Origin of the sequence: Loktanella sp. DJP18, assembly GCF_049310965.1 — a bacterium.
Classification (GTDB): domain Bacteria; phylum Pseudomonadota; class Alphaproteobacteria; order Rhodobacterales; family Rhodobacteraceae; genus Loktanella.
The window spans coordinates 1-46,829 of the sequence record NZ_JBMERN010000028.1 but is presented as its reverse complement, the minus strand read 5'-3'; the positions used below and the strand labels follow the sequence as shown (position 1 = coordinate 46,829).

At 63.4% G+C, this 46,829-nt stretch carries 44 protein-coding genes and 1 tRNA gene; 14 read left to right on the top strand and 31 right to left on the bottom strand.

The window, feature by feature from the left end; all coding sequences use genetic code 11:
- On the top strand, nt 1-227 hold a 227-nt coding region (locus ACOI1H_RS10645; protein ID WP_422437295.1), incomplete at its 5' end, for a hypothetical protein.
- A 183-nt stretch (nt 228-410) separates the two neighbouring features.
- On the opposite strand, the gene arfB is transcribed toward ACOI1H_RS10645, so the two are convergent.
- From arfB to ACOI1H_RS10615, 6 genes are all read right to left on the bottom strand, one after another.
- A complete protein-coding gene (gene arfB, locus ACOI1H_RS10640; RefSeq protein WP_422437294.1) occupies nt 411-836 on the bottom strand; it encodes an alternative ribosome rescue aminoacyl-tRNA hydrolase ArfB in 426 nt (141 codons plus the stop codon).
- A gap of 375 nt (nt 837-1,211) precedes the next feature.
- Complete coding sequence (locus ACOI1H_RS10635) at nt 1,212-1,841, bottom strand: queuosine precursor transporter (protein WP_422437298.1); 630 nt, start codon at nt 1,839-1,841, stop codon at nt 1,212-1,214.
- A gap of 83 nt (nt 1,842-1,924) precedes the next feature.
- Nucleotides 1,925-2,794, bottom strand: coding sequence for an esterase-like activity of phytase family protein (locus ACOI1H_RS10630; protein ID WP_422437292.1), 870 nt, complete (start codon nt 2,792-2,794; stop codon nt 1,925-1,927).
- Nucleotides 2,795-2,796: 2 nt separating this feature from the next.
- Nucleotides 2,797-3,717: a penicillin-insensitive murein endopeptidase gene (gene mepA / locus ACOI1H_RS10625; protein ID WP_422437290.1), complete on the bottom strand. Its 921-nt coding sequence runs from the start codon at nt 3,715-3,717 to the stop codon at nt 2,797-2,799.
- Entirely contained in the window at nt 3,696-5,081 is a 1,386-nt protein-coding gene (locus ACOI1H_RS10620) for an MFS transporter (RefSeq protein ID WP_422437289.1), read from the bottom strand. The genes mepA and ACOI1H_RS10620 overlap by 22 nt, the downstream gene beginning before the upstream one ends.
- A gap of 59 nt (nt 5,082-5,140) precedes the next feature.
- A complete protein-coding gene (locus ACOI1H_RS10615; RefSeq protein WP_422437287.1) occupies nt 5,141-5,680 on the bottom strand; it encodes an acyl-CoA thioesterase in 540 nt (179 codons plus the stop codon).
- A 115-nt stretch (nt 5,681-5,795) separates the two neighbouring features.
- On the opposite strand from ACOI1H_RS10615, the gene ACOI1H_RS10610 reads away from it, so the two are divergent.
- Nucleotides 5,796-6,083 (top strand): YggT family protein, encoded by a 288-nt coding sequence (locus ACOI1H_RS10610; RefSeq protein ID WP_422437285.1) that lies wholly within the window; start codon nt 5,796-5,798, stop codon nt 6,081-6,083.
- A gap of 10 nt (nt 6,084-6,093) precedes the next feature.
- On the opposite strand, the gene ACOI1H_RS10605 is transcribed toward ACOI1H_RS10610, so the two are convergent.
- Nucleotides 6,094-7,272 carry an acetyl-CoA C-acyltransferase family protein gene (locus tag ACOI1H_RS10605; RefSeq protein WP_422437283.1) on the bottom strand — a complete coding sequence of 393 codons (1,179 nt, stop codon included), beginning with the start codon at nt 7,270-7,272 and terminating at the stop codon, nt 6,094-6,096.
- A 145-nt stretch (nt 7,273-7,417) separates the two neighbouring features.
- On the opposite strand from ACOI1H_RS10605, the gene ACOI1H_RS10600 reads away from it, so the two are divergent.
- Genes ACOI1H_RS10600 through selD form a run of 5 tightly spaced genes read left to right on the top strand, consistent with a single transcriptional unit; the run spans nt 7,418 to nt 14,188 of the window.
- Nucleotides 7,418-8,074 (top strand): ABC transporter ATP-binding protein, encoded by a 657-nt coding sequence (locus ACOI1H_RS10600; protein WP_422437281.1) that lies wholly within the window; start codon nt 7,418-7,420, stop codon nt 8,072-8,074.
- Complete coding sequence (locus ACOI1H_RS10595; protein ID WP_422437279.1) at nt 8,071-10,458, top strand: ABC transporter permease; 2,388 nt, start codon at nt 8,071-8,073, stop codon at nt 10,456-10,458. The genes ACOI1H_RS10600 and ACOI1H_RS10595 overlap by 4 nt, the downstream gene beginning before the upstream one ends.
- Entirely contained in the window at nt 10,448-11,479 is a 1,032-nt protein-coding gene (locus tag ACOI1H_RS10590) for a lipocalin-like domain-containing protein (RefSeq protein ID WP_422437278.1), read from the top strand. The genes ACOI1H_RS10595 and ACOI1H_RS10590 overlap by 11 nt, the downstream gene beginning before the upstream one ends.
- Nucleotides 11,472-12,029, top strand: coding sequence for a pyridoxamine 5'-phosphate oxidase family protein (locus tag ACOI1H_RS10585; protein WP_422437276.1), 558 nt, complete (start codon nt 11,472-11,474; stop codon nt 12,027-12,029). The genes ACOI1H_RS10590 and ACOI1H_RS10585 overlap by 8 nt, the downstream gene beginning before the upstream one ends.
- Entirely contained in the window at nt 12,026-14,188 is a 2,163-nt protein-coding gene (gene selD / locus ACOI1H_RS10580) for a selenide, water dikinase SelD (RefSeq protein ID WP_422437275.1), read from the top strand. The genes ACOI1H_RS10585 and selD overlap by 4 nt, the downstream gene beginning before the upstream one ends.
- On the opposite strand, the gene mnmH is transcribed toward selD, so the two are convergent.
- From mnmH to ACOI1H_RS10560, 4 genes are all read right to left on the bottom strand, one after another.
- On the bottom strand, nt 14,185-15,237 hold the full coding sequence (mnmH, locus tag ACOI1H_RS10575) for a tRNA 2-selenouridine(34) synthase MnmH (RefSeq protein WP_422437273.1): 1,053 nt from the start codon (nt 15,235-15,237) through the stop codon (nt 14,185-14,187). The two genes, selD and mnmH, sit on opposite strands and share 4 nt — an antisense overlap.
- 3 nt (nt 15,238-15,240) lie before the next feature.
- Nucleotides 15,241-16,032 carry a metallophosphoesterase gene (locus tag ACOI1H_RS10570; protein ID WP_422437272.1) on the bottom strand — a complete coding sequence of 264 codons (792 nt, stop codon included), beginning with the start codon at nt 16,030-16,032 and terminating at the stop codon, nt 15,241-15,243.
- A gap of 130 nt (nt 16,033-16,162) precedes the next feature.
- Complete coding sequence (gene serA, locus ACOI1H_RS10565; protein WP_422437270.1) at nt 16,163-17,755, bottom strand: phosphoglycerate dehydrogenase; 1,593 nt, start codon at nt 17,753-17,755, stop codon at nt 16,163-16,165.
- Between the two features lie 72 nt (nt 17,756-17,827).
- A complete protein-coding gene (locus ACOI1H_RS10560) occupies nt 17,828-18,967 on the bottom strand; it encodes a phosphoserine transaminase (RefSeq protein WP_422437269.1) in 1,140 nt (379 codons plus the stop codon).
- A gap of 193 nt (nt 18,968-19,160) precedes the next feature.
- Between ACOI1H_RS10560 and ACOI1H_RS10555 the strand changes: the two genes are divergently transcribed.
- Nucleotides 19,161-19,643, top strand: coding sequence for a DUF1810 domain-containing protein (locus tag ACOI1H_RS10555; protein WP_422437268.1), 483 nt, complete (start codon nt 19,161-19,163; stop codon nt 19,641-19,643).
- Between the two features lie 5 nt (nt 19,644-19,648).
- The gene (locus tag ACOI1H_RS10550) at nt 19,649-20,509 is read left to right on the top strand and encodes an SDR family oxidoreductase (RefSeq protein WP_422437266.1); all 861 of its coding nucleotides are present in this window, start codon (nt 19,649-19,651) and stop codon (nt 20,507-20,509) included.
- Here ACOI1H_RS10550 and ACOI1H_RS10545 read toward each other — a convergent pair.
- Entirely contained in the window at nt 20,461-20,994 is a 534-nt protein-coding gene (locus ACOI1H_RS10545) for a hypothetical protein (RefSeq protein ID WP_422437265.1), read from the bottom strand. The genes ACOI1H_RS10550 and ACOI1H_RS10545 overlap by 49 nt on opposite strands.
- A 116-nt stretch (nt 20,995-21,110) precedes the next feature.
- Here ACOI1H_RS10545 and ACOI1H_RS10540 point away from each other — a divergent pair, with 116 nt between their 5' ends.
- Nucleotides 21,111-21,887: an ion transporter gene (locus tag ACOI1H_RS10540; RefSeq protein ID WP_422437264.1), complete on the top strand. Its 777-nt coding sequence runs from the start codon at nt 21,111-21,113 to the stop codon at nt 21,885-21,887.
- Between the two features lie 528 nt (nt 21,888-22,415).
- Here the strand turns inward: ACOI1H_RS10540 and dxs are convergent.
- The 6 genes from dxs to ACOI1H_RS10510 all read right to left on the bottom strand — a co-directional run bounded on the left by dxs (nt 22,416) and on the right by ACOI1H_RS10510 (nt 27,740).
- Nucleotides 22,416-24,329 (bottom strand): 1-deoxy-D-xylulose-5-phosphate synthase, encoded by a 1,914-nt coding sequence (dxs, locus tag ACOI1H_RS10535; protein ID WP_422437262.1) that lies wholly within the window; start codon nt 24,327-24,329, stop codon nt 22,416-22,418.
- A 9-nt stretch (nt 24,330-24,338) separates the two neighbouring features.
- Nucleotides 24,339-25,205, bottom strand: coding sequence for a polyprenyl synthetase family protein (locus ACOI1H_RS10530; protein ID WP_422437260.1), 867 nt, complete (start codon nt 25,203-25,205; stop codon nt 24,339-24,341).
- Nucleotides 25,202-25,441: an exodeoxyribonuclease VII small subunit gene (locus tag ACOI1H_RS10525; protein ID WP_422437259.1), complete on the bottom strand. Its 240-nt coding sequence runs from the start codon at nt 25,439-25,441 to the stop codon at nt 25,202-25,204. The genes ACOI1H_RS10530 and ACOI1H_RS10525 overlap by 4 nt, the downstream gene beginning before the upstream one ends.
- Nucleotides 25,422-26,363, bottom strand: a complete 942-nt coding sequence (locus ACOI1H_RS10520) for a histone deacetylase family protein (RefSeq protein WP_422437258.1) — start codon at nt 26,361-26,363, stop codon at nt 25,422-25,424. Before ACOI1H_RS10520 ends, ACOI1H_RS10525 begins: the two co-directional genes overlap by 20 nt.
- 167 nt (nt 26,364-26,530) lie before the next feature.
- The gene (locus ACOI1H_RS10515) at nt 26,531-27,238 is read right to left on the bottom strand and encodes a response regulator (protein ID WP_422437257.1); all 708 of its coding nucleotides are present in this window, start codon (nt 27,236-27,238) and stop codon (nt 26,531-26,533) included.
- Nucleotides 27,228-27,740, bottom strand: a complete 513-nt coding sequence (locus ACOI1H_RS10510; protein WP_422437255.1) for a MarR family winged helix-turn-helix transcriptional regulator — start codon at nt 27,738-27,740, stop codon at nt 27,228-27,230. Before ACOI1H_RS10510 ends, ACOI1H_RS10515 begins: the two co-directional genes overlap by 11 nt.
- Nucleotides 27,741-27,891: 151 nt before the next feature.
- Between ACOI1H_RS10510 and ACOI1H_RS10505 the strand changes: the two genes are divergently transcribed.
- Nucleotides 27,892-28,761 (top strand): branched-chain amino acid aminotransferase, encoded by an 870-nt coding sequence (locus tag ACOI1H_RS10505; protein ID WP_422437253.1) that lies wholly within the window; start codon nt 27,892-27,894, stop codon nt 28,759-28,761.
- Here the strand turns inward: ACOI1H_RS10505 and ACOI1H_RS10500 are convergent.
- Complete coding sequence (locus ACOI1H_RS10500; protein ID WP_422437251.1) at nt 28,737-28,949, bottom strand: hypothetical protein; 213 nt, start codon at nt 28,947-28,949, stop codon at nt 28,737-28,739. The genes ACOI1H_RS10505 and ACOI1H_RS10500 overlap by 25 nt on opposite strands.
- A gap of 153 nt (nt 28,950-29,102) precedes the next feature.
- Here ACOI1H_RS10500 and ACOI1H_RS10495 point away from each other — a divergent pair, with 153 nt between their 5' ends.
- Entirely contained in the window at nt 29,103-30,017 is a 915-nt protein-coding gene (locus tag ACOI1H_RS10495; protein WP_422437249.1) for a formate/nitrite transporter family protein, read from the top strand.
- Between the two features lie 14 nt (nt 30,018-30,031).
- Here ACOI1H_RS10495 and ACOI1H_RS10490 read toward each other — a convergent pair whose 3' ends face one another.
- From ACOI1H_RS10490 to ACOI1H_RS10440, 11 genes are all read right to left on the bottom strand, one after another.
- Nucleotides 30,032-30,955, bottom strand: coding sequence for a DMT family transporter (locus tag ACOI1H_RS10490; protein WP_422437247.1), 924 nt, complete (start codon nt 30,953-30,955; stop codon nt 30,032-30,034).
- Nucleotides 30,956-30,999: 44 nt separating this feature from the next.
- Complete coding sequence (locus tag ACOI1H_RS10485) at nt 31,000-31,977, bottom strand: phosphatase domain-containing protein (RefSeq protein ID WP_422437246.1); 978 nt, start codon at nt 31,975-31,977, stop codon at nt 31,000-31,002.
- 17 nt (nt 31,978-31,994) lie between these two features.
- Nucleotides 31,995-33,152 (bottom strand): PQQ-dependent sugar dehydrogenase, encoded by a 1,158-nt coding sequence (locus ACOI1H_RS10480; protein WP_422437244.1) that lies wholly within the window; start codon nt 33,150-33,152, stop codon nt 31,995-31,997.
- 2 nt (nt 33,153-33,154) lie between these two features.
- Nucleotides 33,155-34,189, bottom strand: a complete 1,035-nt coding sequence (gene queG / locus ACOI1H_RS10475) for a tRNA epoxyqueuosine(34) reductase QueG (RefSeq protein WP_422437242.1) — start codon at nt 34,187-34,189, stop codon at nt 33,155-33,157.
- A gap of 117 nt (nt 34,190-34,306) precedes the next feature.
- A complete protein-coding gene (locus ACOI1H_RS10470; protein WP_422437240.1) occupies nt 34,307-34,972 on the bottom strand; it encodes a glutathione S-transferase family protein in 666 nt (221 codons plus the stop codon).
- A gap of 54 nt (nt 34,973-35,026) precedes the next feature.
- A complete protein-coding gene (gene mtgA, locus ACOI1H_RS10465; protein ID WP_422437239.1) occupies nt 35,027-35,755 on the bottom strand; it encodes a monofunctional biosynthetic peptidoglycan transglycosylase in 729 nt (242 codons plus the stop codon).
- Between the two features lie 91 nt (nt 35,756-35,846).
- On the bottom strand, nt 35,847-40,379 hold the full coding sequence (gltB, locus tag ACOI1H_RS10460; RefSeq protein WP_422437238.1) for a glutamate synthase large subunit: 4,533 nt from the start codon (nt 40,377-40,379) through the stop codon (nt 35,847-35,849).
- Nucleotides 40,366-41,088 (bottom strand): hypothetical protein, encoded by a 723-nt coding sequence (locus ACOI1H_RS10455; protein ID WP_422437237.1) that lies wholly within the window; start codon nt 41,086-41,088, stop codon nt 40,366-40,368. The genes gltB and ACOI1H_RS10455 overlap by 14 nt, the downstream gene beginning before the upstream one ends.
- The gene (locus ACOI1H_RS10450) at nt 41,085-42,554 is read right to left on the bottom strand and encodes an NAD(P)-dependent oxidoreductase (protein WP_422437236.1); all 1,470 of its coding nucleotides are present in this window, start codon (nt 42,552-42,554) and stop codon (nt 41,085-41,087) included. The genes ACOI1H_RS10455 and ACOI1H_RS10450 overlap by 4 nt, the downstream gene beginning before the upstream one ends.
- Nucleotides 42,555-42,707: 153 nt before the next feature.
- Nucleotides 42,708-43,514 carry an undecaprenyl-diphosphate phosphatase gene (locus ACOI1H_RS10445; protein WP_422437296.1) on the bottom strand — a complete coding sequence of 269 codons (807 nt, stop codon included), beginning with the start codon at nt 43,512-43,514 and terminating at the stop codon, nt 42,708-42,710.
- Between the two features lie 4 nt (nt 43,515-43,518).
- Nucleotides 43,519-44,502 (bottom strand): complex I NDUFA9 subunit family protein, encoded by a 984-nt coding sequence (locus ACOI1H_RS10440; RefSeq protein WP_422437234.1) that lies wholly within the window; start codon nt 44,500-44,502, stop codon nt 43,519-43,521.
- A gap of 156 nt (nt 44,503-44,658) precedes the next feature.
- On the opposite strand from ACOI1H_RS10440, the gene ACOI1H_RS10435 reads away from it, so the two are divergent.
- Nucleotides 44,659-44,744: transfer RNA gene (locus ACOI1H_RS10435), tRNA-Leu, on the top strand.
- 106 nt (nt 44,745-44,850) lie between these two features.
- Here ACOI1H_RS10435 and ACOI1H_RS10430 read toward each other — a convergent pair.
- Entirely contained in the window at nt 44,851-45,396 is a 546-nt protein-coding gene (locus ACOI1H_RS10430; protein WP_422437233.1) for a hypothetical protein, read from the bottom strand.
- Nucleotides 45,397-45,719: 323 nt separating this feature from the next.
- Between ACOI1H_RS10430 and ACOI1H_RS10425 the strand changes: the two genes are divergently transcribed.
- Nucleotides 45,720-45,857 (top strand): hypothetical protein, encoded by a 138-nt coding sequence (locus ACOI1H_RS10425; RefSeq protein WP_422437232.1) that lies wholly within the window; start codon nt 45,720-45,722, stop codon nt 45,855-45,857.
- The last annotated feature ends 972 nt before the right edge of the window (nt 45,858-46,829 follow it).

Genomic DNA, 46,829 nt, shown 5'->3' with positions numbered 1-46,829 from the left:
CGTCAATGCCTATTTCAACAGACGGCGATCATCCGTTAGGAATTTTGATTGCAACAAGTGACCGAGTTGGGCGTTACAAGAACGAGAGTGAAAGGGATGACCGCGACTGGGAGCGTGAGGATGTTCTTAGGGAAGTTGCAGCTTATCTTGCTATATTGTTCAAGCTGATTCATGATGATCAAAAATCTGGAGGCAACAACGATGAAGAACAACGTACCTCGCCATAGCGGGTCGCTTTTTGATTCGAAGTCTAAGGTTGGCACTCTAACACGCCAGATCGATGGTCTTGTGAGGGAGTATGTCTCCAAAGGCGGCGATAATTTTGCAGAGCGCGCCTTAAAGCTTTCTCGGGAGCGTGAAGACCTTCTAAAACCGGAAATTATTAGGTCGGGCCGCATCAGACAGGCAAGCTAGGGGTCCACCGACCCCCTTAAAGCCTTCACCTCGCCCCTGACCTTCTTCGCCTTCAGGCGGCGCTTCACGGAGCCATAGGTCGGCTTTGTCGCCACGCGGCGTTTGGGTTTCTCGGTGGCGCGGACGATCAACTCGGCGAGGCGTTCGCGGGCGAGGTCGCGGTTGCGGGCCTGTGACCTTGTGTCCTGCACGAACAGCACCAGCGCGCCGTCCAGTGTCCAGCGCCGCCCGGCGAGGCGCTTCAGCCGCGCCTTGACGGGGTCGGGCAGGGAGGGCGAGCGTTCCGCCTCGAACCGCAGCTCCACCGCCGTCGAGACCTTGTTCACGTTCTGCCCGCCGGGGCCAGAGGCGCGGGTGAACTGCTCGGTCAGCTCCCACCCCTGGATGGTGATCGCGTCGGTGATGAAAAGATCGTCGGCCATGGAGGATGATCTAACGGGTTTGGCGTGCTTTGCCAGTGTCGGTGACCCGATGCCCGCTGCCGGGCCACATTTGACTGCGTCAAACGTTTACCCCGGCACGTCGCACCTGAAGGTGCGACGTAAAAAGGGCTACCCCGGCGATGGGATAGCCCTTTCCTGAATATCGGAGGTGGGTCGGTTAGGGACCTAAAAAGGCCACCCACCTGAAGGGAATCTCACCCAGGGGCTGCCCTAGATCAGAACCCCCCAAGCTGTCCCGACACACGTCTCCAGAACTTCATGATGCACTGGATCACCTCCTTTCAAATGTTTCGCCTGCCCCGAAGTTGGCACACATATGGTTTATGTCAAATTAAAATATACCACCCATGGCGATTATACACGCACCTGTGTGAGCCGCCCAACAATCAGGCGAAACGGCACCAGCGCCAGAAGCGCCACGCCCAGCTTTACCGACCAGTCCGCCACGGCGAGAGAGACCCAGAGCGGCGCGACGGGGCCCGCGTTCAGGAAGGGCACGGCCTCTTGCGCCCAGATCACCTGATCGGCGGCGGCGGGGCTGATCCCGTTGAAGACGGCGGCGAAGGCGATCCCGAAGAAGATCACCGTGTCGACGACAGAGGAGATCAGCGTCGACCCCAAGGGTGCGATCCACCACACGCCCATGCGCAGCTTGTTGAACACGGCGATGTCCAGCAGTTGCGCCACGCCAAAGGCGGTGGCCGAGGCGATGGCAACACGGATCGGCACGGCGGGGCCGAATTCCAGCTGGATCTGCGATCCGATCAGCGAACAGACGATGCCGACGACCAGGCCGACCCCGACGACGCGGCGCGCGGCCGCGGTGCCGTAGATGCGGTTCATCAGGTCCGTGATGAGGAACGCCAGCGGATAGGTGAACGCCCCCCAGGTCAGAAGGCCGTCAAGGATCAGGAATTGCACGAGGATGTTGGAGGCCACGACGATGATGGCCATGGCGATGACGCCGGGAAGAAGTCGCATGATATGGGTCCGTTTTGACAAGGGTGCGGCACTTGGTCCACGGATCATCCGGGGACGGCACGGCCTAGCGTCCTGTCACCGCCCCGTCAATCCGTGATGCGGTATTCGACGAGCTCCGTGGACTGGAAGAACTTGAAGTTATCATCGGCGATCAAGGTCATGCGGATCGCGCCGCCGTCCTCGCGCCAGACACTGATGCCTTCCAGATTGTCATGCACGCCGATCCCGGTTTCCAGCAATGTCTCGCCATTTTGACCTGTCATGTCGAACCGCCGCACGCGGCTGCGAAAGCCGATGCCGGCAAAGTCGCGTTCCAAAAGGTAGAACAGGCCATCGGGGCCGATGTCTGCCCCGACGGGTAGAAAGGCACCGTCGCGGGGAATGCTGAACGGGACGGTCCAGGCGTCGTCCAGCAAGCGGAACATGGGGAAAGGCAGGGACTGGCGCCCGGACCGTTCCGGCAAAGTATAGAGCGCACCATCGGGACCCAAGGCCAGCGCCTCGAGCGACGCATTGACTTGAAAGCCGTCGAACTCTCGGGGGCGCGGAATGGTGACCGGGGGGCGTGTCACATCGGGATAGATCGCGACGCGGGCATAACCCTCGAACGAGACGTAGATGCGGCCGTCAGGCCCTATAGCCAACCCTTCACTGTCGTCCATGCGTCGGCCGGCATTTCCCCGCCCAACGGACAGTGTCGTCGCACTGACCGTGTCCAGACCGACAATGACGCCGCCGTCGCGCCTGATCCGGCCCTGCCATAAAGTCCCATGATCGCTGAGTGCATGGAAACGCGTGCCGTCGTCCGACATCTCGATCCCGGACATGCCGCCAAAGGCCGGACCATCGGCGACCCAGACATGACGGCCGACCAGGGACACGCCCGGCGCGGTCGACTGGCCAAAAGCCTGACCACACCCGGCCAACAGGGCAACGGCAAGAATGAGGCGGCGCACGGTCAGTTGGCGGCGACGGCAGCGCACTGGCCGGGCAGGCTGGCCATTGTAAGTTCACGCTTGGGTGCGGGAGCGGGCGCATTGGGGTCGCGCGGCGGTGCGGGCTTCGGATTGACGATGTTGTCCACCCATTCCCGCGCATCGGCGCAGCCATCGCCCGGCGGCGGCGGGTCTTGCGGCGCGCATGACGTCGATCCGGCGGGGCATTTCAGCCGCACATGAAAATGGTAGTTGTGACCATACCAAGGACGCACCTTGTTCAGCCAGCTGCGGTCGCCGGTCGCGGATGCACACATGGCGACCTTTGCACCCGCAAAGATGAAGATGCGATCGACCCGCGGATCGGACGCAGCGGCGCGAATGATCGCCTCTTGGGTCGGGCCCCAGTTGCCGTTCACATAGGCGCCGTCATTGCGATCCATCCGGTCAGAGGAGATGTTCTCGCGCTCTGTCCGGGAAAGCGACAAGTTGCTGGCGGGCTTCAGCCAGATATCGGCATCAAGGCCGGTCTGGTGGCTGGCATGGCCGGTCAGCATCGGCCCGCCGCGCGGCTGGCTCATGTCGCCCAGATAAAGGCCGTTCCATCCGGGCTGCGTCGCGGCGAACCGGGACAGATTCTGCACGAAATCGATCAGCTCGGGCTGGCCCCAGTTGCGATTGCGCGACAGGCGCATCGCCTGCCAGGTCGGTCCGGTTTCCGGCAGCTGCGTCGCACCCGCCTGACAGCCCTTGGAATAGAACCCGACGGGCGCGGACGGCATGACCGCCGGCGTGGGAATATTGCCGAACACCTGCTTTGCGATGCGGGTATCGTTGGTGTTCTGGGTGGAAAATGCCGGTTGCGTCGCCGTGGCGACCTTTGCGTCCTGCTGGCAGGCAGAGAGTCCTGTCAGAAGGGCAATCAGGGCTGCAATGCGGACCATTCTGCGCGATCTCCGTCTTTGTTGACCCACCTTAACAGTAACAATCCAAGGAGGAACAGTAGGATCACCGGCAAAAAACCCAGTTGCACGTTCCCTGTCAGAAACGTGAACAGGGATATGCTTGCGGGCGCGACAAAGGCAGTCGCCTTGCCGGTCAGCGCAAAGAGGCCGAACGCCTCTGCCGGGCGGTCCGGGTGGGTGTGGCGCACCATCATCGACCGGCTGGCGGCATAGATCGACCCGCCAGCCCCGCCGATCACCATGCCGCAAACGTAGAAGATGATATCCGGCACCTGCGACGTCTCGGCCAGCGGAAAGATGAACAGATGATCCCGCGACATGCCGACGATGAAGCAGGATACGACGATCAGCAGCCAGACGCTGAATCGAATGACGGGCTTTGGCCCGAACCGCTGGTCCGCCAACCCGCCCGCCCAGGTAAAGATCGCCGCCGCGATGGCCGCCACGATGCCGAAGACCCCGATCTGGATCGTCGTCCAGCCCAGCACGAGCGCCGCGTAGATGCCGCCAAAGGCATAAAGCGCATTCAGAGCGTCGCGGTAGAACATGGACCCCAGCAGGAAGTTCTTCAGACTGGGTCGCCGCAGGACACCGCGCAACGTCTCTTTCAGCTCGCCCCAGACGACGGCGATGCGCGTCGATTGTCCGCCCAGACGCGGGTCGTCACGGACATAGAGGAAGAACGGGATCATGAAGATCGCGAACCAGATCGCGATGAATGGCCCGACGCTGCGGGTGCCTTCCATCTGTGTGGCGTCCAGACCGAAGGGTGGTGCGAGGCCGATCAGCGTCACACCGGTATCGGGGCTTTCCACGAACAGCAGCAGCAGGATGAACAGCGACACCACGCCGCCCCAATACCCGAAGGCCGCGCCCGAACCGGAGATGCGACCGATCTCTTTCTCGGTCCCAAGGCTCGGCAGGATCGCGTTGACGAAGTTCAACGCGGATTCGGCCGCGAAGAATCCGACGTAGAAGATGACGAGCGTCCACATCAGCCCCGCGCCGCTCGGCTCCAACCCCCACAACGCCCAGGACGCAATGATGTAGATGACAGAGAACCCGGCGATCCAAGGCATCTTGCGCCCGGAGTTGTCGGCGAATGCACCCAGAAAGGGGGCGGTGATCGCGATCAGCAGGCCGGCGATGGTCTGCCCTGCGGACCAGATCGACTGCGCCTGTGCATCGGCGGCCAGCTTCTCCATGCCATCGGCCATGAAGGCATTGGTGGCGACGAGTGCGAAGTAGGGGCCGAACACGAAGGTCAGGCCCAGCGTGTAATAGGGTTGCGACGCCCAGTCGAAGGCCATCCATCCCCAGATCCGCCGCTTCGATACCGCCATGCCGTGCCCCCCGTTTGGCGCGACTAGACAACGCGGCACCCGGCACTGGCAAGTCTCCTTCAGACAGTCGGACCCTGTGGCGGCCAGGGGCGGTGCGCGCCTGCACCGATCCACCGGACGACCCAATCCGGCAAGGCCGGCCGGGCCGCGTCATGGCCCACCTGCGCAAAGACGATATCCGGTGCGACGATGCCCTGCGCATCGGTCACGGCCGCACGATAAAGGGCTTGTGCTGCGCAATCCGCGCCGATCCAGATCGACTGGTCGATGCAAAAGAAGCGGTCGTCCCAGCCGACCGCGCGGCTGACGACCCTGAACCGCACGAAGGGTCTGATCCGGCGGCGATACCGGATCGACGCCCCCGCCATCGTCAGCCCCCAGCCCCGCGCCCGCATCCCCCGCAGCAGACCCACGCGGCGTGCCAGGATCGTCCGGCCCAGATCGAGGATCGTGAGGATGCGCCCGTTGTTCATCTCGAGAAACAGGTCGATATCCTGCGGCCAGCAGCGATGGTGACTGACATGCACGCCCAGCGCCCCCAGATCACCGGCCTTGCGGTGCAATGCGAATTCCTTGGCAAGGCGGATGAAGGGATACATGCGCCGCACCTGCGCCACATTGACGTGCGCGTCAACTTTGACCTCGCGGCAGAGGGCACTTGTTTCAAGCGGCCGAACCGCTTACCTGCGCCACTGAAACAAAGGAGAAGTGCCTATGACGTCCCTGTTCCAGATCCTGATGCTGCTGCTGGGCGTCGCACGTTTCTTCATCTTCGCGCATTTCATCATGAGCTGGCTGATCAGCTTTGATGTGCTGAACGTGCGCCAGCCACTGGTCGGACAGATCTGGTACACGCTGCAACGCATCCTTGAACCGATCTATCGCCCGATCCGCAGCGTTCTGCCCAGCCTCGGCGGCGTCGACCTGTCACCGATCATCGCGCTGATCGCGATCGAGGTCATCCGCATCCTGCTGGTCAACAACGCGGCGCTTTTCTATTGAAGCGCTGCCGTCAGGCGATCCGTTCGATAGCCAGCGCAATCCCCTGACCGCCACCGATGCACATCGTGATCAAGGCCCGCCGGCCTTGAATCCGGTCCAGTTCATACATCGCCTTGACCGTGATGATGGCACCCGTCGCACCCACCGGATGCCCCAACGCTATGGCACCCCCGTTCGGGTTCACCTTGGCGGGATCAAGGCCAAGTTCCTTGCTGACCGCCAGCGCCTGCGCGGCGAAGGCCTCGTTGCTTTCGATCACGTCGAAGTCGTCGACCGTCAGTCCGGTCCGGTCCAGCAGCTTGCGGACGGCCGGCACGGGTCCGATGCCCATGACCTCTGGCCGCACGCCAGCATGGGCGTAGCCCAGCACGCGGAACCGCGGGGTCAGCCCCGCCGCCTTTGCCGCGGCCATCGTCGCCAATGTCACCGCTGCCGCCCCGTCGTTGAGGCCAGAGGCATTGCCCGCCGTCACGCTGCCGTCCTTGCGGAATGCCGGGCGCAGCCCTGCCAAAGCCTCGGCCGTCGTGGCCTTCGGATGCTCGTCCGTGCGGAACTGGACCGTCTCGCGCCGGGCCTTGACCTCGACCGGCACGATCTGGTCGTCGAAACGCCCTTCTGCCATCGCCCGCGCCGCGCGGCTTTGGCTTTCCAACGCAAAGGCGTCCTGCGCCGCGCGGCTCACGTCATGCTCTGCGCTGACGTTTTCCGCAGTGATGCCCATGTGGCCGGTGCCGAACGGGCAGTTCAGCGCGCCCAGCATCATGTCGCGGGTCTGGATATCGCCCATCTTTGCCCCCCACCGCTGATCGCTGACGATGAAGGGCGACCGCGACATGCACTCTGCCCCGCCCGCAAGGCCAAAGTCCGCATCCCCCATCTCCAGCGCCTGCACCACCGAGATGATGGCCTGCACGCCCGACCCGCACAGCCGGTTGACGTTCATCGCCGGCACCGTATCCGGGACGCCCGCGTCCATCGCCGCCACACGGCTGAGATACATGTCGCGCGGTTCGGTATTGATGACGTGGCCAAAGACGACAGTGCCGATCCGGTCCGGCGTCAGCCCGCCCCGTTCAATCGCGGCCTTCGCCGCGATGGCCCCCAGCGTGATCGGCGGCGTGCCCGCCAGCGCGCCGCCGAACGTCCCGATGGCGGTGCGGGCGCCGCCCAGAATGACGATGTCGGTCATGATGAAACCTCCTATTTGGGGATCAGGATGCCAAGGCAAGGCGGGGGATGCCAGCGAAACGTGCCGTCATCTGCGGCAAAGCGCGCGACCCACCTGTGATCCCACGGCCCTCGCGTTATGTAGGGTGTGAACGAGAGAGACCGAGATGCTGCTGACCGTCACCGACCTGACGAAGACCTATGCCACCGCCGACGGCCCGTTTGCCGTTCTGCGCGGCATCAATCTGACTCTGGCGGAAGGAGAGACGCTGGCCCTGACCGGTGAAAGCGGGTCCGGCAAGAGCACGCTGCTTCACCTGATCGGCGGTCTGGACGCCCCGGACGGCGGGCGCATCATACTGAACGGCACCGACCTGACCGCACTTGACGATGCAGGTCGCGCGCGGATGCGGCGTGAAACCGTCGGTGTCGTCTTTCAACAGTTCAACCTGATCCCGTCCCTGCGCATTGCCGACAACATCGCATTTCAGGCCCGCCTTGCGGACCGGCACGACGCGGATTGGTGCGCGACATTGGCCGGCCGGATGGGCCTGACGCCGCAGTTGCGCAAGTATCCCGAACAGCTCTCTGGCGGGCAGCAGCAACGCGTCGCCATTGCCCGCACCCTCGCACCGCGACCGCGCCTCGTGCTGGCGGATGAACCTACCGGCAATCTGGACGAGACGACGGCGGCGCAGGTTCTGGCCTTGATGCTGGAGCTTGTGACCGATACGGGCGCGGGCCTGCTGATGGTCACGCATTCCGACCGGCTGGCGGGACAGATGCAGCGCCGTCTGCACCTGGCGCAGGGTCTGATCGCGTGACACGCACCGTCTTTCAGGCGTTGCTGTCCCATTGGCGGCGCAATCCGCTGCAACTCTTCACCCTGCTGGCGGGCCTCGCGCTGGCCACCGCGCTGTGGTCCGGAGTGCAGGCGATCAATGCAGAGGCGCAGGCGAGCTATGACGCCGCCGCCGCGACCCTGGGCGAAGGCAGTTTCGATCAACTGTCCCGCCGTGACGGTCAACCGATGTCGCAGGACACCTACGTCGCCTTGCGGCGGGCCGGCTGGCTCGTCTCTCCGGTGACAGAGGGTCGGTTGGATGGTATCCGCATCGTCGGTCTCGACCCGCTGACGGCCCCCGGCGGTCTTGGGCCAGTCCGGGTCGGAGACGGGGCCGACGTCGGTGCCTTTCTGTCCGGGCGCGGGCAGGTCTTTGGCCAGCAGGCCGCACTCGATGCGTTGCCTGACGGCCCGGACAAGATCCTGTCCCCCGACACCGCACCCGGCACGGTCATCACCGACATCGGCGTTGCCCAGCGTCTGCTGGACCGCCCCGGCCAGATCGACCGGCTGATCGTTGCCCCCGTCCAGCCCATCGGTCAGCCGCCCTTGGCCGAGGTGGCCCCGGACCTAACACGTCGCGTTGCGCAAACAGGCTCTGACATTGGGCAGTTGACGGACTCATTTCACCTGAACCTGACCGCATTCGGCCTGCTGTCCTTCGCCGTCGGCCTCTTCATCGTGAATGGAGCCATCGGCCTCGCATTCGAACAGCGCCGCCCGGTTGTGCGCACCCTGCGTGCGTTAGGCGTGCCGCTGCGCCGGCTGATGGTGCTGATGGCCGCAGAGTTGGTTCTCATGGCGCTGATCGCCGGTGGGATCGGTGTGATCTTCGGCTACGTCATCGCTTCGCTGTTGCTGCCCGACGTTGCAGCGACGTTGCAGGGCCTTTACGGCGCAACGGTCGCGGGCACGCTGCAACTGCGCCCGTCCTGGTGGCTGTCGAGCCTCGGCATTGCGCTGGGCGGCACCGCGATGGCCTCTGCCGCGGCCTTTTGGCGGCTGGCGCAACTGCCGCTGCTGTCGGGAGGCGCGCCTCGCGCGCTCAGCATGGCGGCGGGGCGATCGGCACGGGTGCAGGCCGTCATTGCCACAGCACTGCTGATCATCGCTGCGGTGCTTGCCTTCACCGCGCAAGGCCTTGTCGCCGGTTTCGCCTTGTTGGGTTGCATGTTGATCGGCGCGGCCCTCGCCTTGCCTTTGATCCTCGACCGCGTGCTGGCGCTGGCGGAACATGCGGCGACTGGCATGCGCGCCCGGTGGTTCTGGGCCGACACCCGCCAGCAACTGCCCGGCCTGTCTCTTGCGCTTGCCGCTCTGTTGCTGGCGATGGCCGCAAATGTCGGCGTGTCCACGATGGTCGGCAGCTTCCGGCAGACCTTTACCGGATTTCTCGACCAACGGCTGTCGTCAGAGCTCTACGTGACCGCCGACGATCCCGCGCAGGCCGCGGCGCTGATCGCCTACGTTACACCCCGGGTCCGCGCGGTGCTGCCCATCGCCTCTGCCCCGGCACAGATCGCAGACCTTCCGACCGAAGTGTTCGGCACCCGCGACGATGCGACCTACCGCGAAAACTGGCAGTTCCTGCAGGCTGTCACGCAGCCATGGGATGCCGTGGCGGATGGCGGCGCGATCCTGATCAACGAACAACTCTCTCGTCGGTCGGGTCTGACGCTGGGCGATACCGTGCCACTGGGTGGCCGCGATTTCGCGGTGGCGGGCATCTATGGCGATTACGGCAACCCCATCGGTCAGGCGATGATCGCAGAGGACAGCTTTGCCGTGCTTTACCCCGAGATAGAGCCTTTGCGGTTCGGTTTGCGCCTGCCGCCCGAAGATGTTCCCGCCCTCGTTCAGTCGCTGGAGGCCGACCTGAACCTGCCCCCCGCAAACACGATCAATCAGGCGGGGATCAAGGCGTTCTCGCTTGCGATCTTCGACCGCACCTTCACCGTCACGACGGCGTTGAACATCCTCACGCTGGCTGTCGCCGGCTTTGCGATCCTCATGAGCCTGCTGACCCTTGCCGCACTGCGCGTTCCGCAACTGGCACCTGCCTGGGCTATGGGCCTGACGCGGGCAGAACTCGGGCGGCTGGAACTGATGCGCGCCGTCCTGCTGGCCGTCCTGACCGCCGTCGTTGCCCTGCCGCTTGGCCTTGTGCTGGCCTGGGCGCTACTGGCGATCGTCAACGTCGCGGCCTTTGGGTGGAAATTGCCAATGTTCCTGTTCCCCGGCAATTACCTGCGGCTTGGCGGGTTTGCACTGCTGGCCGCCGCACTCGCCGCCCTCTGGCCTGCGTGGCGATTGTCGCGGACACCGCCAAGCGACCTGCTGAAGGTATTTTCCAATGAACGTTAAGACCCTGATCTTTTGTCTCCTGCCGCTGACAGCACAGGCGCAGGGGTTTGCCGGTCTCGGCTCTGACGCGGACGGTTTCAGCATTCCGCGGCCCGACCCGCAGTTCCAGTTTCCGGCCGATCACGGCGCGCACCCCGACTATCGCATCGAATGGTGGTACCTGACCGCAAACCTGACCGGCCCTGACGGCACGCCCTACGGTCTGCAATGGACCCTGTTCCGGTCCGCGATGGCACCGCAGACAACGTCCGGTTGGACCGACCCGCAGCTTTGGATGGGCCACGCCGCCGTCACGACGCCCGACGCGCATTTCGTCACCGAACGCCTGGCACGCGGCGGCATCGGGCAAGCGGGAGTCGTCGCCGACCCGTTCAGCGCGTGGATCGACGACTGGCAGTTTGACGGCATCGACGGCGGCACCCTGACCGCCAGCGGCCCCGACTTCGGCTATGACATGACCTTGACCACCAACGGCCCCATCGTTCCGCAGGGCGAGAACGGCTATTCCGTCAAATCCGCGAGCGGACAGGCCAGTTACTACTACTCGCAACCCTTTTACAGCATCGCCGGCACGCTGCGTCTGCCGGGTGGCGACGTGCCTGTCACCGGCACCGCATGGCTGGATCGCGAATGGTCAAGCCAGCCTCTGGCCGACAACCAGACCGGCTGGGACTGGTTTTCGCTTTCCTTTGACGATGGCGCGCGGATGATGGGGTTTCGCCTCCGGCAGAACGATGGCAACGCCTATACCTCGGCCACGTGGATCGCGCCTGACGGCACGCCGACACCCTACGCGGACGGTGCTCTGACCGCGACTCCGCTGGAGGAGTCGACAGTCGAGGGCCACACGCTACCGACCCGGTGGCGGCTGCAACTTCCCGCGCAAGGTGTTGACGTTACTGTCGCCGCCGTGAACACAGACGCATGGATGACGACCAGCGTGCCTTATTGGGAAGGACCTGTCACCGTCGACGGCACCGCCAACGGCGTCGGATATCTGGAGATGACGGGCTATGACTGAGTGGTTCGAGGCGCTGGATGGCCTGCATCAGCAGGTCTGGCGATGCTTGTCCCTCGGCGTGACAGACCGCGATGCATCCGCGCGGCAACCGACCCTTGCCACCATCAGCCCCGACGGCTGGCCCGAGGCGCGCACAGTCGTCCTGCGCCGTGCCGTATCATCAGAGGCCCTTCTGGAGGTCTACACCGACAGCGCCTCCGACAAGATCGCCAGCCTGCAAAGAACGCCCCGCGCCGCCCTTCACGTCTGGGACCCGGCGCTGGATCTTCAGTTCCGGCTGCAGGCCAATGTGACCCTGATGAAGGGCGAACCGATCATGGATCGCTGGAGTCCGCTGCCAGAGGTGGCGCGTCTGTCCTATGGCGTCACCCCGCCGCCCGGCACACCTATCGCTGACGCGCGCGACTACCAGAAATCCCCGGATCAGAGCCGTTTTTGCGTCCTCTCCCTGAAGCTGATCCACATCGACGTGGTGCACTTGGGCACGCATCACCGCCGGGCATCATTCAACGCGACCGACAACTGGGCCGGGCAATGGCTGGTACCATGATTACCGATTTTCCGGTTGTGAAGGACCTCGTGCTGATCGGTGGCGGGCATACACACGCGCTTGTGCTGCGCAAATGGGGATTGATGGCGCTGGCGGGAGTCCGCGTGACGCTGATCGACCCCGGCCCCACTGCCGCATATTCCGGGATGCTGCCGGGCTTTGTCGCGGGGCACTACAGCCGCGATGAGCTGGACATCGACCTGATGAAGCTGGCCCGTTTCGCCAATGCGCGGCTGATATTGGGTGCCGTCACCAGCATCGACCCTGTGGCGCGTCTGATCACGGTGCCCGGGCGTCCGCCGATTGCCTATGACGTTGCCAGTCTTGACGTCGGCATCACGTCGGACATGCCCACCCTACCTGGTTTCGCCGATCACGCGGTTCCGGCCAAACCACTTGGCCCGTTCGCCAGCCGCTGGGATGCCTATCGCAACGCGACCACCGACCCGCACCTGGCGATCATCGGCGGGGGCGTCGCAGGGGCAGAGCTTGCGATGGCCATGGCCCACAGCCTGCGGACACGCGGTCTGAGGCCCGTCACCCACCTGATCGACCGGGGGCAGGTCGTCGATACGCTGGGGCAACGGGCGCGGGCCAGGATGCTGAAAGCACTCGCCAAGAACGGTATCACGCTGATCGAGGATGCCATTGTCACCGGCATCGAAGAGAGCGCTGTTATGCTGGCGGACGGTCGCCGCGTCGCCGCCGATTTCATCACCGGAGCCGCCGGAGCGAAGCCGCACGATTGGCAGGCGGCCATCGGCGTGACATGTCACGACGGCTTCATCAGCGTGGACACGCACCTGCAATCCTCTGATCCCGCGCTGTTCGCGGTGGGCGACTGCGCCCACATGACCCACGACCCGCGGCCCAAAGCGGGCGTCTATGCCGTAAGGCAGGCCCCAGTACTGTTCGACAACCTGCGCGCCGTGTTGTCGGGTGGACGGATGCGACCCTATTCCCCGCAATCAGACTACCTCAAGCTGATTTCCCTTGGCGACAAATCTGCACTGGCAGAACGGTTCGGCATGGCCTTCTCGGGCCCTTTGCTGTGGCGCTGGAAGGATCGGATCGACGCGAAGTTCATGCGTCAGTTCGATGACCTGACTGTCATGGGTCAGCCCGACTTGCCGCTGACCCGCGCCGAGGGGCTGAAGGATGCGCTGGGCGACAAGCCGATGTGCGGCGGCTGTGGGGCCAAGGTCGGGCGTGGCGCGCTGCGGGCGGCACTTGCGTCGCTGCCGGTCAGCGACCGGGCTGACGTGCAGATCGTGCCGGGCGACGACGCCGGATTGCTGATCATGGGCGACGTCCGACAGGTCGTCAGCACAGACCACCTGCGCGCCTTCACGGCCGATCCCGTCGTGATGACCCGCATCGCCGCAAATCATGCACTGGGCGACATCTGGGCCATGGGTGCCACGCCACAGGCCGCCACAGTGAACCTGATCCTGCCAAAGATGTCAGCCGATCTACAGGCGCGGACCCTGAGCGAGATCATGGCGACCGCCCATGCCGCCCTGACCGATGCCGGTGCGGCGATTGTCGGCGGGCATACGTCTCTCGGGGCGGAGATGACGATTGGATTCACCGTGACGGGCCTGTGCGACCGCGATCCGATCACGTTGCGCGGTGCGCGGCCGGGCGACGCGCTGATCCTGACGAAACCCCTGGGCAGCGGCGTCATCATGGCGGCGGATATGGCCGGGGTCGCACCCGGCGGTGTCGTTGCCGGCGCGCTGGACCTGATGGCGCAACCCCAAGGTCAAGCCAGCATGATCCTGCGCGATGCACATGCGATGACCGACGTGACGGGCTTCGGTCTTGCCGGGCATCTGTCGGGGATCAATGACGCATCCGGCACTGGTGCGACGCTGGCGCTGGCCGACATTCCGCTGATGAAAGGTGCGTTGGAGTTGGCCGAGGCTGGGCAGCATTCGACCCTGTTGCGGGACAATATCGCCGGGAGCGGCCCTGTGACCGGGCCGATGGGCGCGCGGACCGACCTGATCTACGACCCGCAGACTGCGGGGGGGCTGCTGGCCGTCGTCGCCGCCGAAGATGCACCGGGCGTCGTCGCGCGCCTGCATGACGCCGGATACACGCACGCCGCGATCATCGGCAGCGTGACCGATACCCCCGGCATCGTGCTGGTCTAAAGCGTCGCGATCAGCGCAGAAATGTCATCGGCCACACGCGCCCGCCCGGCGGCGTCCAGCGTGTCCGCATGAACCTCGCCCAGCCAGACCCGGTCACCGGCCTTGCGGGATCGGGCGTAGGCGGAGTCATAGTGTTGATCCATCAGCGCCGTCGCAAGGGCATTGAAATCGCCGTTGTCCAGCATCGTTTCCCACCCGTCCACGACGTCATGGCCGCGCAGATTGCGGATCGGTTGCAACCGGTCGCGCAGCAGGTCCGTGTCGGCAATGATGTCGGCATAGGCCTCGGTCAGGAAAGCGGCGCGGGCAGCCAGAGGTGCGGTCACCTCGATCCGCGGTGCAGCGGTCATTGCGGCCCAGATCTGCTTCGGCAGGACGATCTGCCCGATCTTGCTGCTTTCCGCCTCTATGATCGTCGGCTTTTCGGGATCAAGGTCCATAAACGCCTGTGCCAGAGCCGACTCGAACCCTTTTTGCGCGGGCTGTCCGCCCGCGATACCGCCCAACAGCGATCCCCTGTGCGCGGCCAACCCTTCCAGATCGACGATCTGCACCCCGCGTTGCGACAGCAGATGCAGCAGCGCGGTTTTTGCCGTGCCGGTGTAGCCATCCAGCAGGATCAACCGGTGCGGCAGCGGATCAATGTAGAGCGCCTCATGCACCAGCCGTCGGTAGGTCTGATAGCCGCCCTTGATCGTGTCGGCGCGCCATCCGATCTGTTGCAGGATCGACGCGAAAGACCCTGACCGCTGGCCGCCGCGCCAGCAATACACCAGCGGTTGCCACGACCCGTCGTGCTGCGACAGCGGGCCGTCGACATGATCCGCGACGTTGCGCGCGACCATAGCGGCACCGACCTTGCGGGCGTCGAAGGCACTGACTTGCTTGTAGAGTGTCCCGACCTCGGCCCGCTGAGCGTTCGACAGGGCGGGCAGGTTGATGGCACCGGGGATGTGATCCTCGGCAAATTCCGCCGGACTGCGCACGTCGATGACCGCGTCGAAACCGTGGGCCATCAGGGTGCGCAGGCTGTCGAAGGTCTGCGGCATGGCCTAGCCTTTCGGCCGCAGCGGCACGCGGCCCGTGTCGGACAGGGTGAACCATTCGCCGTTGTCCAGCACCGCAGGGACCAGCGGGCGACCATAGCCCGCGCCGCCGTCAAGGTCGATCCGGTTACACAGATGTTCGGGCGCATCCAGCGCCGTATGCCCGTGCACCACCATCATGCCGTGGTCATCGCCATTGTCGAGCCAGCCGTCGCGAATCCAGATCAGGTCATCCTCGGTCTGATCCGTCAGGGCGACACCGGGGCGGATGCCCGCATGGACGAACAGATGCCCCTCTGCCTCGTGCATCAGCGGGGCGGTCGCCAGAAACTGGCGGTGCGCCTCTGGCACCCGGTCGCGGGCGAAGGCGACCAGCTCTTGCAGCGACAAATCGCCTTCGGCTGTCGGATAGCTGACAAGGGATTCACGCCTTTGGTCGTCCTTGATGAAGCTGGCCGGCGCTGCCGGCACGATCCCGTAGGAAGCCAGTGTCGTATCGCCACCAAGGCGCGGGTTCAGCCACGACAGGCCGGACTTGATCCCTGCGTCATGGATCACGCCTTCCTCCACGAAGCGGAGGAACATGCGGTCGTGATTGCCCTTGATGAAGGTCCAGTCGAGCCCGGCGTCGCGCCCCGCGATCAGGGTGTCGATCACGCCGTGGCTGTCCGGGCCACGGTCGGTGTAGTCGCCAAGGAAAATCAGCGGCGCTGCCGCCCCGCCATCGGCTGCAATCAGGATCAGTGCACGGTCCAGCATCGCCTTTTGGCCGTGGATGTCACCGATGGCATAGATCATGACGCTTCTTTCTTTGGTCCGAAAGGGCAAGGGTCGCGCGATGTGACGGCCTCGGACCCTCCGGGGGGAGTTTACGGGCCAGATGAATGAAGGGCCTCGCGTTGTCCACCGCGAGGCCCTCCCTTTATTGTCAGACCTGAAACGTCAGCGGTTTGACCTGCTGGAACTTGCCGGTGTCTTCCAGCGCCTTGACGGTGGCGGCGGGCACGGGTTCGTCGACGTAAAGCAGCGCGATGGCCTCGCCCTTGGCGACGGACCGGCCAAGGGTGAAGTTGGCGATGTTCACGCCATGCTCGCCCAGGATGCTGCCCAGCTTGCCGATGATTCCGGGCACGTCCTCGTTCGTGGTGTAAAGCATGTTCTCGCCGATCTCGGCATCGACGTTGATGCCCTTGATCTGGATGAAACGGGGCTTGTGGTCGCTGAAGACGGTGCCGGCGACGGACCGTTCACGTTGATCCGTGACGACCGTGACCTTGATGTAGCCTTCGAAGACACCCGACTGGTCCTGCTTGGTCGTGCTGACCTGCACGCCATTGTCCTTGGCGATCACGGGCGCGCTGACCATGTTCACGTCCGGGTTGCGGCGGCGCATGATGCCGGCGATGGTCGCGGCGGTCAGTGCCTTGAGGTTCATCTCGGAAGCATTGCCATCGAACAGGATGTTGATCGCCTTGATCGGCTCGTCGGTCATCTGACCGACGAAGTTTCCAAGGTGGCCCGACAGGGTGATCCACGGCCCCATGATCTTCGATTCCTCGGCCGTGATCGAGGGCATGTTGATCGCGTTGGTCACGGCACCGGTCAGCAGGTAGTCGGACATCTGCTCTGCCACCTGCAGCGCGACGTTTTCCTGCGCCTCTGTCGTGGCGGCACCCAGGTGGGGGGTCACGACGACGTTGGGCAGGTTGAACAGCGGGCTGTCCGTCGCGGGTTCGACAGCGAACACGTCGAATGCCGCGCCGGCGACACGACCGTCCTTGAGAGCCTCGGCCAGCGCGTCTTCGTCCACCAGACCGCCACGGGCGCAGTTCACGATGCGCACACCGGGCTTCAATTTCGCGATTGCCTCGCGGCTCAGGATGTTGCGGGTCTGGTCGGTCAGGGGCACGTGGAAGGTGATGAAATCGGCACGGCCCAGCAGGTCGTCCAGTTCCACCTTTTCCACGCCCAGCTCAATCGCGCGATCCTCGGACAGGAAGGGATCGTAGGCGATGACCTTCATCTTGAGGCCCTTGGCGCGGTCGATCACGATGGACCCGATGTTGCCCGCGCCGATCACGCCCAGCGTCTTGTTCGTCAGCTCGACCCCCATGAAGCGGGACTTTTCCCACTTGCCGGCGTGGGTCGATGCGTTCGCCTCGGGGATCTGGCGTGCCACGGCCATCATCAGCGACATGGCATGTTCGGCGGTGGTGATCGAGTTGCCGAAGGGCGTGTTCATCACGATGATGCCCTTCTTGGACGCGGCGGGAATGTCGACGTTGTCGACCCCGATGCCGGCACGACCGATGACCTTGAGATTGGTCGCGGCGGCGATCAGTTTTTCCGTCGCCTTGGTGGCGGACCGGATGGCAAGGCCGTCGTAGTTGCCGATGATGGCGGCCAGCGCCTCTTTGTCCTTGCCCAGCTTGGGCTGGAAATCGACATCGATACCGCGGTCGCGGAAAATCTGGACGGCGGCGTCCGACAGTTCGTCGGAGATGAGAACCTTGGGGGCCATGTCTGGCGCTCCTTCAATGGAATGGGGGATGGGGCGGGCCAAGGGTGGCCCGCCAAAATCAAGCGTTGGCGATCAGGCGGCGATCTCGGCCTCGAAGGCCCATTCGATCCAGGGCATCAGCGCCGCCAGATCGGAATGATCGACCGTGGCACCGCACCAGATGCGCAGACCGGCGGGGGCGTCGCGATAGGCACCCACATCCAGCGCCACGCCTTCGGACTCGAGCCGCTTGGCCACGGCCTTGGCGAATGCCGCGCCGTCGGTGATGCGGTCATCGGTGAACTTGAGGCAGACAGAGGTGTTCGACCGCGTCGCCGGATCGACGGCGAGGTTGGCGATCCAGTCATGCTTTTCGCAGAAGTCGAAGATCACGCCCGCATTGGCATCGGCCCGCGCCTTCAGCGCCGGCTGTCCACCGATGGACTGGCCCCATTTCAGCGCGACGAGGTAATCCTCCACGCACAGCATGGAGGGAGTGTTGATCGTCTCGCCCTTGAAGATGCCCTCGATCAGCTTGCCCTTGGAGGTCAGGCGGAAGATCTTGGGCAGCGGCCAGGCGGGGGTGTAACTTTCCAGCCGTTCGACCGCGCGGGGGCTCAGGATCAGCATGCCGTGCGCGCCCTCTCCGCCCATGACCTTCTGCCAGGAGAAGGTCGTCACATCCAGCTTGTCCCACGGCAGGTCCTGCGCAAAGGCGGCAGAGGTCGCGTCGCACAGCGTCAGGCCGGCGCGGTCACCCGGGATCATGTCGCCATGCGGCATCCGCACGCCGGATGTCGTGCCGTTCCAGGTAAAGCAAACGTCGTGGTCATAGTTCAGCGCGGCCATGTCCACGATCTCGCCATAGGCGGCTTCGCGGACAGTCGCCTCGATCTTCAGCTGTTTGACGACGTCGGTGACCCAGCCCGCGCCAAAGGATTCCCATGCGACCATTTCCACCGGGCGTTCGCCCAGCATGGTCCACATCGCCATCTCATAGGCACCGGTGTCAGAGGCAGGCACGATGCCGATGCGGTAATCCGCAGGCACGCCCAGCACTTCGCGGGTCAGGTCGATGGCCTCGGCCAGTTTTGCCTTGCCCACGCTCGCACGGTGCGACCGGCCCAAGGGCGCGCCGCCGAGCGATTCGAGTGACCATGTGGGGGGTTTGGCACAGGGGCCTGACGAAAATCGCGCGTTGTCCGGCCGCGATTCCGGTTTGGTCGTCACCATTGCTGGTATCCTCACAGATATGCGCCCTTCGTTGGGGAAGGGTGTCCCACCGCAGGATGTAGTCGCACACCTGTCAAAAGGCAATTGAAATCCTTGCCTCCATAGCGGCCAGACGGTCCGCGCACTTTCCGATGGTCTTATCCTGCCGCTTCCTTCAAAATCAGGGGAATAACGCGAATACTCGGGGCGGGCGATGGTTGACCAAGTGCATGACGATGACGATCTCGATGAAGACGACGATGAATTCGATCATTTCGTCGCGGCTCAGGATACCGTCTTCGACACTGTGACCGCCGAACTGACCGCCGGTCGCAAGCAGACGCATTGGATGTGGTTCGTGTTTCCCGTCCTGACCGGCATCGGCGAATCGCCCATGGCGATGTTCTATTCCCTGCGCGACGCCGAAGAGGCGGGGGCCTACCTTGGTCATCCTCTTCTGGGTCCGAGGCTGATCGACGCGACCCACCTGGTTCTCGATCACCAAGGCACCGACCCCGTCGCCATCATGGGCGAGACCGACGCCTACAAATTGCGTGCCTGCGCCACCTTGTTCGAGGCGACGTCGCCCACGACCCCGGTCTTTGCCGCACTTTTGGACGGCATGTTCGGCGGTCAGCGTTGCACCAAGACGCTGCGCCTTCTGCGCGCACCGCCCGCCGACGATCTGTTTGCGTAGGTCCCATGACGTCGACGCTGCTTTCCTTCGGCCACGGCTATTCGGCGCGCGCCCTTGAACGGTTGCTGCTGCCACGGGGTTGGCGGGTGATCGGCACCACGCGGTCGGATGACAAGACCGCCGCCCTTGCGGCGCGTGGCGTCGAACCGCGTGTCTGGCCCGGCACCGACTTGACCACAGCACTGGACGCCGCGACGCATCTGCTGATCTCGGCCTCGCCCGACGACGGCAGCGACCCGGTGCTGGACGCGCTGGGGGAACAGATCGCGGCGCGGGCGGGTCAGGTCCAGTGGGTCGGCTATCTCTCCACAACCGGCGTCTATGGCGATCACGACGGTGATTGGGTGGATGAGGCGACGCCGCTGACCCCAGCCACCCGGCGCGGTCAGGCGCGGGTCATGGCAGAGGCGGCGTGGCAGGCAATTCCCGGCCTGCCGCTGCACATCTTTCGACTGGCGGGCATCTATGGCCCCGGTCGCGGACCGTTTGCCAAGGTCCGCAACGGCACGGCGCGGCGGATCATCAAGGACGGGCAGGTCTTCAGCCGCACCCATGTCGACGACATCGCGCGGGTTCTTGCCGCGTCCATCGCGCGGCCGAACCCCGGCGCGATCTACAATGTCTGCGACGACGACCCCGCCCCGCCGCAGGACGTCATCGCCTATGCCGCAGAACTCTTGGGCCTGCCGGTGCCGGATGCCGTGCGGTTCGAGGACGCCGACATGACCCCGATGGCGCGCAGTTTCTATGCCGAAAGCAAGAAGGTCCGCAACGACCGCATCAAGAATGAACTGGGTGTTGACCTGCTGTTTCCCGACTACCGCAGTGGCCTCAGGGCATTGCTGGCGCAGGAAGACCTCGCCTGACCAGCACCGCGATCCCGGCAAAAATCCCCAGCAGCAGGATCGCGACGGCCAGATTCGACGATCCCCAGCAGTACGGCCAGAACGTGTCCCAGCCGCCGAAACGCTCTGTGTATGAAGATGGCGTCGATCCATTGCAGCAGTGGTCCAAGGCCGTGCAGGTAGAACTCCAGCCAAGGTTGCGACAATTGCCCGTCGCGTGTCACCGACGCAGGGTCCGCGAAATAAAGCCGCCAATACAGCAGGACGACCATCGCATTGACGACCGCCGTCGCGCCGACGATCGCGTCCCATCTTCGGGTACTGCGATGCTCTGTCAGCGCCATCATCCGGCTGGCGCAGAAGAACGACAGGAACAACGCCCAGATCGTCAGATAGCGGAATGGCCCGCCAAACCCGCCCCAAGGCCCGAACCAGAGTTCGTAGAGGCAGTAGAAGGCAGCCAGCAGGAAGACGATCCAGCGCCATATCTTGACGGTCACGGTCATGGCACGACCCTGCCAGATCCCGAACCGTCTGGCGATATGCCGCGCGATACGACCTTGCGTCTTGTGCACCGGCGGGCAACACCACATTTGACCAAGGCCCAAGACCGAAAGACGCCATGACCCTGCGCCAACGCCTCGCGAATGTCATCGACCGCCCTGCCTTCACCCGCTTCATCACGGCCGTCATCGTCTTCAACGCCGCCCTTCTGGGGCTAGAGACATCGGCGACCATCATGGCCGATGTGGGCCCGCTGATCCTGCTGCTCGATGCGGTCTGCCTTGCCATCTTCGCGGCAGAGATTGCGGCAAAACTTTTCGTGCAACGCAGCAGCTTCTTTCGCAACGGCTGGAACATCTTCGACTTCGTCGTCGTCGGCGTCGCACTGGTGCCGACCGGTCACGGCCTGTCGGTGCTGCGCGCCCTGCGCGTGCTGCGGGCCCTGCGCGTCATTTCGGTGGCACCCACCCTGCGCCGCGTCGTCGAAGGCTTTGTCGGCGCGCTGCCCGGCATGGCGTCGGTGTTCGTGCTGATGGGCATCATCTTCTACATCGCCGCCGTCATGGCGACGCAATTGTTCGGCACGGCCTTCCCCGACTGGTTCGGCACGCTGGGCCATTCCGCCTATTCGCTGTTCCAGATCATGACGCTGGAAAGCTGGTCGATGGGCATCGTGCGCCCGGTGATGGAGGTCTTCCCCTACGCCTGGGCCTTCTTCATTCCATTCATCCTTGTCACGACCTTCGCCGTCGTGAACCTGCTGGTCGGCCTGATCGTCAATTCCATGCAGGACGCCCATGCCGAGGAAGGCAACGCCGCAACCGACGCCTACCGCGACGAGGTCATGGCGAAACTTATTGCAATCGAGAAACGGTTGGAGGAAGGCCGGAGATAGGAATTAGATCGCCTCAAGGTCCGGTCAGCGGACTTTTCTGCCTTTCAATTGTTCCGACGCAACTCTATCTTTTGGCGACGTTCTGAAAAGGCAGATATTTCCGATGCTCAAGCATGTTGCCCTAGCGCTTTCGATGCTTTTTGAACGGTGTGCTGATTTTCTTGTTTGTCGTTCCATCGAAGCCGGACGTCATGAGGATGTCGTGCAAGGAAGCGAGGTCCGAGGTCTTAAATAAGCAAGCCACTGTCGCCTTCGCTTTGGAAAACAACGGATCATTCGTGACGACCCATGAATTCTTGCAGGCCAGCGATTACAGGCTTCGCAACATTGCAAACATCGACGGCCGGGTCACATTTGTTTATGTCGCCAATTCATATCCATAAACCTGTGGCTTTCATCTCCCGGCAATTGACGGCAGCATTCTCGGAGTACAGACGGACGCGTCGGTGCTTCCGTTAGTCACAGGCGTAAACTGAAAAGCACCGCAATCAATCGACAAAATGGGCTCGAAGCGGTTGGCACCGCGTCCTAGGCCCGCTTTCCGATCACGCCGACGCCCAGCACCTCCAGCACCTTGCGCTCGATGTCCGACGCATTCAGCCCTGCCGTCGCATACATGTCCGCTGGGCTGGACTGGTCGATGAAGGTGTCGGGCAGCACCATCGACCGAAACTTCAGGCCGTGGTCGAAAACTCCTTCCTCGGCCAGCAACTGCGCGACGTGAGAGCCGAAGCCGCCAATGGCCCCCTCCTCGATCGTGATCAGCGCGTCGTGGTCGGCGGCGAGTTTCAGGATCATGTCGCGGTCCAGTGGCTTGGCAAAGCGGGCGTCCGCGATCGTGGGCGTGATGCCCTTTGCGCCCAGCGCCTCGCAGGCCTGTTCGACCTCTTGCAGACGGGTGCCGAAGGACAGGATCGCCACCTGCTTGCCCTGTCGGATCATGCGGCCGCGACCGATCTCCAGTGGCTGCGCATCGACGGGAATTTCGACCCCGACCCCTTCGCCGCGCGGAAAGCGGAACGCGATGGGGCCAGAGTTGTGGCCGGCGGCGGTGACGACCATGCGGACCAGTTCCGCCTCGTCCGCGGCGGCCATGACGACGAACCCGGGCAGATTGGCAAGGAACGCGACATCGAACGACCCCGCATGCGTGGCACCGTCTGCGCCGACCAACCCCGCCCGGTCGATGGCAAAACGCACCGGAAGGCGCTGAATGGCAACGTCGTGGACGACCTGATCGTAACCGCGTTGCAGAAACGTGGAATAAAGCGCGCAGAACGGCTTCATCCCGCCTGCGGCAAGACCGGCGCAGAAGGTGACGGCGTGCTGTTCCGCAATGCCCACGTCAAAGCAGCGGCTGGCATAACGCGCCATGAATTTGTCGAGCCCGGTGCCGTCCGGCATGGCTGCCGTCACCGCAACGATCTTGTCATCTTTCGATGCCAGATTGATCAGCGCATCGGCAAAAACCGAAGTATAGGACGGCGCATTGCTTTTGGCCTTCTGTTGCTCACCGGTCAACACATCGAACTTGCTGCGCGCATGGCCTCGGTCGGCGGCGGCCTCGGCAGGTGCGAACCCCTTGCCCTTCTGCGTGATGGCGTGGATCAGGATCGGTCCGGCGGCACGTTCCTTTACCGTGCGCAGCACCGCAAGCAACTGGTCCAAATCGTGTCCGTCGATGGGACCGACGTAGGAAAATCCCAGCTCCTCGAACAGCGTCCCGCCGACGGTCATGTGCTTCAACAGGTCCTTCGCGCGCTTTGCCCCTTCGCGGAAGGGCGGCGGCAGGAACGATACGGCCCCCTTGGCCACGGCCTTCAGATCCTGAAACGGACCTTCGGCATAAAGCCGCGACAGATAGGACGACATCGCCCCCACCGGCGGCGCGATCGACATCTCGTTGTCGTTCAGGATCACGATCAAACGCTTGCCCAGATGGCCTGCATTGTTCATCGCCTCATAGGCCATGCCGGCGGACAAGGCCCCATCGCCGATCACGGCAATCGCGTCCCCCGGATCGCCGCCCAGATCGCGGGCTGTGGCAAAGCCAAGCGCAGCGGAAATCGAAGTGCTGGAATGGGCCGCACCGAAAGGATCGAACGGGCTTTCGCTGCGCTTGGTGAACCCCGACAAGCCATCCTTCATACGCAGGGTGCGGATGCGGTCGCGGCGTCCCGTCAGGATCTTGTGCGGGTAACTCTGGTGCGACACGTCCCAGATGATCTTGTCACGCGGCGCGTCAAAGACGGCGTGCAGCGCAACCGTTATCTCGATGACGCCAAGCCCTGCACCCAGATGCCCGCCAGTGCTGGCGACGGTCGCGATCGTCTCGGCCCGCAGTTCGTCCGCCAGCCGACGCAGTTGCCCATCCGACAGACCCTTCATGTCGGCGGGCAAATGCACCTTGTCGAGCGTCGGCGTGCTGGGGCGGTCGGTCATGGTCTGTCCTTACTTGTCGCGCGCAATGACGAAACGGGCGGCGTCGCGCAACGTTTCGGCGCGGTCACCATAGGGACTTAGGGCGTCGCAGGCCATGTCCACAAGATCGCCCGCGCGACGTTTCGCCCCCGCGAGCCCCAGCAGGGACACGAAGGTCGCCTTGCCCGCGGCCGCATCCTTGCCGACGGCTTTGCCGACAGCCCCGGCATCGCCGGTCTCGTCCAGGATGTCGTCGGCGATCTGGAACGCGAGGCCCAGCGCATCGCCGTATGCCTTCATTGGGGCCACGTCGACCTGCGCGATGCGCGGTCCGGCGCAGGCGGCCCAGGTGATCAGCGCGCCGGTCTTGCCCGCCTGCAAGGCTGTGATCTGGTCCAGCGTCAGCGGCGGGCCGCTTTCGGCGGCGATGTCCAGCGCCTGCCCCAGCACCATGCCCTGCGCGCCCGCCGCATGGGCCAGCGTCAGCGCAAGGTCGGCGCGGGCGGCATCCGGCACGCCGGACCCCACGGCACAGACCATCTCGAACGCCAGCGCCTGAAGCGCGTCACCGACCAGGATGGCCGTCGCCTCGTCCCATTTCCGATGCAATGTCGGCTGGCCGCGCCGCAGGTCGTCGTCGTCCATCGCAGGCAGGTCGTCGTGCACCAGCGAATAGGCGTGCATCGCCTCGATCGCTGCCGCAGCATGGCCGGCACGGTCACCCACGTCATGCAGCCGCGCACCTTCCAGCACGAGAAATGCACGCAGCCCCTTGCCGCCACGCACGGCATACAGCATCGCGTCGTGCAGCGGCACGTCCGGGACGGAGGTCAGGGAGAGTTCGATGATCCGCTGCGCGGTGGTGGCGTCCAGCGCCAGCCGGTTGGCAAAAGTCACGGGTCGAGCGGTGCCGTGCCCGCTGCCATCCCGTCCGGTCCGGTCGTGATCTTCGCGACCTTCTCCTCGGCCTCGGTCAGCTTCTTCTCGCACCGCTTCTTCAATGCGGCACCGCGTTCATACAGCGCGATGCTGTCGTCCAGCGCCACGTCGCCGCGCTCCAGCTTGCCCACGACCAGTTCCAGTTCGCGGATCGCTTCCTCGAACGTCATGTCTTCAACCGGCGTTTCTGGCATTGCTGCGCTCCCTCAACACGTTGACATGCGCGGCGGCGGACGCCCCCAGCGCGGGCAAGTCATAACCGCCCTCAAGACACGACACCACCCGCCCGGCGCAGTGTTTGTCGGCCAGATCGCAAAGCTGTGCAGTGATCCAGGCAAAATCATCCTCCACCAGCGCAAGCCCCGCCAGCGGATCGGCGCGGTGCGCATCGAACCCGGCCGAGATCAGGATCAGATCGGGCCGAAAGGCGTCGACCCGCGGCAGGATGTGTCGTTCCATCGCGACGCGAATCCCGCGCCCATCGGTGCCTTCGTCCAGCGGCACATTGACGACGTTGTCATCGACACCGGTTTCGTCGGCGGCCCCGGTGCCGGGATACAATGGGCTTTGGTGGGTCGAACAGAACAGGATGCGCGGATCGTCCTCGACCAGGTCCTGCGTCCCGTTGCCGTGGTGGACATCGAAATCCACGATGGCCACGCGTTTCAGCTCGTGGTGATCCAACGCATGTTTCGCCGCGATGGCGATATTGCCGAAAAAGCAAAACCCCATCGCAGTCGTGCGTTCCGCGTGATGGCCGGGCGGGCGCATCGCGACGAAGGCATTGCAGACCTCGCCGCCCAGCACCAGATCGACCGCGCGCACCGCACCACCGGCACAGCGCCAGACGGCGGACAGCGTGCCGCGCGACATGTGCGTATCCGCGTCCAACGCGACGAAGCCCCTATCGGGGGCGGCCCGCCGGATCGCGTCGATGTGGGATTTGGGGTGCACCCGCAACACGTCATCCTCTGCCGCGTGCGGCGCGGAGACGCGCAGCAGGTCCATGTCCTGCAACGCCCCCAGCACCGCATCCATCCGCGCCACCTGTTCCGGGTGGCCGGGCGGCGTCACATGGTCAAGGCAGTCGGGATGGGAAATCAGGGCTGTTTTCATTCCGCCACCAAACCGAAAGCCGCGGGGATCGACAAGGCATTTCATCTGGCCGATAAACTCCCGCCGGAGGCATCCGCGCCATCGACACGCGAGACGCTGGCGAGCAAGGTGTTTGTGCCCGCATCAAGGACCGGAAAAACCGCGCGCGCGTCGCGCGCCCTGTGCGGTCAGCCCTGATCGGGGGCCAACATGTATCCCGAACCGCGCACGGTCTGAAGGTAGCGCGGCTGCTTGGGGTCGGATTCGATCTTGCGGCGCAGGCGGGTGATCTGCACGTCCACGGCGCGTTCCTGCGTCTGCCCGCCAGAGCGGCTCAATTCCTCGACCAGTTCCAGCCGGGTCACAGGTTCATGCGGACGGGCCGAAAAGATGCGCATCAGCTGGCTTTCGGTCGCCGTGAGCCGCACGAGGCCGTCGTCCTGCCGCATCTCTCCCTTCGTGATGTCATAGCGGATCGGGCCAAGTTGCAGGATGGTCTGGGGAATGGGCTGCGCGGCGGCCTGTGGCACGCGCCGCAGGATCGCGTTGATCCGCAGCAACAGTTCCTTCGGTTCGAACGGCTTTGACAGGTAATCGTCGGCTCCGGCCTCAAGTCCCGCGATCCGGTCCTCGATCTCTCCCTTCGCGGTCAGCAGCAGGACCGGCGTGCCGGTGCGGTGCCGCAGGTCCCGACAGAAGGTGACGCCGTCCTCGCCCGGCATCATCACGTCGAGAACGATCAGATCGAAGGCCAGCCCCGACAGGATGCGCCGCGCATGGGCTGCGTCGCGCGCCGTCGTGACAAGGAAACCGGACCGCACGAGGAACTTGCGCAGCAATCCCCGGATACGTTCGTCATCGTCGACGATCAGCAGATGGGCGTCGTCACCGGCCATCGGGCTTGTCCACAAGTGCCAGATAGTGGTGCCGCATCTCATCGTCCATCATGGCCTCCAACACTTGCCGGAACCCGGCCACCGCGACCGGACCGGCGGCGCGGTAGGCACTGCGCATCCGGTCCCGCTGGGCGTCCGACAGGCTGCGTTCCAGCGTCGCACCCTTTTCGGTCAGGTGCAGATGCCGTTCCCGCTTGTCCCGGTCGCCCACGGTCGAAGACACAAGACCGTCAGCGATCAGGCTGCGCAACACACGATTCAGGGATTGTTTTGTAACACCGAGGATGGCCAGCAGGTTGTTCACCGTCGTTCCCGGGCTGCGGTGGATGAAGTGGATCGCCCGGTGATGCGCCCGGCCATAGGCCATGTCGGACAGGATGCGATCGGGGTCGGCGGTAAAGCCGCGATAGGCAAAGAACATCGCCTCGATCCCCTTGCGCAATTGTTCGTCGGTCAGGAACAGCAGCGCCTGACCCGAGGTGCCTTGCGGTGTCTGGTTCATGGCGCGCCCCTTGTCCCGTTTCGGCAGGACAATACGTCAGCCTTGTTGACATGACTAGTGTCAACTGGTAGCGATTCGACATAAAATGCGCAACATTATGTCCGAAACGGACTTAACGGCGATACAAATGCAAATCTGAAGGAGTTCGAGGATGGATGGCGCTTACGACGATCGCGACGGCAAAATCTGGATGGACGGCCAATTGGTCGAATGGCGCGACGCCAAGGTTCACGTTCTGACCCATGCCCTGCACTACGCCTCCTCCGTCTTCGAAGGCGAACGCTGCTACAACGGCAGGATCTTCAAGGATCGCGAACATGCAGAGCGGCTGCATTTCTCGGCCAACTGCCTTGACTTCGAGGTTCCCTATTCCGTCGATGACCTGATCGCCGCCAAGGCCGCGACGCTGCAGGCCAACGGCCTGACCGACGCCTATGTGCGCGCCTTTGCGTGGCGCGGTGCCGGGCCGGACATGGGTGTCGCATCCGCCCGCAACCCGGTCCGCACGGCGATCGCGGTCTGGTCCTGGGGCAACTACTATGGTGAAGCCAAGACCAAGGGCGCCAAGCTCGACATCGCCAAGTGGAAGCGCCCCTCACCCGAGACGATTCCGCATCAGGCCAAGGCTGCCGGTCTTTACATGATCTGCACCATGTCCAAGCACGCGGCCGAGGCGAAGGGCTGTTCCGACGCCATGATGTTCGACTATCGCGGCTATGTGGCCGAGGCGACCGGGGCAAACATCTTCTTCGTCAAGAACGGCGAAGTGCATACGCCGAAGCCGGACTGCTTCCTGAACGGCCTGACACGGCAGACCGTCGTGGGGATGTTGCGCGACAAGGGCGTCATCGTCCACGAACGCCACATCATGCCGGAAGAACTGGAAGGGTTCGAGCAGTGCTGGTTGACGGGAACCGCCGCCGAAGTGACCCCGGTGGGCCAGATCGGCGACTACAATTTCGAGGTCGGCCGGCTGACGCTCGACATCGCGTCGGATTACGAGAAGTTGGTCCGCGCCTGATCTTGGCGGGCGCGTTGGGGTCGCAGCAGGCCCGGCACGCGCCCGCTGACCTTTGCCCGTGACCGGGGCTGGTGCAGCATCTGCGTGATGGCCGGGTGACGACCGTTGTGCCGCGCGATGGTCAGGAATCGCCGCAAGCGCAGGCTGCTGTCGGTGGTGTGGTCGGTATCGACGATGTGTCTGGTCATTGTGATATCCTCCTGCATCTATCCTAACCTGAAAAGCCCGTTTGGGCAAAATCACGATTTTCGGTTCGCATTGAACGGCGGAAGCCAGCCAAGTGCTTGACTTGACGCAATCCTGGCCTGCGCCACCTTATGGCAAAGAACACGAGGACCGCCATGCCCGCCGAGACCGAATCCAAAATCCGCCGCAAAGTCGAAGAAAACGAATCCCGGCGGCAGCAGGCTGAATCCGAACGCAAGGAACAGGAAACCAACGAGCCCGACGAGGAAGAGGCCGTCCGCGAGGCATCGCACCTCTCGGCCAAACTGGTCTATCAGGTCGTGCGCCGCGAGGGTGACGAGGAGTTGCGCCGCCCGCGCACCTCATTGTTCTGGTCGGGTGTCGCGGCCGGTGTCTGCATCAGTTTTTCCGTGATCGGAGAAGCACTGTTCAAGACTTACCTGCCCGACACGACATGGCTGCCCCTGATCGAGAGCCTTGGCTACACCCTCGGGTTCCTCATCGTCATCGTTGGACGGATGCAGCTGTTCACCGAAAACACGCTGACGACCGTCCTGCCCCTGCTTGCGCGGCCAAGCCTTTACAATTTGTGGTGCGTTGCACGGCTTTGGGCGATCGTGCTGGGTGCCAACGTCATCGGCTGCTTCATCGCCGCCGCCTTCATTGCCTGGATGCCGACGTTTGAACCAGACATCCTGGCCAGCATCACCGAGATCAGCAAGCACGCAACGGAGCACGGGGCATGGATCGGTTTTGCCAAGGCCGTGCCAGCGGGCCTGCTGATCGCGGCGCTGGTCTGGATGCTCGCGGCAGGAGAGCAGGACAACCTCGTCATCATCATCGTGATGACCTGGCTGATCGCCGCCGGCGGATTCACCCATATCATCGCCGGCTCGGTCGAGATGGCCTATCTGTTGCTGATCGGCGAACTCGGACTCATGGCGGCAATCTTTAGCTTCTTCATCCCCGTGTTTCTGGGCAACGTCGTGGGCGGCACACTGGTCTTTGGCCTGATTACCTGGGGACAAGTGCGTGAGGAAGTCCGCGACGCCAATGACAAGGCAAGCTGATCGCGCGAAGCCCGTCAGTTGTGACCGACGGTCCCGGTGACCTTGCGCTGCCGCGCCCGTTTCAGGCCCAGATGCCGTTCGCGCAGAATGATCATAACACCTGCTGCGATGACGATGGTCGCACCGACGATCATCGTGACCGTCGGCACCTCGTCGAAGACGAAATACCCCACGATGAGCGCCAGGATCATCGAAGTGTAATCGAACGGCGCCACAAGCGATGCATCGGCAAAGCGGTAGCTGGAGGTCAGGAAGATCTGACCGATCCCACCCAGCAGGCCCGCCATGACCAGCATGACCCAGGCTGACAACGACGGCACGGCCCAGCCCCAAGGCAGCGTCAGCAATGACAGGCATGTCGCCGTCACCGAGAACCAGAACACGATGGCTGCGGTATCCTCGGTGAACACCAGCTTGCGGACAAAGACCTGTGCCAAGGCGGCACAGACCGCCCCCATCAGCATCAGCACGGCCCCCAGCGTCTGCGCATGATCCGTCTGTGCGCTGATGGAAAACCGGGGGCTCAGGACGATCAGCACCCCGATCAGGCCCAACGCCACCGCGGACAGGCGAAAGGCGCGCACCTCTTCATTCAGGAACATCGCGGCAAAGATGACCACCAGCAGCGGTGCCGCATAGCCGATCGCCGTGACCTCTGGCAGCGGCAGCAGCCCCAGACCGGCGAATCCCAGACCCATCGCCGACGTGCCGACCAAGCCCCGCCAGACGTGACCCATCGGGTTCGCCGTCTTCCAGCCATCGCGCAACTCGTGCCGCATCGCCAGCCAGCCGACGATGATCGGCAAGGCAAAGAAACTGCGAAAGAAGACCGCCTGCCCCGGCGGAACCTCGCCGGACGCCGCCTTGATCAGCGACGACATGGCGACGAAGATCATGACAGAGACGATCTTGTAGGAAATCCCGCGAAGCGGCTGCATGGCGACGCCCTTTTGCCCGCACCCTAGGCCGGTGTCGTGGCGGGTTAAACCCCACTCGGCCCGGTGCTGGACAGTTCCGCCAGTGCGGCATGAAAATTCGTGTCTAGGCTGACCGGTATGCCAAGGCTGCGCAGCCGTTCCGCCTGCAGCCGATCGTCAGCGTCTGCACCGCCGCCCGGCGTGCGCAGAATCACCCGTGCGACGCGCCCCGGATGCCTGACCGCCGCGTCCGCATAGATTTTGGCGTCATGCTGTCCGGTATCTCCGATCAGCACCAACGGCAGGTCGGGATGCGCCGCGGCAATCCGGTCGATGGCGCTGCCCTTGTGATCGCCATGCCGTCCAGTGATGAACTGATCGTCGCCAAAGCCATAGTCGCGCAGGAATTTCGGTGCCTCGGGCAGCCCCGCACGCCGAAAGACATCGTCAAGGAAACCGTGAAAGTTCCACGGAGAAGAGCTGACGAAATAAACCGGGTTACGTCCATCCGCGGCCAATCCCCGGATCAAGGCCACGGCATCGTCGAACACCTCGCGGCTGGCCACGCTGCCGGTGAAGGATGTCCAGAGATTGCGCAGCGTCGACCACGCTCCCGTGTGCATCATCGTGTCATCGATGTCCGAAATGACCGCCCATCGTGCATCGCGCCGCGCCACAAGGACCGGGCAGATCGCGCTCTGGCCGGGAATCGCGACGGCGACATTCACCCAGCCTGATTGGTCGCCGCGGGGCGTGAGCAGGGTAAAATATCCCTCGGCGTCCGTGACGGCGGAACAGGAACCGGACCTGACCGTCACCTCCGCCACCTCATGCGTCGCGAACAGACGGAACATCTGGCGGGCATTGGCAAGCTTGCTTTGCCCGTCGATCTTCTCGATCTCGCGCGCGGCCAGAACCCGGCCCCGCGCAATCAGGTGTTCGGTCGTCGCATAGCCGCCATAAGGCTCGATCGACAGCTTTTCGAGGTTGCCTTGAAAGAACACACGCTCCGCCGCGACCTCCACGATCGCGGCGGCCCGCATGAGGCGACGGCCTATCATCACGCGCCGGGCGTCACGCGCAGGATCTGGCCGGGATCGGCATCGATCAGGATCATCAGATCGCCGTCATCCAGCACCTCGACGTCGCGGATGCGCCCGACATCCTGCAACAACCGCTCCTCGCCGGTGACGGTGTCGCCATCCAGGCGAAGACGGGTCAAAGACCCGGGGTTCAGGCCGGCGATCAGCAGATCGCCCTGCCAGTCTGCGTAATCGCCATCATAGAAGGCGATGCCGCCCGGCGCGATCACCGGGTCCCAGTAGTAGACGGGCTGTTCCATCCCCTCCATCGCAGACTCGCCGGACCCGACCGGGCTGCCGTCGTAGTTCTCACCGTAAGAGATGACGGGCCAGCCATAGTTCAGACCGGCTTGCGGACGATTCAACTCGTCGCCGCCCGCCGGACCGTGCTCCAAGGTCCAAAGCGCGCCGTCGGGCCCGATCGCTGCGCCCTGCACATTGCGGTGACCATAGGACCAGATGCTGTCCACCCCGTCCTGACCCACGAAGGGATTGTCCTGCGGGACGGTGCCATCGGCATTCAGCCGGATAACCTTGCCGTAGGTGGTCTCCACGTCCTGTGCCAACTGGCGGTTCGCTTCGGTGAAATGCTCTCCGGTGGTGACGTAGACCATTCCGTCATCTGTCGGCACGACGCGGCTGCCGTAGTGCATGTAGATTTCCGATGGCGGGTCCTGAACAAAAATGTCCTGCACGTCCGTCAGGCTATTGCCATCCAGCACGGCGCGCGCGGCCGCCGTCACGGTGCCACCCTCCACGCCCTTGGCGTAGGTCAGGTAGATCACACCGCTGGAGGCAAAATCAGGGGCGATCGCGACGTCCAGCAGACCCCCCTGCTCCTCGGCATCGACCTCTGGCACGCCACTGATCGGATCGGACAAGGTGCCATCCGCCGCCACGCGCCGCAGGGTGCCAGGCCGCTCTGTCACAAGGAACGACCCATCCGGCAGTGCGGCGATCCCCCAGGGATTGGCAAGACCGTCGGCAAATGTCTCGACGGTGACGGATGTCTCGGGCAAGGCCTGCGCGCGGGTCTGTGACTCGGTCGCGGGCGTGAAATCGGTATTTGCGGGACCCTGTTCCACCTGCGCGCAGGCAAGAGTCGGGATCAGGGTCAGGATTGCAGCGGTGCGCATGGTTAGTCCTCCGTCAGGCGTTGCATGGCCCAGCAGGCGGCATCGGCCACCGCCGGGTCGGCGTCTGTCATCAACGGGGTCAACACTTGCGACAGCGACGGGTTCCCACTGTTGCCGATCGCGTAGCAGACGTTGCGCACGAACCGGTCCCGCCCGATCCGCTTGATCGGCGACCCGGAAAACCGCGCCCGAAAGCCGGCATCATCCAGCGTCGCGAGGTCAGCCAGCGACGGGGCGCGCAAGTCCTCCCGCGCTGCAAGCCGCGCGTCACGCCCTGCGACGGCGAATTTATTCCAGGGACAGACCGCCAGACAGTCATCGCAACCGTAGATGCGGTTGCCCATCATGGCGCGCAGGTCCATGTCCACCGGCCCCCGGTGTTCGATCGTGAGGTAGGAAATGCAGCGCCGCGCATCCAGTTGAAAGGGTGCGGGAAATGCCCGCGTCGGGCAGATGTCGAGGCAGGCCGTGCAGCTGCCGCAATGCTCTGCCTCGGGCGCATCCGGCTCCAGTTCGACTGTCGTGAAGATCGCGCCAAGAAACACCCAGTTCCCCAGATCGCGCCCCAGCAGGTTGGTGTGCTTGCCTTGCCATCCCAGCCCGGCCGCCTGGGCCAGCGGCTTCTCCATCACCGGAGCGGTGTCGACGAAGACCTTGATCTCCGCGCTCGGTGCCTGTTCGATCAGCCAGCGTCCCACGACCTTCAGCCGTTTCTTGACCACATCGTGATAATCGCGCCCCTGCGCGTAAACCGATATTGCGGCCCGGTCCCGCTGCGCCAGCACATCCAAGGGGTCCACATCCGGCGTATAGCTCTCTGCCAACATGATGACCGACCGCGCCTCGGGCCAAAGGGCAGAGGGATCGCCGCGCCATCCCATGCGTTCGGCCATCCAGCCCATCTGCCCGTGCCGTTCGTCAGCGACAAAGGTGGCCAGACGTCCGGCGGCATCCGGAATGGCATCGGGCCGGCACACCCCGACTTTCGCAAAACCCGACGTCAGGGCAAAATCGACAAGATCCTCCTTCAGACCCATCTTTCATCCGAACCCAAATATTTCGGGGTCGCCGGCGGTCCGCCACTGGTCCGAGGGCCAGCCGGCGACGGCAGAGCCCCGAAAAGGGGTGGGTGGGCGGGCCCACCCACCCTCACCTCAAAAATCGAGGTTCGCATAATGCGACGGCGGCAGGAAACCCGGCACCTGGTCGGCCAGCAACGACCGGAACGACGGACGCGACTTGATCTTCGCATACCAGTCCTTCACCACCTCCGACCGGTTCCAGTCCACGTCAGAGATGTAGTCGAGACAGGACAACTGCGCCGCCGCCGCGAAATCCGCGAGCGTCATCTCGTTCCCCGCCAGCCAGCGGCGATGTTCGAGCAATTCGGTCATGTAATCCAGATGAAACCGCATCGCACGGCTTCCGGCCTTCACGTTGGTGCTGTCGGGGTATCCCGTGCCCATCACCTTGCGGAACACCCGTTCACCCAGCAGCTTTTGCGTGCAGTCGGAGTAGAACTTGTCGTCGAACCAGCCGATCAGCCGCCGCACCTCGAACCGCCCGTCGGCGTCGCGCGGCATCAGCGGCGGATTGGGGTGGGTCTCTTCAAGATACTCGCAGATCGCGACGCTTTCGCTCATCAGCTTGTTGCCCAGCCGCAGGATCGGCACCTTGCCCGCCGGGTTGCGCCGCAAGAAGTCGCTGTCCTGCTCCCAATACCGTTCTTCGATCAACTCCACCTCGATCCGTTTCTCGGCCAGGCTCAACCGGACCTTGCGCGAAAACGGTGACAACGGGAAGTGATAGAGGCGGTTCATGGATCAACTCGCTTTACGGGAACAGGTCTTCAATGCCGCACCTTGGACCTGCATTCAACTCTCGAAACAGGTGGCGCGGCCATCGGCCTGGATCGTTGCCGCACCGTCAAGGATACTGGCCGACCGCCTGCGCTGCGCTGTCGTCGGATTGGCCGCATCACGGCCTTTCGGATCGGGCAGCACCATCGCCAGCCGTGCCGCCTGCACCGCCGACAAGTCGGCGGCATCGACGCCGAAATAATGCCGGGCGGCGGCCTGCACGCCGAAGACACCCCGCCCGAATTCCGCGACGTTCAGGTAGAGTTCAAGAATGCGGCGCTTGCTCCACAGGGCTTCGGTCAGCGGGGTCCAGACCGCCTCCAGCGCCTTGCGTGTCCAGTTGCGCCCCTGCCAGAGAAAAACGTTCTTGACCACCTGCTGCGAAATGGTCGAGGCACCGCGATCGCCCCCTGCCGCCAGCGCCGCCCGGATTGCCGTGACGTCAAGACCCCAGTGCAGGCAGAAATTCGCATCCTCTGCCGCCACGACGGACCGCACCATCACCGGCGCGATGTCCGACAGGCTGACCCAGTCCTGAGTGACGCCGCCGGTCCTGCGGCCCTCAGCGAACATGTAGGGCGTCGTGGGCGGATTGATCACCCGGTAAAGCAACGTCACCAGCAGAACGGCTGCCAGAACCCCCAGCAAGCCGCGCCACAGAAGTCGGCCCAGCCGCAACTTGCGGCGCGCGGGCGGCACCTCTGCGCTGCGTGATCTTCTGCGGGGTTTCGCCATGGCGCTCATAAGTCACGGGGACCGGGCCGGGGTCAAGATTGCGGACAGGAAAACACCCCGTCGTGGCCTGCACGACGGGGTGTCATTCAGGTGCCACGGATCACTCTGCCGGGATCGCCTGCTCTTCGTGGCTCAGCGGAGCCTTGAGGTGCTTGAGCATCTCGATCGGGCAGACCTGAAGGAAGTGGGCCTTTTCGCTTTGCCAATGTTGCAGGATGTCGCGCGCCTTGCGGCTTCCTGTCTCGGCGGCGTGGCGTTCGATCAGGGTCTGCAACTGGGTTTCCCAATGATCCACCGTGACCGGACAGGTCACCAGCGATTCCATGTTGATCAGTTCGGCCGCCTGCCCGTCGGGATCGTGGATATACGCCATCCCGCCGGTCATGCCCGCGCCGAAGTTCGCACCGATGGTTCCCAGGATCACCGCAACGCCGCCGGTCATGTATTCGCAACCGTTGGTGCCGCAGCCCTCGATCACCACATGCGCACCAGAATTGCGCACGGCAAACCGCTCGCCCGCGCGGCCGGCGGCAAACAGATAGCCCTTGGTCGCGCCATACAGCACCGTGTTGCCAATGATCGTGTTCTCGGACGCGACCAGCGGGCTTTGCATCTGCGGTCGCACGACGATGGTGCCGCCCGACAGGCCCTTGCCGACATAGTCGTTGGCATCGCCCGACACTTCCAGCTTCAGCCCGTGGACCGCAAAGGCCCCCAGCGACTGCCCAGCCGATCCGCGCAGCTTCACCGTCAGGTGATCGTCCTGCAGGTCGTTGTTCATGCCGAACCGCTTGACGATATGGCTCGACGTGCGGGTGCCGATGGTGCGCAAGGTATTTTGCACGGCGTATTCCAGCTGCATCTTCTCGCCGTCCTTCAGGAAGCGTTCGGCATCCTTCACGATCTCGACGTCCAGCGTATCCAGCACGACGTTGCGCGGCTGATTGCGATCATACTTGATCTTCGACGCGCCATCGACGGTGATCAGCAGCGGATTCAGGTCAAGATCATCGAGGTGCGCCGACCCCCGCGATACCTGCGTCAGCAGGTCCGCACGGCCAATGACCTCCTGGATCGACCGCGCCCCGATGGAGGCAAGGATTTCCCGCACTTCCGTCGCGTAGAAGGTGATCAGGTTCACGACCTTGTCGGCGTTGCCCACGAACTTTTCGCGCAGGGCCGGGTCCTGCGTGCAGACGCCCACCGGGCAGGTATTCGATTGGCATTGGCGCACCATGATGCAGCCCATGGCAATCAGGGCGGCTGTGCCGATGCCGTATTCCTCGGCCCCCATCATCGCGGCCATGACGATGTCGCGGCCGGTGCGCAGGCCACCATCCGTGCGCAGCGTGATCCGCTCGCGCAGGTTGTTCATGGCAAGAACCTGATGCGCCTCGGTCAGACCCATCTCCCACGGCAGGCCGGCATATTTGATGCTGGTCGCGGGGCTGGCGCCCGTGCCGCCGTTGTGGCCCGAGATCAGGATCACGTCGGCCTTGGCCTTGGCCACACCCGCCGCGATGGTGCCGACGCCAGAGGACGCCACCAGCTTGACCGTGACCTTGGCGCGCGGGTTGATCTGCTTGAGGTCGTAGATCAGCTGCGCAAGATCTTCGATGGAATAGATGTCGTGGTGCGGCGGCGGCGAGATCAGCGTGACACCCTTGGTGGAATGGCGCAGCCGGGCAATCAGGTCGGTGACTTTCATGCCGGGCAATTGTCCACCCTCGCCGGGCTTGGCACCCTGTGCCACCTTGATTTCAAGCTCTTCGCAGGCGCTCAGGTATTCCGCCGTGACGCCAAAGCGACCGGACGCGACCTGCTTGATCTTGGCGGACGGGTTGTCGCCGTTGGGTTCCGGGTGGAAATGCGCAGGGTCTTCGCCGCCCTCGCCAGAGTCGGATTTCGCACCGATGCGGTTCATCGCGACGTTCAGCGTCTTGTGCGCCTCGGGCGACAGCGCCCCCAGCGACATGCCCGGCGTCACGAACCGCTTGCGGATGGACGTGATGCTTTCGACCTCCTCAATGGGGATCGGCTTGCCCATCGGCTTGATCGCCAGCAGATCGCGCAGGTGGATCGGCGGATTCGACTGCATCGCCTTGGAGAATTGCTGCCACATCGCATAGGACGATTTTGCGCAAGCCGCTTGCAACATGTGCATGGTCTGCGCTTCCCAAGCGTGCTTTTCACCGGAACGCCGCGCCTTGTAGAAGCCGCCGATGGGCAGGACCTGATCGGTCTGCCGCCAGCCGTGGGCGTGAACCTCTTCCAATTTGGACTGAATGCCGTTGATGCCGATGCCGGAAATGCGGCTTTGCATGCCGGGGAAGTATTCGGCGACCATGGCACGCGACAGGCCCACTGCCTCGAAGTTCAGGCCACCGCGATAGGACGACAGGACGGAAATGCCCATCTTCGACATGATCTTCAGCAAGCCCGCGTCGATGGCGGCGCGGTAGCGGCCGACAGCCTCGGTCAGGGTGCCATCGACCAGGCCCCGGTTCACGCGGTCGGCGATGCTGTCCTGCGCGAGGTAGGCGTTCACCGTCGTCGCGCCGCAGCCGATCAGCACGGCGAAATAGTGCGGGTCGATGCATTCCGCAGAGCGCACGTTGACCGAACAGAAGGTCCGCAAACCATTGCGCGTCAGACCTGAATGGACCGCACTGGTCGCCAGGATCATCGGCATGGCGACGCGCGTTTCGGATTGATGCTGGTCGGTCAGCACGAGGTGCCCGGCACCAGAGCGCACGGCATCCTCTGCCTCTGACCGGATGCGTTCCAGCGCATGGGCCAAAGCGTGGTCGCCCGGCGCGAAGGTGCAGTCGATGACCGCAACCGTGTCACCGAAATGGGTCATCATCTCGTCGAATTCGGCGTTGGCGACGAAGGGGCTTTCCAGCACGAGGATTTCGGTCTGGCTGCTGTCCTCGTCCAGCACGTTCTTGAGGTTGCCGAACCGCGTCTTGAGGCTCATCACCCGGCTTTCACGAAGCGAGTCGATCGGCGGGTTCGTGACCTGGGAAAAGTTCTGCCGAAAGAAGTGCGACAGCGGGCGGAACGTCGTGGACAACACGGCAGACGGCGTATCGTCGCCCATTGAGGCGATCATTTCCTTGCCGTCTTCGGCCATCGGGGCCAGCACCTGCTCCAGCTCCTCGATCGTATAGCCGGCGGCGCGCTGCCTGCGGCGCAGCACTTCGCCCGCAAACAGCGCCTTTTCCGGCACGTTCTTCAGCAGGTCGGACAGCTCCACGACCTTTTCCACCCAAGCCCCGAAGGGCTGGGCGACGGCAAGTTTGTTCTTGAGTTCCGTGTCGTGATACAGCCGCCCTTCGGCCATATCGACGGCGATTATCTGGCCGGGGCCAAGGGCGCCCTTTTCGACCACGGTTGCCTCGTTCACCGGGACCATCCCGACCTCGGATCCTGCGACCAGCAGACCGTCGCCGGTCACCACATAGCGCAGCGGACGCAGACCGTTGCGGTCAAGACCGCCGCAGACCCAGCGTCCGTCCGTCATGGCCAGCGCAGCGGGGCCGTCCCAGGGTTCCATCACTGCGTTGCAGTAACCATACATGTCCTGCCAGCTTTGCGGCATTTCGGCCTGCTGCTTGGACCATGCCTCGGGTACCAGCATCGTCTTGGCCATCGGCGCGTTGCGCCCGGCGCGGACCAGCACTTCGAACACGGAATCGAGAGCCGCCGAGTCGGAGGCACCGCCCGGAATGATCGGCTTGATATCGCCCGCAGCCTCTCCGAACGCCGACGAGGCCATGCGGATTTCGTGGCTGCGCATCCAATTGATATTGCCCTTGAGCGTGTTGATTTCGCCGTTGTGGGCCAGCATGCGGAACGGCTGGGCGAGCGACCACTGCGGAAAGGTGTTGGTGGAATAACGCTGGTGATAGATCGCAAAGGCGCTCTCGAACCGCTGGTCCATCAGATCGGGGTAAAACACGGCGACCTGCTCGGCCAGCATCATGCCCTTGTAGATGATCGACCGGGTGGACAGGGAACAGATGTAGAAGCCCGTGACGCCGGCGGCGATCACGGCCTTTTCGATCCGGCGACGGATGATGTAAAGTTCACGCTCGAACTGTTCCTCGTCGATCTGACCTTCGCAGCGGATCAGGATCTGTTCGATCTCGGGCCGGGTGGCGTTGGCCTTTTCCCCCAGCACGTCGTTGTTCACCGGCACATGGCGCCAGCCGTAGATCCAATGCCCCATGCGCAGCACTTCGGATTCCACGATGGTCCGACAGCGCTCCTGCGCCGCGAAATCGGTGCGCGGCAGAAAGACCTGGCCGACGGCGATGCGGTCGCTTTCATGCGGTTCATGCCCGGTGCGGCGGATCTGGTCCTGAAAGAAGGCCTTGGGAATCTGGACGTGAATCCCGGCCCCGTCACCGGTCTTGCCATCCGCGTCGACGGCGCCCCGGTGCCAGACGGCCTTCAGCGCGTTGATGCCCTTTTCCACGACATCGCGCGACGCCTCGCCCTTGATCGACACGACAAGCCCGACCCCGCAAGAGGCGTGCTCGTCCTCTTCGCGGTACAGGCTGTGTTCGGCCATCCACTGACGCTTGGCTTCTTCGGCGGCAACCCAGGTTTCGTCATAGGTGGTCATTGGAAATCTCCTTTTGGGTCACGGGAGGGGCGGACGACAGGACCGCGCCGCAGTCGAATTTCGTATTGGCAGACAGAAAGCCCGTTTCGCCCGGATAGATGAACTCCACAGGGCTGTCATTCTTGTCGAAGGGGCCGTCCGGCACGGTGACGGTGCCGGTGCCGCCGATGAAGGTGCGCCAGTCCGCGTTGACGAATTCGTTGCCCGCCGACGACCACAGCTCTGTGCCGTCAGCACCATAGGCGGTGATCTCGTAGGCCGTTTGTTGCAGGGCCACGTCGTCGATGGTGACGATCTGGCCGGTCAGGCGATCTTCTCCAACGTAGCGGGTCGTCCCGACCTCGTCCGAGGTGGTTTCGAAATCATAGCGGTCGACACCCTTTTCCAGCAGTTCGGACAGCGACGCCGGGTCGGCGGGCGCGTCCGCCAGCTCTTCGCCGTGCCCGATCAGGGGATAGAAGCTGGCGAGCCACTGCGACTCGCGGTCGGTCGTGCCGACGTAGGTCAGACCCTCTTCGCCCAGACTGACGCGCCGCTTGACCCCCTCGGGATCGCCAGCGCAGGTGAAATGATGCTCGACCGAACAACTGCGGCTTTGGATCGTGACGAAGGCATCGCAGCCCTGCGGCAGCGCAAAGGTGTCGGCGGCCATCGCAGGGCCACCGCACAGGATCGCAAGGGCGACCGGGGACAGCTGCCCCCGGATCATTCCGCCGCCACCGCGTCGGTTTGGGACAGGTAATCAAGGATCGCAGTCGCACAATCGCGCCCGTCCTTGATCGCCCAGACCACGAGGCTCGCGCCGCGGACGATGTCGCCGGCGGCGAAGACACCGTCAAGCGACGTGCGGCCCGTGGTGAAATCCGCCTTGACCGTGCCCCAGCGCGTGACCTCCAGCCCGTCGACACCCCAGAGTGTCGGCAGGTCCTCTGGCTCGAACCCCAGCGCCTTGATGACGATGTCGGCCTCTTCGACATAGTGGGCGCCGTCGATCAGCTCGGGGCTTTGACGGCCCGTCACGTCAGGCTGGCCAAGGCGCATCTTGTCGACGACCACACCGCGCAGCGGTCCAGAGATCGCGCGGTCGTCGTTCAGGTTCGCGGCATCGTCGACGAACATCTTCGGCGATGACAGCCAGACGAACTCGACGCCTTCCTCTTCGGCGTTCTGCACTTCACGTTGCGAACCGGGCATGTTGTTGCGGTCGCGCCGGTACAGGCATTTGACCGAAGTGGCACCCTGCCGGATCGCCGTGCGCACACAGTCCATCGCGGTATCGCCGCCGCCGATGACGACGACGCGCTTGCCTGCGGCGTTCAATTCTCCGCTGGTGAATTCTGCCACATCATCGCCGAAGCCCACACGGTTCGATGCGGTCAGATAGTCGATGGCACGGACGATGCCGTCAGCCTCGGCCCCCGGATGATCCAATTCGCGCGTCTTGTAGACGCCGGTGGCGATCAACACGGCGTCATGCTTGCCCCGGATCGCGTCGAACGAGATGTCTTCGCCCACGTTGCAGTTCAGCACGAATTCGACGCCGCCATCCTCCAACTGCGCCATGCGCTGCATGACGACGTCCTTTTCCAGCTTGAAGCCAGGGATGCCGTAGGTCATCAGGCCGCCGCCACGGTCATAGCGATCATAGACCGTGACCTGCACGCCTTGCCGCCGCAGCATGTCGGCCGCCGCCAGACCGCCGGGACCGGCGCCGATGATGCCGACGCTTTCCGTCCTCTCTATATGGGGGCGGATCGGCTTGACCCAGCCCTCTTCAAATGCGGTGTCCGTGATGTATTTCTCGACCGCCCCGATGGTGACGGTGCCGTGGCCCGATTGTTCGATGACGCAATTGCCTTCGCACAGGCGGTCCTGCGGGCAGATGCGGCCACAGATTTCCGGAAAGGTGTTGGTCGCCTGACTGATCTCGTAGGCTTCTTGCAGACGACCTTCGGCAGTCAGGCGCAACCAGTCCGGGATGTTGTTCTGAAGCGGGCAATGCGATTGGCAATACGGCACGCCGCACTGGCTGCATCGGCTGGACTGCTCTGCCGCCTTGGCGTCCGCGTACTCGCGATAGATTTCATGGAAATCTTCTGTCCGGACCACGGCACTGCGCTTTTCCGGCATGTCCCGACCAACGGTGGTGAACTTCAGCATCTTTTGACCGGTCATCGACTTCTCCATCCTCGCGTTGACGACCTTTTACGGGGCGTCCACGATAATGAAAAGGCAGCAATGCTGACCTATAACCAGCTATTTAATCGGCAGTCGCACTACACCGGCAAAAATATGCGCATTTTAGGTCAGCAATTGTTACCTAAATTATCAAAAGCCCAACGAGAGCGCGACGAAGGCAACTGAGCCGGCGATGATTCGCCACCATCCGAACAGGGCGTAGCCATGCCGACTGACGAAACCCAGAAGCCAGCGGACCACCAGAACCGCACTGATGAAGGCACAGATCAGACCGATCGCGATCTCATTCACCGCCCCGGCATCCAGAACATCGCGGTTCTTGAAGATATCATAGGCGAAGGCCCCCGCCATCGTCGGCAACGACAGGAAAAAGCTGAACTCTGCCGCAGCCCGCTTGCTGGCCCCCAGCATCAGGGCACCGACGATGGTAGCTCCTGACCGTGATACACCGGGGATCATCGCAAGGCACTGGATGAACCCAAGCATCAGCGACATGCGGACGGGAAACGTTGTCGCATCGTGGTGGCGCGGCGCAGGCGCAATCCGGTCCACGAACAGCAGCACGATGCCGCCCAATACCAGCATGACGGCAATCAGGCGCGGTGTCTCGAACAGCACCGTCTTGATGAAATCATGTGCCAGCACCCCGATCACGACGGCGGGCAGGAACGCCACCAGTACGGACAGGATGAACCGACGGGCCGCCGGGTCATGGGGCGCATCGCGAAACACCCGCCACAGTTTGCCAAAGTATATCGTCAGCAGCGCCAGCACGGCACCAAGCTGGATCACCACCTCGAACGTCTTGCCGGCGCTGTCGAAACCCAGAAAATGCCCGGCCAGCAGCAAATGGCCAGTCGAAGACACCGGTATGAATTCCGTCAGCCCCTCGATCAGGCCGAGGAACGCGGCGACGAGGGTCGTCTGAATATCCATCACGTCAGGACTGTTTCAAATTCTTCGCGCTGTCCTTGATCGCCGCATACTGCCCCGAGGGCCGAAACCGCCACAAATAGTCGGGCAACACGGACGACATCGGCGTCGGCACAAGTCCAAGGTCCGCAAAGCCGCGGGCACCGTCGGCTACGACATTGTCGACCGCCAGATTGCGGACCTGATCGGTGGTCAGCGGCGGCGTGAAAAGGCCCAGCGTTAGCGCCTTCGCCACACCAAAGCCCGCGGCCATGCCACGCGCGGCAAAGAACGGGATGTTGAGGATGATCCGCTTGCGCTGCACGACACCCAGCATTAGTTTCATCAGGTCCCGAAACGTCGCGATGTCCGGCCCGCCCAGTTCATAGACGCCGTGAACGGTGTGATCGTCCAGCGCCACCACCACCGCGGCAGCGACATCATCGACAAAGACCGGCTGGAACCGTGTGTCGGCCCCCACGACCGGCAGAACCGGACCCATCCGCGACATGCCTGCAAACCGGTTGAAGAATTCATCCTCTGGACCAAAGACGACTGACGGCCGCAGGATCACGGCACCGGGCATATGCTTTGTCACCTCTGCCTCGCCCAGCGCCTTTGTGCGGGCATATCCGCTGGAAGCGTCCGCGTCGGCACCGATGGCAGAAATCTGGACCATGCGGGACACACCTTCCGCACTGGCGATGCGGGCGATCCGGCCCGGTGCCTCGGCCTGCACGGCGCTAAACGTGTTCTTGCCGCTTTCCGCCAATACGCCGACGCAGTTGACCACCGCATCCGCCCCGCGTGTCACGTTACGCACGGAATCGTCGTCACGGACGTTGCAAAAGACCGGCTCGACCTGACCGACAACACCGTAAGTGCGCACGAAGCCCGCCTCTTCTGGCGTGCGGCAGGCAACACGGATGCGCCAGCCGTCCTTCGCCAGACGCCGGGCGATGTAGCGTCCGACGAAACCGGAACCGCCGAAAATCGTGACAAGCTTGGTCATTTGGGGCCTCTTTCGCTGTTGAACGGGGTTTAGACCCGCGCCCTGTGGCAGACAAGCCGAAACGCCGCCCACGCTCCCGCGACGAATTATCAAAGGCCCGTGAAATTCGCGTTGACAGTCCCCGGTGCTGCCTCTAAATCGCCCCTCACGACACCTGCCCAGGTGGCGGAATGGTAGACGCGCTAGCTTCAGGTGCTAGTGTTCGCAAGGACGTGGAGGTTCGAGTCCTCTCCTGGGCACCACTTAAATCCAAATATATGTTTTAAAACAATTGTTTGGGCTAAGTAGTCGGACTTCAATCCCCCTTTGTGCCCCCCTCGCCGCGTTTGGTAGTCTAGTTAACTGCGGTTATTTTAACAGCCGTAGCCAATCCATCGTTGCGCCCAGCGCCCGCGCCTCTAGTTCATCGTATTGCGCCTCCAGCCTCTGATAGGTTGCACGGTGCATGTGCTTGGGCCTTCCCCAATCCGATCCATTGAAAATACCGGGTGGCCAGTCGAGCCGTTCGCGCAGCTTGTCCGCTTGCCGCACGGTCCTGTCACGTCGGCTTTCGTTCTCGGATGGATAGGCCAAGCCGTGACAGTGGCGACAGGCAAAGACGGTGCCGCCGTAGAGTGTCGCAACGCGCCGTCCGCAGCCACGCGCTGGGCACAGGAACCACGCGCGCGTGCCGCCCAGGTGGCAACGGGTGCGGTCGATCTGGACAGGGTATTTCATATCCTGCCAATCGCCGCCGGTCGATCTTGACCGATACGACAGCACCACATGGCCCTCCGCCGCCGTCACATTGATATCGCCCGTCCTGTGCCCCGCGCGTGACCAAATGAAAGAACAGGTGCCGCCGCCGTCCAGCCAGCCATCGGTCGCCAGTTTGCCGATAGGCAAGGCCCGCATGTGGTCAACCGTAACGCGCGTTCTCCATCGCATGTGTGTGCCGCTGCCTATGCCGCCCATCTATTCACCCCTATTATATCCAAATCGATTGGGAATTTAGCACTTTTTCGTCCGCGACGGACGTTGAGAGCCTGCCTTCGACAGGACCAGGACCCGCTCTGAGCCCTAGTTTTTCAGCGCAATCAAATCACCGGCCTGCTGTCGGTTGTGCAAAATAAGGCAGAAAAGTGTCGTCGATGCGGCGATTCCATGTTGACTCACGGCTTTAAGAAATCACAACTAGTTTTGTGTTTTCAGCCCATGACTGACGAAAGGAGCTCGTAATGTTTGCGACACGCTTACTTTTTCTGAGTCTGTTGTTTGGGGCTATGGCAGCTTGTGCGCCGGTGCCCGATCTGCGTGGTTTTTCAGCAGAACCATACCCTTCAGTGCCATTTGTTTTCAGCGAAATCGGCCTTTGATCTGAGAGCTTACAAGTTCTCAAGCGCGAGTGATGCGGCATAGTCGTCGACCGTAAGAGCCTCTACCAACGCGCAGGCTAATAACTGACCGACGCCACTTGGCTACACTGCTAAGGGCGGGTCCCGTCATGCTGTCGGTGCCCATACCACTGATGTTGCCGCGTGGTGATTGCTCTGACTAACCCGAATGTTTCTCAAGTCGTCACTGACAGACCCCCACCCCGATTTGTGAGCCCGTCTGACGGCAAACGAATGATGGTTCAGGGTGGTTGTAAGAGGCCGGACGTTTAAATGTTAGGGTGGTATGGCGGCGCTCAATTCGCAACCGAATTGCGAAGAGCGCCACCTAACTTATCCAAGACATCCCTCCCAAGCTGTCTTGTCTAATCTAACGTAGCTAACCCATCTGGACGCGTCGCCACTCCAAATGCGTAAATTGCTAATCTGGTTGAACTTACGTTTCATAATGCTGCCGCATTGTCGTGTCATATGACCTGCGTTCAGAGTCGCATCGTTCTACGATGTCGCATGAATAAGTCACGCCATGCGGCGGTTGTCCTGTCCCGGATTCCCAATGCCGTCGTATGGTGTGCGCCTCATGCCGGTTGGAGTTTTATTCGTCGACGTTCAACGCCGATATCGTAGTTGCCTGGCAGACCTCGATGTCAAATGCACTGGCCTAGGTTCCGTTCGCAAGTAACTAAGTCGGTGCAGCAGTTATTCTTAGAAATTTTCTTCTCGGGGGCGGTGTTGAGGTCGGCACGTTAGGGAGCGCGCCAAGCCGAATCGGTATCCAGATGGCTGGTCAAGACTGAAGGCACAGAAAGTTGCTAAATAGCGGGGGCGACCTGAAAGTCTGGAGCTGATTATCTAGGGACCGATGCCAGACCCAAAAAACGCACATCCACAATTCAGGGGTTTTGGTCTCGCTGCCGAAGCCTTCGCCGCCCCGTTCAAACCAACAGCCTATGG

Coding starts and splice junctions, on each gene's coding strand:
- arfB (WP_422437294.1), bottom strand. CDS start 836: ATGGCCGACGATCTTTTCATCACCGACGCGATCACCATCCAGGGGTGG.
- mepA (WP_422437290.1), bottom strand. CDS start 3,717: ATGGTCCGCATTGCAGCCCTGATTGCCCTTCTGACAGGACTCTCTGCC.
- ACOI1H_RS10620 (WP_422437289.1), bottom strand. CDS start 5,081: ATGGCGGTATCGAAGCGGCGGATCTGGGGATGGATGGCCTTCGACTGG.
- ACOI1H_RS10615 (WP_422437287.1), bottom strand. CDS start 5,680: ATGTATCCCTTCATCCGCCTTGCCAAGGAATTCGCATTGCACCGCAAG.
- ACOI1H_RS10610 (WP_422437285.1), top strand. CDS start 5,796: ATGACGTCCCTGTTCCAGATCCTGATGCTGCTGCTGGGCGTCGCACGT.
- ACOI1H_RS10605 (WP_422437283.1), bottom strand. CDS start 7,272: ATGACCGACATCGTCATTCTGGGCGGCGCCCGCACCGCCATCGGGACG.
- ACOI1H_RS10600 (WP_422437281.1), top strand. CDS start 7,418: ATGCTGCTGACCGTCACCGACCTGACGAAGACCTATGCCACCGCCGAC.
- ACOI1H_RS10590 (WP_422437278.1), top strand. CDS start 10,448: ATGAACGTTAAGACCCTGATCTTTTGTCTCCTGCCGCTGACAGCACAG.
- ACOI1H_RS10585 (WP_422437276.1), top strand. CDS start 11,472: ATGACTGAGTGGTTCGAGGCGCTGGATGGCCTGCATCAGCAGGTCTGG.
- selD (WP_422437275.1), top strand. CDS start 12,026: ATGATTACCGATTTTCCGGTTGTGAAGGACCTCGTGCTGATCGGTGGC.
- mnmH (WP_422437273.1), bottom strand. CDS start 15,237: ATGCCGCAGACCTTCGACAGCCTGCGCACCCTGATGGCCCACGGTTTC.
- ACOI1H_RS10570 (WP_422437272.1), bottom strand. CDS start 16,032: ATGATCTATGCCATCGGTGACATCCACGGCCAAAAGGCGATGCTGGAC.
- serA (WP_422437270.1), bottom strand. CDS start 17,755: ATGGCCCCCAAGGTTCTCATCTCCGACGAACTGTCGGACGCCGCCGTC.
- ACOI1H_RS10560 (WP_422437269.1), bottom strand. CDS start 18,967: ATGGTGACGACCAAACCGGAATCGCGGCCGGACAACGCGCGATTTTCG.
- ACOI1H_RS10555 (WP_422437268.1), top strand. CDS start 19,161: ATGGTTGACCAAGTGCATGACGATGACGATCTCGATGAAGACGACGAT.
- ACOI1H_RS10550 (WP_422437266.1), top strand. CDS start 19,649: ATGACGTCGACGCTGCTTTCCTTCGGCCACGGCTATTCGGCGCGCGCC.
- ACOI1H_RS10545 (WP_422437265.1), bottom strand. CDS start 20,994: ATGACCGTGACCGTCAAGATATGGCGCTGGATCGTCTTCCTGCTGGCT.
- ACOI1H_RS10540 (WP_422437264.1), top strand. CDS start 21,111: ATGACCCTGCGCCAACGCCTCGCGAATGTCATCGACCGCCCTGCCTTC.
- dxs (WP_422437262.1), bottom strand. CDS start 24,329: ATGACCGACCGCCCCAGCACGCCGACGCTCGACAAGGTGCATTTGCCC.
- ACOI1H_RS10525 (WP_422437259.1), bottom strand. CDS start 25,441: ATGCCAGAAACGCCGGTTGAAGACATGACGTTCGAGGAAGCGATCCGC.
- ACOI1H_RS10520 (WP_422437258.1), bottom strand. CDS start 26,363: ATGAAAACAGCCCTGATTTCCCATCCCGACTGCCTTGACCATGTGACG.
- ACOI1H_RS10515 (WP_422437257.1), bottom strand. CDS start 27,238: ATGGCCGGTGACGACGCCCATCTGCTGATCGTCGACGATGACGAACGT.
- ACOI1H_RS10510 (WP_422437255.1), bottom strand. CDS start 27,740: ATGAACCAGACACCGCAAGGCACCTCGGGTCAGGCGCTGCTGTTCCTG.
- ACOI1H_RS10505 (WP_422437253.1), top strand. CDS start 27,892: ATGGATGGCGCTTACGACGATCGCGACGGCAAAATCTGGATGGACGGC.
- ACOI1H_RS10500 (WP_422437251.1), bottom strand. CDS start 28,949: ATGACCAGACACATCGTCGATACCGACCACACCACCGACAGCAGCCTG.
- ACOI1H_RS10495 (WP_422437249.1), top strand. CDS start 29,103: ATGCCCGCCGAGACCGAATCCAAAATCCGCCGCAAAGTCGAAGAAAAC.
- ACOI1H_RS10490 (WP_422437247.1), bottom strand. CDS start 30,955: ATGCAGCCGCTTCGCGGGATTTCCTACAAGATCGTCTCTGTCATGATC.
- ACOI1H_RS10485 (WP_422437246.1), bottom strand. CDS start 31,977: ATGCGGGCCGCCGCGATCGTGGAGGTCGCGGCGGAGCGTGTGTTCTTT.
- ACOI1H_RS10480 (WP_422437244.1), bottom strand. CDS start 33,152: ATGCGCACCGCTGCAATCCTGACCCTGATCCCGACTCTTGCCTGCGCG.
- queG (WP_422437242.1), bottom strand. CDS start 34,189: ATGGGTCTGAAGGAGGATCTTGTCGATTTTGCCCTGACGTCGGGTTTT.
- ACOI1H_RS10470 (WP_422437240.1), bottom strand. CDS start 34,972: ATGAACCGCCTCTATCACTTCCCGTTGTCACCGTTTTCGCGCAAGGTC.
- mtgA (WP_422437239.1), bottom strand. CDS start 35,755: ATGAGCGCCATGGCGAAACCCCGCAGAAGATCACGCAGCGCAGAGGTG.
- gltB (WP_422437238.1), bottom strand. CDS start 40,379: ATGACCACCTATGACGAAACCTGGGTTGCCGCCGAAGAAGCCAAGCGT.
- ACOI1H_RS10455 (WP_422437237.1), bottom strand. CDS start 41,088: ATGATCCGGGGGCAGCTGTCCCCGGTCGCCCTTGCGATCCTGTGCGGT.
- ACOI1H_RS10450 (WP_422437236.1), bottom strand. CDS start 42,554: ATGACCGGTCAAAAGATGCTGAAGTTCACCACCGTTGGTCGGGACATG.
- ACOI1H_RS10445 (WP_422437296.1), bottom strand. CDS start 43,514: ATGGATATTCAGACGACCCTCGTCGCCGCGTTCCTCGGCCTGATCGAG.
- ACOI1H_RS10440 (WP_422437234.1), bottom strand. CDS start 44,502: ATGACCAAGCTTGTCACGATTTTCGGCGGTTCCGGTTTCGTCGGACGC.
- ACOI1H_RS10430 (WP_422437233.1), bottom strand. CDS start 45,396: ATGCGGGCCTTGCCTATCGGCAAACTGGCGACCGATGGCTGGCTGGAC.
- ACOI1H_RS10425 (WP_422437232.1), top strand. CDS start 45,720: ATGTTTGCGACACGCTTACTTTTTCTGAGTCTGTTGTTTGGGGCTATG.